This window comes from Streptomyces sp. NPDC107559, from assembly GCF_055657365.1.
Window position 1 is genome coordinate 1 of sequence record NZ_JBVKBD010000013.1, and the last position, 56,351, is coordinate 56,351.

The 56,351-nt window shown below is 72.2% G+C and carries 50 protein-coding genes and 2 pseudogenes (1 of these 52 running past the window's edge); 20 read left to right on the plus strand and 32 right to left on the minus strand.

Annotation, left to right across the window (positions count from 1 at the left end; all coding sequences use genetic code 11):
• The first annotated feature begins 278 nt into the window (after window positions 1-278).
• Window positions 279-599, plus strand: a complete 321-nt coding sequence (locus tag ACZ7OY_RS31050; protein ID WP_471914493.1) for a hypothetical protein — start codon at window positions 279-281, stop codon at window positions 597-599.
• A gap of 649 nt (window positions 600-1,248) precedes the next feature.
• Here the strand turns inward: ACZ7OY_RS31050 and ACZ7OY_RS31055 are convergent.
• A complete protein-coding gene (locus tag ACZ7OY_RS31055) occupies window positions 1,249-1,437 on the minus strand; it encodes a hypothetical protein (protein ID WP_471914494.1) in 189 nt (62 codons plus the stop codon).
• Window positions 1,438-1,589: 152 nt separating this feature from the next.
• Between ACZ7OY_RS31055 and ACZ7OY_RS31060 the strand changes: the two genes are divergently transcribed.
• A complete protein-coding gene (locus tag ACZ7OY_RS31060) occupies window positions 1,590-2,114 on the plus strand; it encodes a P-loop NTPase family protein (RefSeq protein WP_471914495.1) in 525 nt (174 codons plus the stop codon).
• 71 nt (window positions 2,115-2,185) lie between these two features.
• Window positions 2,186-4,078: a pentapeptide repeat-containing protein gene (locus ACZ7OY_RS31065; protein ID WP_471914496.1), complete on the plus strand. Its 1,893-nt coding sequence runs from the start codon at window positions 2,186-2,188 to the stop codon at window positions 4,076-4,078.
• A gap of 98 nt (window positions 4,079-4,176) precedes the next feature.
• Here ACZ7OY_RS31065 and ACZ7OY_RS31070 read toward each other — a convergent pair whose 3' ends face one another.
• Window positions 4,177-4,542, minus strand: coding sequence for a DoxX family protein (locus tag ACZ7OY_RS31070; RefSeq protein ID WP_471914676.1), 366 nt, complete (start codon window positions 4,540-4,542; stop codon window positions 4,177-4,179).
• Between the two features lie 146 nt (window positions 4,543-4,688).
• A pseudogene (tnpA, locus tag ACZ7OY_RS31075) lies at window positions 4,689-4,958 on the minus strand (IS200/IS605 family transposase); the annotation flags it as partial.
• Window position 4,959: 1 nt separating this feature from the next.
• Here tnpA and ACZ7OY_RS31080 point away from each other — a divergent pair.
• The 4 genes and pseudogenes from ACZ7OY_RS31080 to ACZ7OY_RS31095 form a co-directional block, all read left to right on the plus strand.
• Window positions 4,960-6,054, plus strand: a pseudogene (locus ACZ7OY_RS31080) (RNA-guided endonuclease InsQ/TnpB family protein); the annotation flags it as partial.
• Between the two features lie 56 nt (window positions 6,055-6,110).
• Window positions 6,111-6,488: a winged helix-turn-helix transcriptional regulator gene (locus tag ACZ7OY_RS31085; protein WP_471914497.1), complete on the plus strand. Its 378-nt coding sequence runs from the start codon at window positions 6,111-6,113 to the stop codon at window positions 6,486-6,488.
• A gap of 157 nt (window positions 6,489-6,645) precedes the next feature.
• Entirely contained in the window at window positions 6,646-8,049 is a 1,404-nt protein-coding gene (locus ACZ7OY_RS31090) for an alpha/beta hydrolase family protein (RefSeq protein ID WP_471914498.1), read from the plus strand.
• Window positions 8,050-8,197: 148 nt separating this feature from the next.
• Window positions 8,198-8,935, plus strand: coding sequence for a M24 family metallopeptidase (locus ACZ7OY_RS31095; protein WP_471914499.1), 738 nt, complete (start codon window positions 8,198-8,200; stop codon window positions 8,933-8,935).
• Between the two features lie 183 nt (window positions 8,936-9,118).
• Here ACZ7OY_RS31095 and ACZ7OY_RS31100 read toward each other — a convergent pair whose 3' ends face one another.
• The 15 genes from ACZ7OY_RS31100 to ACZ7OY_RS31170 all read right to left on the minus strand — a co-directional run bounded on the left by ACZ7OY_RS31100 (window position 9,119) and on the right by ACZ7OY_RS31170 (window position 27,284).
• Window positions 9,119-10,825: a PucR family transcriptional regulator gene (locus ACZ7OY_RS31100; RefSeq protein ID WP_471914500.1), complete on the minus strand. Its 1,707-nt coding sequence runs from the start codon at window positions 10,823-10,825 to the stop codon at window positions 9,119-9,121.
• A gap of 26 nt (window positions 10,826-10,851) precedes the next feature.
• Window positions 10,852-11,568 (minus strand): ABC transporter ATP-binding protein, encoded by a 717-nt coding sequence (locus ACZ7OY_RS31105; RefSeq protein ID WP_471914501.1) that lies wholly within the window; start codon window positions 11,566-11,568, stop codon window positions 10,852-10,854.
• Window positions 11,565-12,428, minus strand: a complete 864-nt coding sequence (locus tag ACZ7OY_RS31110; protein WP_471914502.1) for an ABC transporter ATP-binding protein — start codon at window positions 12,426-12,428, stop codon at window positions 11,565-11,567. The genes ACZ7OY_RS31105 and ACZ7OY_RS31110 overlap by 4 nt, the downstream gene beginning before the upstream one ends.
• Entirely contained in the window at window positions 12,425-14,176 is a 1,752-nt protein-coding gene (locus tag ACZ7OY_RS31115; RefSeq protein WP_471914503.1) for a branched-chain amino acid ABC transporter permease, read from the minus strand. The genes ACZ7OY_RS31110 and ACZ7OY_RS31115 overlap by 4 nt, the downstream gene beginning before the upstream one ends.
• A gap of 14 nt (window positions 14,177-14,190) precedes the next feature.
• A complete protein-coding gene (locus ACZ7OY_RS31120) occupies window positions 14,191-15,096 on the minus strand; it encodes a branched-chain amino acid ABC transporter permease (RefSeq protein ID WP_471914677.1) in 906 nt (301 codons plus the stop codon).
• A gap of 154 nt (window positions 15,097-15,250) precedes the next feature.
• Window positions 15,251-16,531: a branched-chain amino acid ABC transporter substrate-binding protein gene (locus ACZ7OY_RS31125; RefSeq protein WP_471914504.1), complete on the minus strand. Its 1,281-nt coding sequence runs from the start codon at window positions 16,529-16,531 to the stop codon at window positions 15,251-15,253.
• A 253-nt stretch (window positions 16,532-16,784) separates the two neighbouring features.
• Window positions 16,785-18,575 carry a PucR family transcriptional regulator gene (locus tag ACZ7OY_RS31130; RefSeq protein ID WP_471914505.1) on the minus strand — a complete coding sequence of 597 codons (1,791 nt, stop codon included), beginning with the start codon at window positions 18,573-18,575 and terminating at the stop codon, window positions 16,785-16,787.
• A gap of 290 nt (window positions 18,576-18,865) precedes the next feature.
• Window positions 18,866-20,359 (minus strand): alkaline phosphatase family protein, encoded by a 1,494-nt coding sequence (locus tag ACZ7OY_RS31135; RefSeq protein ID WP_471914506.1) that lies wholly within the window; start codon window positions 20,357-20,359, stop codon window positions 18,866-18,868.
• Between the two features lie 100 nt (window positions 20,360-20,459).
• On the minus strand, window positions 20,460-21,515 hold the full coding sequence (locus ACZ7OY_RS31140) for a 2-aminoethylphosphonate ABC transporter substrate-binding protein (RefSeq protein WP_471914507.1): 1,056 nt from the start codon (window positions 21,513-21,515) through the stop codon (window positions 20,460-20,462).
• Between the two features lie 44 nt (window positions 21,516-21,559).
• Window positions 21,560-22,357, minus strand: a complete 798-nt coding sequence (locus ACZ7OY_RS31145; protein ID WP_471914508.1) for an ABC transporter permease — start codon at window positions 22,355-22,357, stop codon at window positions 21,560-21,562.
• A complete protein-coding gene (locus ACZ7OY_RS31150; protein WP_471914509.1) occupies window positions 22,344-23,261 on the minus strand; it encodes a 2-aminoethylphosphonate ABC transporter permease subunit in 918 nt (305 codons plus the stop codon). The genes ACZ7OY_RS31145 and ACZ7OY_RS31150 overlap by 14 nt, the downstream gene beginning before the upstream one ends.
• The gene (locus tag ACZ7OY_RS31155; RefSeq protein WP_471914510.1) at window positions 23,254-24,300 is read right to left on the minus strand and encodes an ABC transporter ATP-binding protein; all 1,047 of its coding nucleotides are present in this window, start codon (window positions 24,298-24,300) and stop codon (window positions 23,254-23,256) included. Before ACZ7OY_RS31155 ends, ACZ7OY_RS31150 begins: the two co-directional genes overlap by 8 nt.
• Entirely contained in the window at window positions 24,300-25,034 is a 735-nt protein-coding gene (locus ACZ7OY_RS31160) for an HAD family hydrolase (RefSeq protein ID WP_471914511.1), read from the minus strand. The genes ACZ7OY_RS31155 and ACZ7OY_RS31160 overlap by 1 nt, the downstream gene beginning before the upstream one ends.
• 14 nt (window positions 25,035-25,048) lie before the next feature.
• Window positions 25,049-26,173 (minus strand): TIGR03364 family FAD-dependent oxidoreductase, encoded by a 1,125-nt coding sequence (locus ACZ7OY_RS31165; RefSeq protein ID WP_471914512.1) that lies wholly within the window; start codon window positions 26,171-26,173, stop codon window positions 25,049-25,051.
• A gap of 199 nt (window positions 26,174-26,372) precedes the next feature.
• Entirely contained in the window at window positions 26,373-27,284 is a 912-nt protein-coding gene (locus tag ACZ7OY_RS31170; RefSeq protein ID WP_471914513.1) for a LysR substrate-binding domain-containing protein, read from the minus strand.
• A 70-nt stretch (window positions 27,285-27,354) separates the two neighbouring features.
• On the opposite strand from ACZ7OY_RS31170, the gene ACZ7OY_RS31175 reads away from it, so the two are divergent.
• From ACZ7OY_RS31175 to ACZ7OY_RS31185, 3 genes are read left to right on the plus strand one after another with little or no spacing between them, the layout of a single operon-like run.
• On the plus strand, window positions 27,355-28,566 hold the full coding sequence (locus ACZ7OY_RS31175) for a thiolase family protein (RefSeq protein ID WP_471914514.1): 1,212 nt from the start codon (window positions 27,355-27,357) through the stop codon (window positions 28,564-28,566).
• Window positions 28,563-29,258, plus strand: coding sequence for a 3-oxoacid CoA-transferase subunit A (locus tag ACZ7OY_RS31180; RefSeq protein ID WP_471914515.1), 696 nt, complete (start codon window positions 28,563-28,565; stop codon window positions 29,256-29,258). The genes ACZ7OY_RS31175 and ACZ7OY_RS31180 overlap by 4 nt, the downstream gene beginning before the upstream one ends.
• The gene (locus ACZ7OY_RS31185; RefSeq protein WP_471914516.1) at window positions 29,255-29,941 is read left to right on the plus strand and encodes a 3-oxoacid CoA-transferase subunit B; all 687 of its coding nucleotides are present in this window, start codon (window positions 29,255-29,257) and stop codon (window positions 29,939-29,941) included. The genes ACZ7OY_RS31180 and ACZ7OY_RS31185 overlap by 4 nt, the downstream gene beginning before the upstream one ends.
• Before the next feature lie 75 nt (window positions 29,942-30,016).
• Here the strand turns inward: ACZ7OY_RS31185 and ACZ7OY_RS31190 are convergent, their stop codons facing one another.
• Both ACZ7OY_RS31190 and ACZ7OY_RS31195 read right to left on the minus strand, forming a co-directional pair.
• On the minus strand, window positions 30,017-30,772 hold the full coding sequence (locus ACZ7OY_RS31190; protein WP_471914517.1) for a GntR family transcriptional regulator: 756 nt from the start codon (window positions 30,770-30,772) through the stop codon (window positions 30,017-30,019).
• Between the two features lie 105 nt (window positions 30,773-30,877).
• Entirely contained in the window at window positions 30,878-31,456 is a 579-nt protein-coding gene (locus ACZ7OY_RS31195; RefSeq protein ID WP_471914518.1) for a TetR/AcrR family transcriptional regulator, read from the minus strand.
• 85 nt (window positions 31,457-31,541) lie between these two features.
• Here ACZ7OY_RS31195 and ACZ7OY_RS31200 point away from each other — a divergent pair, with 85 nt between their 5' ends.
• From ACZ7OY_RS31200 to ACZ7OY_RS31210, 3 genes are all read left to right on the plus strand, one after another.
• Window positions 31,542-32,474, plus strand: coding sequence for an SDR family oxidoreductase (locus ACZ7OY_RS31200; protein ID WP_471914519.1), 933 nt, complete (start codon window positions 31,542-31,544; stop codon window positions 32,472-32,474).
• A gap of 240 nt (window positions 32,475-32,714) precedes the next feature.
• Complete coding sequence (locus ACZ7OY_RS31205; RefSeq protein ID WP_471914520.1) at window positions 32,715-34,784, plus strand: galactose-binding domain-containing protein; 2,070 nt, start codon at window positions 32,715-32,717, stop codon at window positions 34,782-34,784.
• Between the two features lie 67 nt (window positions 34,785-34,851).
• A complete protein-coding gene (locus ACZ7OY_RS31210) occupies window positions 34,852-35,490 on the plus strand; it encodes a TetR/AcrR family transcriptional regulator (RefSeq protein WP_471914521.1) in 639 nt (212 codons plus the stop codon).
• A gap of 23 nt (window positions 35,491-35,513) precedes the next feature.
• On the opposite strand, the gene ACZ7OY_RS31215 is transcribed toward ACZ7OY_RS31210, so the two are convergent.
• Both ACZ7OY_RS31215 and ACZ7OY_RS31220 read right to left on the minus strand, forming a co-directional pair.
• Window positions 35,514-36,713 (minus strand): cytochrome P450 family protein, encoded by a 1,200-nt coding sequence (locus ACZ7OY_RS31215; RefSeq protein WP_471914522.1) that lies wholly within the window; start codon window positions 36,711-36,713, stop codon window positions 35,514-35,516.
• 153 nt (window positions 36,714-36,866) lie between these two features.
• Entirely contained in the window at window positions 36,867-37,802 is a 936-nt protein-coding gene (locus tag ACZ7OY_RS31220; protein ID WP_471914523.1) for an LLM class flavin-dependent oxidoreductase, read from the minus strand.
• Window positions 37,803-37,907: 105 nt separating this feature from the next.
• Between ACZ7OY_RS31220 and ACZ7OY_RS31225 the strand changes: the two genes are divergently transcribed.
• The 3 genes from ACZ7OY_RS31225 to ACZ7OY_RS31235 all read left to right on the plus strand — a co-directional run bounded on the left by ACZ7OY_RS31225 (window position 37,908) and on the right by ACZ7OY_RS31235 (window position 42,337).
• Window positions 37,908-38,414 carry a MarR family winged helix-turn-helix transcriptional regulator gene (locus ACZ7OY_RS31225; protein ID WP_471914524.1) on the plus strand — a complete coding sequence of 169 codons (507 nt, stop codon included), beginning with the start codon at window positions 37,908-37,910 and terminating at the stop codon, window positions 38,412-38,414.
• Window positions 38,415-38,656: 242 nt separating this feature from the next.
• On the plus strand, window positions 38,657-39,517 hold the full coding sequence (locus ACZ7OY_RS31230) for a DMT family transporter (RefSeq protein ID WP_471914525.1): 861 nt from the start codon (window positions 38,657-38,659) through the stop codon (window positions 39,515-39,517).
• 114 nt (window positions 39,518-39,631) lie between these two features.
• On the plus strand, window positions 39,632-42,337 hold the full coding sequence (locus tag ACZ7OY_RS31235; protein WP_471914526.1) for a SpoIIE family protein phosphatase: 2,706 nt from the start codon (window positions 39,632-39,634) through the stop codon (window positions 42,335-42,337).
• On the opposite strand, the gene ACZ7OY_RS31240 is transcribed toward ACZ7OY_RS31235, so the two are convergent.
• Window positions 42,334-43,548: a PP2C family protein-serine/threonine phosphatase gene (locus ACZ7OY_RS31240; protein WP_471914527.1), complete on the minus strand. Its 1,215-nt coding sequence runs from the start codon at window positions 43,546-43,548 to the stop codon at window positions 42,334-42,336. The two genes, ACZ7OY_RS31235 and ACZ7OY_RS31240, sit on opposite strands and share 4 nt — an antisense overlap.
• Before the next feature lie 271 nt (window positions 43,549-43,819).
• Here ACZ7OY_RS31240 and ACZ7OY_RS31245 point away from each other — a divergent pair, with 271 nt between their 5' ends.
• Window positions 43,820-44,575 (plus strand): SDR family oxidoreductase, encoded by a 756-nt coding sequence (locus ACZ7OY_RS31245; RefSeq protein ID WP_471914528.1) that lies wholly within the window; start codon window positions 43,820-43,822, stop codon window positions 44,573-44,575.
• Between the two features lie 17 nt (window positions 44,576-44,592).
• On the opposite strand, the gene ACZ7OY_RS31250 is transcribed toward ACZ7OY_RS31245, so the two are convergent.
• Both ACZ7OY_RS31250 and ACZ7OY_RS31255 read right to left on the minus strand, forming a co-directional pair.
• Window positions 44,593-44,850, minus strand: coding sequence for a hypothetical protein (locus ACZ7OY_RS31250; RefSeq protein ID WP_351607192.1), 258 nt, complete (start codon window positions 44,848-44,850; stop codon window positions 44,593-44,595).
• Entirely contained in the window at window positions 44,837-45,151 is a 315-nt protein-coding gene (locus ACZ7OY_RS31255) for a DUF6400 family protein (RefSeq protein WP_471914529.1), read from the minus strand. Before ACZ7OY_RS31255 ends, ACZ7OY_RS31250 begins: the two co-directional genes overlap by 14 nt.
• Window positions 45,152-45,422: 271 nt before the next feature.
• On the opposite strand from ACZ7OY_RS31255, the gene ACZ7OY_RS31260 reads away from it, so the two are divergent.
• Both ACZ7OY_RS31260 and ACZ7OY_RS31265 read left to right on the plus strand, forming a co-directional pair.
• On the plus strand, window positions 45,423-45,788 hold the full coding sequence (locus tag ACZ7OY_RS31260; RefSeq protein ID WP_471914530.1) for a YciI family protein: 366 nt from the start codon (window positions 45,423-45,425) through the stop codon (window positions 45,786-45,788).
• Between the two features lie 87 nt (window positions 45,789-45,875).
• Window positions 45,876-46,817, plus strand: coding sequence for an expansin EXLX1 family cellulose-binding protein (locus ACZ7OY_RS31265; RefSeq protein ID WP_471914531.1), 942 nt, complete (start codon window positions 45,876-45,878; stop codon window positions 46,815-46,817).
• 72 nt (window positions 46,818-46,889) lie between these two features.
• Here the strand turns inward: ACZ7OY_RS31265 and ACZ7OY_RS31270 are convergent, their stop codons facing one another.
• Window positions 46,890-47,423, minus strand: coding sequence for a GNAT family N-acetyltransferase (locus tag ACZ7OY_RS31270; RefSeq protein ID WP_471914532.1), 534 nt, complete (start codon window positions 47,421-47,423; stop codon window positions 46,890-46,892).
• Window positions 47,424-47,686: 263 nt separating this feature from the next.
• Here ACZ7OY_RS31270 and ACZ7OY_RS31275 point away from each other — a divergent pair, with 263 nt between their 5' ends.
• Window positions 47,687-49,474, plus strand: coding sequence for a glycoside hydrolase family 15 protein (locus tag ACZ7OY_RS31275; protein ID WP_471914533.1), 1,788 nt, complete (start codon window positions 47,687-47,689; stop codon window positions 49,472-49,474).
• A 50-nt stretch (window positions 49,475-49,524) separates the two neighbouring features.
• Here ACZ7OY_RS31275 and ACZ7OY_RS31280 read toward each other — a convergent pair whose 3' ends face one another.
• From ACZ7OY_RS31280 to ACZ7OY_RS31305, 6 genes are all read right to left on the minus strand, one after another.
• Window positions 49,525-50,568: a cytochrome d ubiquinol oxidase subunit II gene (locus ACZ7OY_RS31280; RefSeq protein ID WP_471914534.1), complete on the minus strand. Its 1,044-nt coding sequence runs from the start codon at window positions 50,566-50,568 to the stop codon at window positions 49,525-49,527.
• The gene (locus tag ACZ7OY_RS31285; protein WP_471914535.1) at window positions 50,565-52,001 is read right to left on the minus strand and encodes a cytochrome ubiquinol oxidase subunit I; all 1,437 of its coding nucleotides are present in this window, start codon (window positions 51,999-52,001) and stop codon (window positions 50,565-50,567) included. The genes ACZ7OY_RS31280 and ACZ7OY_RS31285 overlap by 4 nt, the downstream gene beginning before the upstream one ends.
• A gap of 39 nt (window positions 52,002-52,040) precedes the next feature.
• Window positions 52,041-52,835, minus strand: coding sequence for an SDR family oxidoreductase (locus ACZ7OY_RS31290; protein WP_471914678.1), 795 nt, complete (start codon window positions 52,833-52,835; stop codon window positions 52,041-52,043).
• 233 nt (window positions 52,836-53,068) lie between these two features.
• Complete coding sequence (locus ACZ7OY_RS31295) at window positions 53,069-54,649, minus strand: GMC oxidoreductase (RefSeq protein ID WP_471914536.1); 1,581 nt, start codon at window positions 54,647-54,649, stop codon at window positions 53,069-53,071.
• A gap of 111 nt (window positions 54,650-54,760) precedes the next feature.
• Window positions 54,761-55,726, minus strand: a complete 966-nt coding sequence (locus ACZ7OY_RS31300; RefSeq protein WP_471914537.1) for a cyclase family protein — start codon at window positions 55,724-55,726, stop codon at window positions 54,761-54,763.
• A 328-nt stretch (window positions 55,727-56,054) separates the two neighbouring features.
• On the minus strand, window positions 56,055-56,351 hold the 3' portion of the coding sequence (locus ACZ7OY_RS31305; protein ID WP_471914538.1) for an SDR family NAD(P)-dependent oxidoreductase. 483 nt of this gene lie beyond the right edge of the window; 297 of the gene's 780 nt are visible here — the last part of the coding sequence; its start codon lies off the right edge, out of view; its stop codon occupies window positions 56,055-56,057.

Sequence of the window (56,351 nt, forward strand, 5' to 3'; positions counted from 1 at the left end):
TACGAGGAGTGGGATGCCGCTCTCGACTCCGAGCGGTTGGACTTCCCGGGGCGCGGCCAGGGGAACTGCGTCGTGCTCTACCGCGACGACAGGCCCGCGCAGATCGGCTACTGGGGCGTCACCTGCGACTAGGGCCTGTCCGATGGGGCGCGTGAGCTGGTCAGGACTGTGCCCTAGGGTCTGCGCTCAACGAAGGGGGTCGCTTGTCGCGCGATACGGTTGAAGCAGAGGCAGGGATGAAGGGGATCACGTTCCCTGCCTGGTACGGAGAGCACTACGTGACTCTGGCCGAGATGCTGGTCCGCCTCGGCAGCTTCGGTCTGGACCTGACGTGGCGCGTCGAGTGCGACGAGATCGTGGATCCGCGCTGTCTGGAGATTGAGAGACAGTCCGCCGGAGCCGGCATGGACACGTTGACGCTGTTGTCGCTGACGACCCCGTTCCTTCAGCTGATCGACGCCGAAGCGCGTGGGTTCGCCGAGGACAAGCTGGTGATCGTCCTGACCGAAGCGGACAGCTCGTGGTGGGATGTCAGGGCCGTCGACGAGCGCGTGCTCAGCGAGCTTCGTTGCCACTACCCAGAGGCGACGGACCTCTGAGTCCGTTCACTTCGTTGCGGCGGTCGCTGAGGCGGATGATTCGGCCGGGCGGGGACAGATTGGGGACAGGCGGCGCAGGAGGTCGGCGAGCTCGTCGACCTCCTCCGTGATGAGTGCTCCGAGGCGTTCTCGCGCCGGCCCAGGAGGGCCCGGAAGTCGGCCGACTTGTGACCGGGGATCAGAAGGCGCTGGCGAGGCCCGCCACCCGAGCGGCACCGGGGCGATCGGGAGTTGTTCCCGGTGGTGCCATGCGAAGGTGCGGTCCGGTTCGAGCCGAGCCTCCCCCCAGTGGATGACGTGGATGCCGTTCTGCGCATCGGCCGTGAAGAACACGCACACGAGCCTCGTGGCGGCCCCCGGTTCCTCGAAGGTTTCGTGCAGTCCCGAGTAGTCCTGTGGCCAGGGTGTCGTCGACCTCGGCGAGCACTGCGGCATGCAGCCCGAACCGCTCGATGACCCAAGCCGATGGTCCTACCGGATCGCCGCCCGGCATGGACATTCAGAGTCCCTCTCCGCCAGAGCGCCCCGCGCCTCTCTGTGACACGCGCACGAAGGGCACACAAGGGGGCGATCCGGCTACGGCGGCATCGGAGCCGCCGTCACGGAACACGATGTGGTGGGTGGGTGTGGGATCCGTCTGCTGGCGGGATCACCGCTTCCGCGCCCGGTAGTGCTTCATCAGTGCGGTGATCCGTGCGGGGTCCGCCTGGCCGTTGAGTTCGGAGACGAGGTCGTCGGGACAGAGGTCGTAGAGATCGCCCCACCATCTGCGTCCTCGGTTGTCCCAGATCCGGTAACCGCCCGGCACGCCCCGGGCCACGTAACGTCGTCTGCTCACAGTCCCCTTGTCCCGAGCGCCGAGCGTGGTGCCGTCGAGCGGTCGTCCCGACGCGTGACCCTACGCGGACCGCGGCCGACCGGCGAGGGGATGGCCCCGCACCGGACGGACGCCGCCGCAGCCGTCCCCGGACGCCGGGATAAGGTGCGCAGGTGGAACGGGTGCTGGTGGTGGGGGTGACGGGGGCGGGGAAGTCCACGCTCGCCCGGAGGCTGGGCAGGCAACTGGGCCTGGACTACCACGAGATGGACGCGCTGTACTACGACGGACCGGGGTGGGCGGTGAACGGCCGGCTGGTCGAGGAGGTGTCGCGGCTGACCGAGCAGCCGCGCTGGATCGTCGACTCGATCGGTGCCGCGGAGGTCCGCGACCTGCTGTGGGAGCGGGCCGACACCGTGATCTGGCTGGACTATCCCCGACGGATCGTCATGCCCCGCGTCCTGCGCCGCTCGCTCCGGCGCAGCGCCACCCGCGAATCCCTCTTCGGCGGCAACCGGGAGACCTGGCGGGGCTGGCTCAGCAGGGAACACCCGGTCCGGTGGTCGTGGTCCCAACACGCCGCCCGACACCGGGAGATCGGCCTGCGCACCCGCGACCCCCGCTTCGCCCCGCTCCGCACGGTCCGCCTCGGCCACCCCGACGAGACCACCGCCTGGGTCGAGGCACTCGGCCGTTGAAAACCGGCGCGCGACAGCGCACGCTGCTGCCCGGAGCCGGCTCGTCCCGGTGAGCGCAGAGGGGGATTTCCGTGGCGGATCATGACGACGCGCCGGCCGACTGGGACGCCGGCGAGCGCCGTATGTGGCAGGCGTACCGGCGGGGGGAGTGGTGCGTCGGCGTGCCCGAGGTGCGCGGCGCCGCCGTACGGATGCTGCTGCTCTCCCCACCGCCCCCCGAGCCCGGACAACTGGCCCGGCTGCGGCTGCGCGGCGTACACGTAAGAGGGCGGCTGGACCTGTCGGAGGCCGCCGTACGCGGCACCGTCCGCATGCGAAACTGCCGGTTCGACGAAGCACCGCGGCTGGAGGGCGCGCAGCTCGAGGCGTTCGAGCTCGGCGAGTGCCGGCTGCCCGGACTGCGGGCCCACAGCGCCCGGGTCGCCCAGGAGTTCAAGGTCGACAAGTGCACCGTGGACGGCACCGTGGACCTGCGTTCCCTCAGCGTCGGCACCGTGCTCTCGCTCCGGGACACGACGATCCGTCCCGCGCCGGGCGAGGCCGCGGTCACCGCGCAGAGCGTCGCCGTGGACGAGTACATGTGGGCCTCGGGCCTGGACTGCACCGGCCCGGTGCATCTGAGCAACGCGCGGGTCCAGGACACGCTCGTCTTCCGGGGGGCGGTCATAGGCGGCCCCGACGGCTGTCTCCAGATGTCCGAAGTCACCGTCGGCGGCGGCCTGTACCTCGGGCGCGGCTTCTCCTGCGCCGGGATGGTCAACCTGTGCGGGGCCTCGGTCGGCGCGACGGTGGAGCTGTCCGACGCCACCCTCACCGGTCCCGGCGTGGGCCCGGGGCGCTACGCACTCCATCTGGGCTGCGCGCAGATCGGCGGCGACATCCAGGCGGACGGCGGACTGGTCGTCGACGGCCCGATCACCCTCGCCGACACCTCGATACGCGGCAGCGTCGTCCTGGAGGGCGCCCGGCTGAACTTCCCCGAGGGCACGGTGCTCACCGCGGAGCGCACCCACATTGGCGGCGACCTCGACTGCCGCGGCGGGACGACCGCGCACGGCACAATCGACCTGTGCGACGCGCGCATCGGCGGTTCGATCCGGCTGGAGGCCGCCGAACTGACCGCCCCGGACAGCGGCAGGCCCGCGCTGCGGGCCAACGGCGTCGACGTCGGCGGCGTGGTGAACCTCTGCGACGGCTTCACGGCCCACGGCGGCCTCCGCCTCAACAGCGCCACGATCCGGAGCACCCTGTGCCTCGCCGACGCGCTGCTGGACACCGCGCCCGAGGAGGAGGCCCTCGCCTGCCGCGGAGCCACCGCGGCCGTGCTGCGGCTGGAGCCGCGGGAGACACCCGTGGGCATCGTCGACCTCAGCCGCCTGCGAACGGTGCTGCTCAAGGACGAGCCCGCCACCTGGCCGGCCTCCCTCGTCGTGGACGGCGCGGTCTACGACGACATCAGCCCCGCCCTGCCGGCCGCGCGCCGCCTGCCCCTGCTGCGCCGGGACCCGAACGCCTTCACACCCCAGCCCTACGAGCAACTCGCCGCCGTCTACCAGCGCCACGGCCAGGACGCCGACGCGCGGGCCGTGCTGGTCGCCAAGCAGCGGGCCCTGCGCGCCACCCTCGGGGTGCCCGCCCGGCTGTGGAGTCTCCTCCAGGACGCGACCGTGGGCTTCGGATACCGCCCGCTGCGCGCCGTGTGGCTGCTGGCCGGTCTGCTGGCGATCGGCTCGGCACTGTTCGCGGCCTGGCCGCCGCAGGCGGTGGGCGACGGCCCGCATCCGGCCTTCCAGCCGGTGATCTATACCCTCGATCTGCTGCTCCCGCTCGTCGACCTCGGCCAGGAAAGCATGTTCAGCCCGTCCGGTGCCATGCAGTGGACGGGGCTCGTCCTCGTCGGCAGCGGCTGGCTGCTGGCGACCACCGTCGCCGCCGGAGCGAGCCGCGTGCTGCGCAGGACCTGACTCCGCCCAGGACATGAGTCCGGGCAGGACCTGAGTCTGCGTCGGGCTGGACTCAGCGTCGGGCCGGGCTCCGACCGGGCCGGACACCCGCGGGCCCGTCAGAGCCGTACGGCCGCCAGCCAGGCACCGGCCGCGGCGGCCACCAGCAGGACGATGTTGAGCCCGATCAACCGGGCCTCGCCGCGCGAGACATGGACCACGATGCCGCCGCACTGGATCAGGACGAGCCCGGTCGCCGCGGCGACGGCGAGCCAGGGCGCGATCCCGGTCAGCGGCGGCAGTATCAGACCCGCGGCGCCGAGGACCTCCAGTGTCCCGATCAGTCTGACGGCCGGCATCGGGACCCGGTCGACCCAGCCCATCATCGGCTTCAGCCGCTCCTGGCTCTGGAGGACCTTCTTGCCCCCGGCGTAGAGATAGAACACCGCGAGCAGCGCGGCGACGATCCAGTACGCGATGTCCATCATGACCCCTTGCGTGGTAAGTACCTGCTCCGAGGCGCCTCATCATGGGTGACTGCCGAGAGGCTTACCGGGACTCTTGCAGAAAGCTCTGGCGTTCTCGCCGGGGGTGAATGCATCTCAAGACTGCTCTGACGTGCACGTGAGAGCGGACTTTTTTGCTGCTCGATGTACTGGCGCACGATCGCCAACGGTGCTCCCCTGCACGATGCGGAGAAATACGAGGGCGACCACAGGCGCCCGTGCATGATGGCGCGGTTGATCCGGCCGGTGAACTCCTGCCGTATCCGGCGGGCGGAGACGCCCTTGAGGCTGTTGACCAGCTTGGAGATGGCGACCTTGGGCGGGTAGTGCACGAGGAGCTGGACGTGATCGCGTTCGCCGCTGAACTCCTTCAGCTCCGCTTCGAAGTCCTCGCAGGCCGCGTTGTCCCGGCTTCGCATCACCCAGGCCAAGCGCACCGAGGAACGCGCCTGGCTCGCCGACGTCTCGGCGGTCGTCCTGCAACAGTCTCTGCGGGACCTGGATGCCGCCTACAAGAACTTCTTCGACAGCCTCAAGGGCAAGCGGCAGGGCCGCAGGGTCGGCCCTCCCCGCTACAAGTCGAAGAAGGACACCCGGCAGTCGATCCGCCTGAACACCAACGCCTTCCGCCTCCACAGCGACGGCACGGTGTATGTGGCCAAGGCCGGCCATCTCAAGGTCAGGTGGTCCCGCAGGCTTCCGGCCGCACCCACGTCCCTGACCGTCACCAAGGACAGCTGCGGCCGGTACTTCCTCAGCTTCGTCGTGGACACCGAGCCGGACATCCTGCCCGGCGTGGAGATTGACGCCGGTATCGACCTCGGCCTGTCCGCCTTCGCGGTCCTGTCCGACGGCAGCAGGATCGACAGCCCCCGCTTTCTGCGCCGGGCCGAGAAGAAACTGGGGCGCCTGCAGCGGGAGCTGTCCCGCAAGGCCAAGGGATCGAAGAACCGGGCCAAGGCTCGTATGAAGGTCGCGCGCCAGCACGCCAGGGTGGCCGACCGGCGTCGGGACTTCCACCACAAGGCATCCACACAGATCATTCGCGACAACCAAGCGGTGTATGTGGAAGACCTCGCGGTGTCCGGTCTCGGGCGTACCCGGCTCGCCAAGTCCGTGCACGATGCGGGATGGTCCGCGTTCGTGGGCATGCTGGAGTACAAGGCGGCTCTGCACGGCCGCACCTTCGCCAAGGTGGACCGCGCCTTCCCGTCCTCTCAGGTCTGCTCGGCCTGCGGATTCAGGGACGGCCCCAAGCCCCTGCACGTCCGGGAATGGACGTGCAGCGCATGCCACGCCGTGCACGACCGCGACCACAACGCAGCACGCAACGTCCTCTTCGAAGGACGCCGGATCGTCGCCACCGGACGGGTGGAGACGCCAAACGCCTGTGGAGCGCCGGTAAGACGGGCACACGTGCCCGCACAGCGCGTTGAAGCAGGAAGCCCCTGGAAGGGTCAGACGACCCAGGCCGGAATCCCTGGACTTTAGGCCAGGGAGCACGTCAAAAAAGGCACACGGATGTGCGTCACGCACAGGGGGTTGTCATGTCGGAGTACGAGCACACGTGCATGATCCGCGGAGACGGCGGGCGGACGATCCGTGCCGTGCTCGACCGGATCTGCGACAAGTGGACGCTGCTGATCGTGGTGACCCTGGAGCAGGGGCGCCTGCGCTTCACCGACCTCCAGCGGCAGATCCCGGGGATCTCGCAGCGGATGCTGACGCTGACCCTGCGCAACCTGGTACGGGACGGACTGGTGTCGCGCACGGCGTACGCGGAGGTCCCGCCACGCGTCGAGTACGCGCTGACCCCCACCGGGGAGAGCCTCATCCCGCCGGCGCTCGCGCTGGCCGGCTGGGCGATCGAGCACATCGCGGAGATCGAGGCCAGCCGGGCCGCCCACGGTGACCGGGACGGGTGAGCGCGGACCGGTCGGGTCACGGCAGCGGGCGGCACCCGATGGGCCGGCCGGTCCCGCCACGGCAGGGCAGGACGGAGGGGTGCCCGTCCGGCTGTTCGGGGGAAGGGTGTGGGTCGTGCGCCGTGACGGCGCAGGCCAAGTCGTACGGTCGGCCGATATGAACTGCGTACCGTCCGATCAGGCGCCCGGTCCCAGCCGGCGCAGCGCCCTCTCCGGGGCCGTCGGCGCGGCCGGTGCCCTGCTGGCCACCGGATGCACGGCCATGGACGTCTCCTCCGCGCGCAGCGCGCCGACCTCGGCATCGGCGTCCGCGTCGGCGGGCGGGCCCACGCCCGGGGTGATGACGCTCTTCGACAATCCGGAGTTCAACTTCAACGGGCTGTTGGCGCTCGGCGGTTCGGGTCAGCGCAGCAGTGAGGTGGGCGAGGTGCTCACCGCGGTGAACGCGATCAACAAGGCCGGTCTCTCCGCGCAGACCTACGTGGAGACGTTCAGGAAACTCGGCGACCGGCTGATGAAGGCGCCCGAGGGCAGCCGGCCCGACCGCGAGACCCGGCGGCTGCGCGCGCTGCGTGCCGCGCAGTACTACGGCCAGGCGCTGTTCTTCGTACTCGGCTCAGACGACCCGGGCAGCGAGGAGAAGCTGTACAAGGCGGGCCGCGACGCCTGGGACACGTTCTGCACGCTGTGCGAGCCGGCTCCGGTGACGGCGAACGTCCCGTACGACAGGACGCCGCTGCCTGTGTGGTTCTTCCGCCCGGACGACTCGGGGCGGCGCCGGCCCACCGTGATCCTCACCAACGGCAGCGACGGCCAGAACGTCGACATGTGGACGTACGGGGTCGCCGCCGCGCTGGAACGTGACTGGAACGCGGTCGTGTACGACGGGCCCGGCCAGGGGCAGTTGCTCTTCGTGGACCAGGTGGTGTTCACGCCGCGCTGGGAGAAGGTGGTGACGGCCGTCCTGGACTGGCTGGTCGGCCGCTCCGATGTGGACACCGGCCGGATCGCGTTGACCGGGCTGAGCATGGCGGGCGATCTGGCCCCCCGGGCCGCCGCGTTCGAACCGCGGATCGCGGCTCTGGTGGCGATGCCCGGTTGCCTGGATCCGTGGCTGGGATTCCCCGCGGAGATCCGGCAGATCGTCACCCCCGACAAGGCGCGGACCAACGAGCTGTGGAACAAGGAGGTCGTGCCGCAACTGTCCCCGGCCGACGCCGCGACACTGAAGAAGCGCGTCGAACCCTTCTCCGTGCCGGCGATGCTCGCCGCCCGGGAGGGCAAGATCTTCACCGACTTCTACACCCCGGCCGAGCTGATCCAGTCGCTGGACATCACGGACGTCGTGGGCCGCATCAAGGCACCCACCCTGGTTCTCGACTACGAGTTCGAGCAGTTCTATCCGGGCCAGGCGCGGCAGATGTACGACAAGCTCACGGCGCCCAAGGACTACGTGAAGCTCACCGCGGCCACCGGCGCCCAGCTGCACTGCTCGCCCATGGCGCCCCAGCAGCACTGCGAGGTCGTCTTCGACTGGCTCCAGGACACGCTGAAGGGTTGAGGCTCCGTCGAAGGCGGCCGCCTCGGCCGTGTCATCGCGCCACGGCCCGGCGTGATCACGCCGGATCGCGTGCCAGGCGGGGGCGGCGGCGCGCACTGCCGGGTACGGTCGCGATCGTAGAGGTGCCGGTCCGCACAAGGGGGAGACCATGACGGACGAGAGCGTGACGGACGGGACCGCCGTGACGGACGGGACCGTGACGGACGAGGGCGGGCGGGCCCGGAGCCTGTTGGACGCCCAGGCCAAGGCCGCCGAACTGTTCGCCGAGATCGAGAAGCGCGGGCTGGTCGCGCCGGGCGAGGGGGAGAAGGCGGTCAGCGACCGGATCCGCGATCTGGCGAACGAGATGTTCGGCCCGACCCGCCACTGGCACAAGCGGATCGTGCGCTCCGGACCCAACACCCTGCACCCGTACAAGGAGAATCCCCCGGACCGGATCATCGGCCGGGACGACATCGCCTTCGCCGACTTCGGACCGATCTTCGAGGAGTGGGAGGCCGACTTCGGCCGTACCTTCGTCCTCGGCGACGACCCGGTCAAGCACCGGCTCCGCGCCGACCTGCCCGAGGTCTTCGCCGCCGGGCGCCGCGCCTTCGAAGCCGACCCGGGGATCACCGGAGCCCGGCTGCACGCGGAAGTGGGCAGGCTGGCCGCCGAGCGCGGCTGGGAACTGGGCGGCTGGCACGCCGGACACCCGGTGGGGGAGTTCCCGCACGAGAAGATCGACGGCGCCGACATCGAGTCGTACGTCGCCCCCGGCAACGACACCCCGCTGCGCCGCCCCGACCGCGCCGGGCGCGTCTGCCACTGGATCCTGGAGATCCACCTCGTCGACCGCGAGCGCGGCTTCGGCGGCTTCTACGAGGAACTCCTCGACCTCGGCTGAGACGTCGGCCGAGCCGGTGCGGGCTCAGCCAGCGTCCCGCGCCGCCCCGGAGACCTGCGCCTCCTGCGCGTCCTGCGGGTACCAGCGCAGTTCGACGGTGTTGCCGTCCGGGTCCCGGACGTACAGCGACCGCGCCTCGCCCCGGTCCGCCCGCGACCGGTCGCGGACCGGGGGCGGGCGGCCTCACCAGGCCGGGGAGCCGGGTTCCGGGGCGTCACGGCGGAGCCGGAGCTGGAGCATGGCGGCCAGCCGGTGTTCGGGGTCGGCCAGATCCAGGCCGGTCAGGGCGGTGGCCTTGCGGATGCGGTAGCGCAGTGTGTTCGGGTGGACGTTCAGCGCCTTGGCCGCCTGGGGCACGTCACCGAAGGCGTCCAGGTAGTGCAGCAGCGAGTCGGCGAGCCGGGTGCCCTGCTCGGCGTCCCGCGCCATCAGGTGCTCCAGCGCCGGATGCCTGATCCCGGGGTGCCGGGCCAGCAGTTCCAGCAGGTCGCGCACCATCAGGGAAGCGGTGAGCCGACGGTGGGTGTCCACGGTCCGGTCGGGGGTGCGGGCCATGATCTGCAGGGCGTGGTGGCCGCGCAGCTTCACGGAGGGGATGTCGGCCAGGCGCGGGGCGACGCCCGCGACGACCGCCTGCACCGGAGTGTGGGTGTGGTGGCGCAGCCGGCCCACCAGATCGCCCGCCCAGCGGACGATCGGCGCGTCGTCGGGTTCGCCCGTCTCTCCGGCCGTCCCGGCCGGATCGGCGGCGGCCCGCGGCAGCATCGCGTAGATCTGCCCGCACGCCTGCGCCACCAGCGTGTTCCTGCCGTACGCGGCCGCGTGGACGGCGATGATGTCCGCGGCCTCGGCCCGCCGGGCGTCCTGGTCCGTGGGGTCGCCGCCGTCCGTGCCGACGGCGGGATCGCGCAGGTCCACGGCGACCACCGTGGCCGCCGACGAGGCCGGTATACCCAGGTGCAGAGCGACCGCGGAGGCGTTGAAACGCCCGGTCAGCAGCCCGTGGGCGAGGTCGGAGCGCGACAGCGCACCGGCCGACGGATCGCCCTCGTAGTAGTGGTCGAGCAGCGGCGAGGACGCCAGGCGGGCGGCACCCCGCAGCGCGCGGTGCGCGTCGTCGGCGAGCGGGCGCGCCCCCTCCTGGACCCAGATCGTGCCGAGTTGCCGGGTGCCCGCGCTGATGCCGATCACCAGGCGCCGCCGGAAGCCCGGCCCAGGGTGCTCCTCGACCTCGACGACGTCCCCTGTGGTGCGCACCCGCCGGTGCACGCCCTCCTCGCGCAGCAGCGTCAGATACGACTCCGGGCAGCCGCGGCCCTGGAGGCAGTGGCGGCGCGGCTCGTCCGCCTCCTGCGCGGGTCCGGCGTATGCCAGCACCTGATGGGCGCTGTCCTCGATGGTGACCAGCCCGTCGGTGAGCTTCGCGACGGTCTCGGCCAGCGCGAACAGATCCCCCCGCGCCTCGCGGGGCAGGGCGGTGCCCCGGCCGGTCAGCGCCTCGCGCACCTCGGCCTCGACCTCGTCCCACCGGATGCCGGCGGGTACGCCGAGCAGCGCCACGCCCGCCTCGCGGGCCGCCGCCGACAGCTCCCCGCCGGGCGCGGTGCGGCCCGGCGGGGTCCTGACGGCCACGGCCGCCGCGCCCGCGCGCGCGGCGGCCGTCACCATGCCCATGGCGTCGGCGCCGCGGGCCCCGACGGCGAGGACGAGCGCTCCCGTCAGGCCCGCCGGGGTGTCCTGCGGCTCCACGATGGCCACACCGCCCACCTCGACGTCCTCGGGGCCGTCCCAGGACGTGCCCAGCGCGGCCGCGAGCGGTCGCAGACGCACCCGGGGCGCCCGCGGCGCGCCGCCGCCCTCAGCCGGGTTCATGGCTGCGGTGAGGTTCATGGACGTAGGTTAGGCGGGCCTGCACGTCAGTCCTCTCCCAGGTAGGCCTTGCGCACGCTCTCGTCGTGCAGCAGCCGCCGCCCGGAGCCCTCCAGGACGATCCGGCCGGTCTCCATGACGTACGCGTGGTCGGCCAGGGCGAGCGCGGCGCGGGCGTTCTGCTCCACCAGCAGGATGGTGGTGCCCGACGCCTTCAGTTCGGCGACCGTCGCCATGATCTTCTTCATCATGATCGGGGAGAGCCCCATGGACGGTTCGTCCAGCATCAGCAGCCGGGGGCGGCACATCAGCGCCCGGGCCATGGCGAGCATCTGCTGCTCACCGCCCGACAGCGTCCCGGCCGCCTGCTCACGTCGCTCCCGCAGCCTCGGGAACAGGGTGTAGCCGCGCTCCACGTCGTCGGCGACACCGGCGGCGTCCTTGCGCAGATAGGCGCCCAGCAGCAGGTTCTGCTCGACGGTCAGCCGGGGGAAGATGTGCCGTCCCTCGGGGGAGTGGGCCAGGCCTAGGGCGACGACCTGGTGGGCCGGCACCCCCGCCAGGTCCCGTCCGGCGAACCGGATCCGGCCCGCCACCGGGGCGAGCAGCCCGCTCAGGGTGTGCAGGGTGGTGGTCTTGCCCGCGCCGTTCGTGCCGATCAGCGTGACGGCCTGGCCCTCCTCGACGGTGAAGGAGACGCCCTTGACCGCCTCCACCTTCCCGTAGGCGACGCGCAGGTCCTCGACCTCCAGCAGCGCGGTCATGCGGTCTCCTCCGTGGCGTGGGTGCCGCTGTCGTCGGTGCCGTCGAGTGGCGTGGGTTCGTCGAGTGCCGTGGGCTCGTCGTCCGGCGCGCCGATGTACGCCTCGACGACCCGCTCGTCGGCCTGTACGTCGGCGGGGGCGCCCTCGGTCAGCCTGCTGCCCTGCACCAGGACCGTGACCCGGTCGCATAGGTTCATGATGAAGCGCATGTCGTGCTCGATGACCAGCACGGCGACGCCCTGGTCCCGGACCGCCTTCACCAACTCCTCGGTCTCCCGCGTCTCCTGCGGGTTCATCCCGGCGGTCGGCTCGTCCAGGAGCAGCAGCTTGGGCTCGCTGGCCAGGGCGCGGGCGATCTCCAGCCTGCGCTGGGCGCCGTAGGAGAGGTTGCGGGCGAGGTGCTGCGCCTGCCGGCCGAGGCCGACGAAGTCCAGCAACTCCCGTGCCCGTGCACGGCATTCGCGTTCCTCGCGGCGGTGGCGCGGGCCGCGTCCGATGGCCGAGAGCAGGCCGGCGCGGGTACGGGTGTGCCGGCCCACGATCACGTTGTCCAGCGCCGTCATGTTGGCGAACAGCCGGATGTTCTGGAAGGTGCGGGCGACGCCGGCCCGGGTGACCCGGGCGGGCTTGGGCGGCAACAGCGTGCCGTCGAGGCGTACTTCGCCGGCCGTGGGGACGTAGAGCCCGGTCAGACAGTTGAAGAAGGTGGTCTTTCCGGCGCCGTTGGGGCCGATAAGGCCGACGATCTCGCCCCTGCCGACCGTCAGGTCCACCCGGTCGACGGCCGTCAGTCCGCCGAAGCGCATGGTGACCGCGCGGGCTTCGAGCAGGGGAGCGGTGGGGGAAGAAGGGGAATTCATGCCGTGGCCTCCGCGGCCGGCCGGCGCGCCTCGGCGCCCGCGGCCTGCTCGTCGTGGAACTCGAGTCGATGGATGCGGTCGGGCACCAGGCCCTCGGGACGGAACCGCATCATGAGGATCAGCGCGAGGCCGAACATCATCATCTGGTACCGGCTGAAGAACTCGAACTTCGCCGGGATCAGGTACAGCAGCGCGGCGCCGACCAGGGGTCCGGAGACGGTCCCCATGCCGCCGAGGACGACGGCGGCCAGCAGGAACGCCGAGTTGGGCGGCGCGGTGTCGGCGAACTTGTAGTTCTCCGGCACGGCGTTGGTCTGCAGATGCGCCATGACCGTGCCCGCGAGGCCCGCGAGCGAGGCCCCGAGACCGAAGGCGAGCAGCTTGTACTTGAAGCCCTCGATGCCCATCGCGGTCGCGGCCTTCTCGTCCTCGCGCAGCGCGATCCAGGCCCGGCCGACCCGGGAGTCGCCGGCGCGGGCGTAGACGAACACGATGACGGCGATCACCGCCAGCAGCAGGAGGTAGTAGTTGGCGAAGCGGCCGAAGGCGACCCCCAGGACGGTGTGCGGCTCACCGAAGTCGAAGCCCAGCATCCTGATGTCCGGCACGGAATTGATCCCGTTGGGACCGTTGGTGAGGGAAGGGCCGGAGGTGCCGTCCAGGTTGTTGACGGTGATCCGGAAGATCTCGCCGAAGCCGAGCGTCACGATGGCCAGGTAGTCGCCGTGCAGCCGCAGCGTGGGCGCCCCGATGACCAGACCCGCCACCAGCGACACGGCCATGCCCAGCAGGGCGGTCGCCCAGAACGGCCAGGGGTCGATGTCGAAGGTGGAGAACGTCGAACCGGAGACCAGCGCGGCCGTGTACGCGCCGGTGCCGAGGAACGCGACGTACCCGAGGTCGAGCAGCCCGACCAGGCCGACCACGATGTTCAGGCCGAGCGCGACCGCCGCGAACACCAGGATGTTGTCGGCGATCGCCGTGTACTGGTCGCCGGTCTGCGTGAACGGGAAGACCAGCGCGGCGGCGAACGCGGCGACGGCCACGGCGACCCGGTTGCGGGCGTTGACCGCGCTCAGCCGGGCCGTGACACCGGCCACGGACAGCGCCCGCGCCCCGAAGCCCGCGGCGGGCAGGAACGCCAGGAAGTCCTCGGCGGACTCGGTGGTGATGCCGTACGTCAGGACGAACATCGCCGCCAGGAACACCACCGTGATCAGGGCGATCTCGGCGGCCCGGGGCAGGCGCCGGGTGCCCGCGGGCGCGGTGTCGTCGGGGTCGGTGGTGTCGTCGGGGAGGGCGTGGGCGCCCGCCGTGAGCAGCAGCACGGCGCCGGCGGCCAGCCAGCCGCCCGGCTCGACGTTCACCGCGCCGCCCAGCGTGATCGCGATCCCGCCGACCGTGACCCAGGTGGTGGTCAGCGCCGCCAGCGCCGCGGCGCGCAGGGCCCGTACGGCTCCCGCGGGGGTGAGCGACCGTACGCCGGGGACTCCTAGGGCGGCCGCGGTGAACACCGCGGCGAGCAGCCCGGTGACGAGGGTGACGAGCTGGCTGCCGCCCGGGTAGCCGTCGAGCGTCAGGTTGCCGGGATAGCGGGGGGTCCAAGTCCAGGCGAGGAACGGGGCGGCGACGGTGAGCGCCGCGCCCGCCACGGTCAGGCCCTTGGCGGCGGCGGGGCTGACCCTGACGGCCGTACGAGTCCTGGTGCCCATGTCGTCCATGCGGTCCATGTCGTTCATGTCATCCATGTCGTTCATGTCCTTCACGCCCTGTCCGGGACGCGCTCGCCGAGCAGCCCCTGTGGTCTGACCAGCAGGACGACGATGAGGATCACGAAGGCCCAGACGTCCTTCCAGACCGAGCCGCCGAAGGTGTGCAGGGCCGGCAGATGGGGCAGCAGCCCCGAGGCGAGGGACTCGGCGACCCCGAGCACCACCCCGCCGAGCATGGCGCCCTGGATGTTGCCGATCCCGCCCAGCACGGCGGCGGTGAAGCCCTTCAGACCCGCGATGAAGCCCATGTTGTACGAGATCGTGCCGAGCCGGAGCCCCTGGGTGACACAGGCGACCGCGGCGAGCAGCGCGCCGATCGCGAACGCCACGACGATGACCCGGTCGGTGTCGATCCCCATCAGCCGGGCCGTCTTCGGGTCCTGGGCGGTGGCCTGCATCGCCCGCCCGGTCCGGGTGCGCCCGACGAAGTACGTCAGCAGCGTCATCGCGGCCGCCGCCACCACCAGGGTGAGGACCGCCGCGTACGACACGGTGACCCCGCCCAGCCGCAGCGGAGCGCCCGTCAGTTGCGGGAACGGCACGGGAGCGGTCACGCCGACCGACGCGCCCGGCAGGGTGAAGAAGTTGAACACGACCTGCTGGAGGAAGAGCGACAGGCCGATCGCGGTGATGAGCGGCGCCAGCCGGGGCGCGTTGCGCAGCGGGCGGTAGGCGAGGTGCTCGGCGGCCACGGCGGCGCTCACCGACACCAGGACGGCGACGACCAGCATCACCGGCAGCGCCACCCACAGCGAGGTCTCGTGCAGCGCGGGCACCCAGGCGTAGACGAACAGGGCGCCGAAGCCGCCCAGCATGAAGATCTCGCCATGGGCGAAGTTGATGATCTGGAGGATGCCGTAGACCATCGTGTAGCCCACGGCTATGAGGCCGTACATGGAGCCGAGGACCAGGCCGTCGGCGAGGAGTTGCAGGAAATCGGTGAAGGTCACCCGGGTCGTCCTTAACGTGCAGGGCAAACGTGCTGGAGGTGCGGGGGCGGGGGCGGGGGCGGGTGTCCGGGACCGGTCCCGGACACCCGCCGCGGGCCGGTCAGCCGACGGTCACGATCTTGACGCCGTTCTTCCAGGCGCCGTCCTCGACGCAGTTGACGGAGATCACCTGGTTCACGCTGTCGCCGTACTCGTCGAAGCCGACCTTCCCGGTCGCGCCGTCGAAGGCCACCTTCTGCATGGCCTCGACGACCTTCGGGCGCAACTGCGTGATGTCGCCCGTCTTGCCGCCATTGGCCTCGACCGCGGCGCCCACCGCCTTCATCAGCGCGGTCGTCGCGTCGTACACGTACGCGCCGAAGACGCCGTACCCCTCGGCGTAGCCGGCCGCCTTGTAGTCGGCGACGAAGGTCTTCGCGGAGTCGAGGGAGTCGATCGGGGCGCCGTCGGAGTGCGCGCACACGTCGTCCGCCGCGGCACCGGCCAGCGGGATCAGCGCGTCGTCCTTGAGCGCGTCGCCGCCGCCCATCGGGCCGTCGAAGCCCGCCGCCACGAGCTGCTTCTTCAGCGGGCCGGCCTGCGGGTACTCGCCGCCGTAGAACACCCCCTGGGCGCCTGCGGACTTGACGCTGTTGACGACGGCGGCGTAGTCGGACTCGTCGGGGTTGATGGACTGGTGGATGACGACCTGGCCGCCGAGCTTCTTGTAGGCGTCGGTGAAGTTCTCCACGATTCCGGTGCCGTAGGTCTTCTTGTCGTCGACCGTCGCGATCTTCTTGATCTCGAGGTCCGAGTAGAAGTACTGGGCCATCACCGGTGCGGCGACCGCGTCGGTGGAGATGGTGCGGAAGTAGTTGTCGTACTCGCGCTCGGGGTTGTCCTTGTAGTCCGCGCCCCGGGTGAGCGTCGCGGCCGTGTTGGCGCCGGAGACCTGGACCAGGTTCGCCGAGTGCAGCGTGGACTGCATCGCGGCCGACACCGACGAGTTGTACGCGCCGACCACGCCCACGGTGCTGTCGTCCGCCGCGAAGGCGGCCGCGTTCTGCTGGCCGATGTTCGGGGTGGCCTGGTCGTCCTTGGCCACCAGCTCGAACGTGACGCCCGGCACCAGCTTGTTCTTGTTGGCCTGCTTGACCGCCAGCTCCGCGGAGTTCTTCATGCCCAGGCCGACCGCGGCCAGATCCTTCGACAGCGGAGCGTCGAAACCGATCGTGACCGTGGTGCTGCCGTCCGCCGACGAGCCGTCGCCCGTCCCCTCGTCGCGGCTGCCGCACGCGGTCAGGAGCAGGGCGCCGGCGAGCAGCGGAGCGGTCAGGGCGATCGCGCGGCCGTGGCGCTCGGGCCGGGCGGCGCGGGTGGTGGACGTACGGAATGCGTGCATGGGTTCCTCCCCGGACTTCTCATCCGCAGGGCGCAGCCGGACGGACCGCCGGTCGGCGGCCGCGGGCTGGGCTTCGAGCAGTGGCTGAAACCTAGGCGGCGGGAAGTGCCGTTGAGCCTGTCCGGAAGGCAGATGTACGAGGGGTGCCGCTGTCCGTTCGGACAACGGCGGTAACGCCGCCGCCACATGCCCCGGGCCCCGGGTACGACGGCGTGTGCGCAGGTCGGCGGCGGTACAAGCGGTCGACGGCGACTCAACCGCCTTTCTCCGTGCGCCACTTGCGGAGCTGGAGCATGGCGACCAGCCGCTGCTCCGGGTCGTCGAGGTCGATGCCGGTGAGGGCGACGGCCCGCCGGATACGGTGGCGCAGGGTGTTGGGGTGGATGTGCAGTTGCTGGGCCACGGTCTTCACGTCGCCGAACGCGTCCAGGTAGCGCAGCAGCGAGTCGCAGAGCTGCGAGCCGCCCCGGCGGTCGTGCTCGGCCAGGGCGTGCAGCGCCGGGTCGCCGATGTCGGGGTGTTCGCGGAGCAGTTCGAGGAACCTGCCCAGGACGACCGAGGCGCGGACGTCCTCGTACGCCGCCACCTCGCGCCCGGGGTCGTCCGCGATCACCGTCAGGATCCGGTCGGCCTCCGCGCGGGCCGCCGCCGCGTCCGCGAGCCGGGCCACCGGCGCGGACACCGCGGCCTGCACGGGCGTGCCCAGATGGCGCCTGAGCAGGGTCACCAGATCGGCGGTCCAGGCGGTCACGGCGGAGTCGGGCGGGACGGCGCCCTGGGCCGGGACCCGCCCGGCGCCGGAGCCGGCCGGGGTCCGGGACGGGCCGCCGGGCGGCGGTGTCCTGGACGGGCCCTGGCCCGGAGCCGTCCGGGTCGCGCCGCCGTGCCCGTTGCCGTGCCCGTGCCCGTTGCCGTGCAGCGTGTCCGGTACCAGCACGTACAACCGCCCGTCCAGCCGCGCCACCGACGTGGCTCGGCGGTGCGCCGCCGCGTGCATGGACACCATCTCGGCGGTACGCGCCCGGCGCAGCTCCGCGTCGGGGCCCCCGTCGGCGGCGGCCTCGTGCAACTCCACGGCGATCACCGTCGCGCCGGCCGTGCTGGAGATTCCCAGATGTCCCGCCAGCCCGCCTGCCTGGGGCCCGCCGGTCAGCAGGCCGGCGGTGAGCTCCTCGCGCAGCGCGCTCTCCAGGCCCGGACCGCCCGGCGGCCGGATGAGCAGGAGCGCCGCCAGCCGGGCCGCGCCGCGCAGCACCTGAGCGGCGGTGGCGGCCAGCGGGGCCACGGTCTCCTGCACCCAGATCGTGCCCACCAGCCTGCCGCCCGCATTCACCCCCGTGGCCAGCCGGCGCCGGGTGCCCAGGTCGGGGCGGGCGGCCACCTCCACCACCTCCTCGCTGCCGCGCAGCCGGGTGTACACGCCGGCCTCGTGCAGCACGTCCAGGAAGCCCTGCGGGCACGCGTGGCCCAGGATCGACCGGCGCCGCACCTCGTCCACCCCGTCGTCCGAACGCGAGTAGGCCAGCACGCGGTTGTCGGCGTCCTCGACGGTGACCGCGCCCCCGGTCAGCGCCGCCAGGGTCTTGGCCAGCGAGAACAGGTCGCCGTGCGCGGGGCCGCCCAGCAGGGCCGGAGCCCGGTTCACGGTGTCCACCACGGTGCGCGCCACCGCCTCCACCTGCTCCCAGCGGGCCTCGTCCCGCACGCCGAACAGGGCCGTGCCGCACTCGACGGCCGCCTGCCGGAGCAGCTCCGCCGCCGTGTCGCTCTGCCCGGTGCGCAGCGCGACCGCCGTCGCGCCCGCCCGTCCCGCGGCGATGAGCGGCCGCAGCGCGGCCCGTCCGCGGGCGCCGATGAGCAGGACCAGGCTGTCCTTGTGGTCGCCGTGCGGACCATCGTCGGGCTCCGCGATGACGACGCCGTTCAGCGGCCGGTCGAGTCCGTCCGGGGCGGCGAGCAGCTCGACGAGCGTTCCGGAGAGCGACTGGACGACATGCCGCAGCGACCCTCCGGGGTGCGGGAGGGCTTCCAGGGGGGCGTGCACGGAAATGGCGACCTTCCGGGGGAGCGAGGGAGCAGGAGGCCCTCGGCCTTCGGACGGGGCGCCGGCCTCCCTGGTCGGGCTGACGCGACGCAGGCTAGGCGCGCCGTGCTCCCCGGTCTTCGTCCCACCGGACAACACCGGTCCGCGAGAACTGTCCGCGTCGCCAGCGGCGGTCCTCGGCATGACGTGCCCGACCCGGCGTCGCGGGCGACGCCGGGTCGGGTGGGGTGATCGGCCGGATCGGCCGGGTTAGCTGGTGCGCTGGTGCGGCCCGGTCGGCCGGTGCGGCCTCAGGAAGCGGCGAGCCGGACGCCGTCGACCACCCAGTACCAGTTGTTGCCTCCGGTGTAGCGGAAGCGGACCCGGGCCGTGCTCGTCCCGGCGGGCACCTGGAGGGTGACGGTCTCCGTGCGCGAGGGCACGTCGGCGGTGTAGGTCTTCACCGACACGGGGGTGCCGCCGTCGTAGGAGACGAGGACCTCGCCGCGCTGCGGGGACTCCTGCCGGTAGTAGGTGGTGTAGGTGAGGGTGGCCGTACGGCCACCGGTGACCGGGTACGCCGGGCTGACCAGGGTCGAGTCGAAGCTGCCGGACACCGTCCGGTCGCTCCACTCGTCGCCGTCCGCGACGGCGAAGACGTTCCGGGCGCGCACATTGCACTCGCGGTTCTGGTCGGTCTGGGAGCGGGTCCAGAACTCGTCGGTGGTGAAGGACCAGCCGCGCCACTCGGTGACCCCGCCGCCGCCCATCGCGGAGTTGTCGACGGACCAGCCCGCGGGCGGGGTGTGGGTGAAGCCCAGGACGCCGGTGGGGATGCCGGTTTCGTCGACGCGGGTCTGCAACTGCGGGCGCAGGGCGTCGAAGTCGTCCGGCGTCGGCTGCTGGACGGGGCGGCCGTCCAGGTCCCAGGCGGGGTCGAGCGCGATGCCGAGGTGGGCCAGCGCGGAGGCGGCGACGTCCGGCATCTTCACGTCGTAGCGGACCGAACCGGGGGAGAGGGTGGGGCCGGTGGCGATCAGGAAGGTCTGGCGCTCCGGCGGGGTGGAGCCGCCGTGGCCGCCGGCGTCGGTGTGGCCGTGGTCGGCGGTGATCATGATCAGCCAGCTCTCGGCGGCGTAGGTCGCACGGGACCGGACGGCCGCCACCATCTGGCCCACCTGGGCGTCGGCCCCGGCGATGGCCGCCAGGTACTGCGCGGAGGCGGCGCCGTAACTGTGGCCCGCGTGGTCGATGTTGTCGAGCTGGACGAAGACCGCGTCGGGGTTGCCGTCCCGGAGCCGGGCGACCGCGCGCGAGGTGGTGCCGGTGTCGTACTCGGCACCGGGCGTGGAGACCCGGGTGTCGACCGCGCCGGAGAAGACGGTGTCGGTGATCGGCGCCCAGGAGGAGACGGCGTACGTCGTGAGGGAGGGCTTCGCCGTCTCGGCGCGGGTGAGGAAGTCGGGGTACCGGGTGAAACGTGCGCCGGTGAAGGCGTTGTCCTTGACGTTGTGCTTGTCCGGCCACACACCGGTGATCAGTGTCGACCAACCGGGGCCGGACAGGGTGGGCGCGAGGGGGTTGGCGTAGATGCTGCTGGGCACGGTCAGACCGGCGGCCATCAGGGCGTCGAGGTTCGGCGCGTCGGCGTCCTTGATCCGGGTCAGCAGGGCGCCGTCGAGCCCGATGACCAGGACCTTGGGGGTGGCGGCCGCGGCGCGGGCGACGGCGGCGAGCGGACCGGCCGAGGCGGCGAGCGCGGCGGCGGACAGCAGGAGGGTGCGGCGGGACAGGCGGGACGACACGAGTACCTCCGGAAGGGGTGGAGAACGGGGTCGTGCGGGCGGGGCGACGCCCGCGGCGGAACCGGGGGCGTCGCCCGTGCGGGGCGCGGCCGTCGGGAGGTCAGCTCCCGGTGGCGGACTTCCAGGCGTCGACGTACGAGGTGAGGTTCTGGTCGATGTCGTTCCAGTCGGGCTCGAAGACCTCGACGCCGTTCATGATCTGGGCCAGCGCGGCGGCCTCGGCGTCGGTGGCCTTGACGTCCTTGCGGGCCGCGAAGCCGCCGCCGATCTCGCTGACCTGCTGCTGCGCGGTCCGGCCGAGCAGGTAGTCGAGGAGCTTCCGGCCGTTGTCGCCGTGCGGGGCCTTGGTCACCAGGCCGGCCGCGTAGGGCAGCGCGAAGGTGGTGGGCTTGCCGCCCTGCGGGGCCGGGAACCAGATGCCGAGGTTCGGCATGGTCTTGGACTGGGCGTGGTTCATCTGCACATCGCCGTTGGCGACCAGGAGTTCGCCCTTGTCGACCTTGGGCGCGAGCTTGCCGGTGGAGGCGGACGGACCGACGTTGTTGGCCTGGAGCCTCTTCAGGTAGGCCAGGGCCGCGTCCTTGCCGCCGAAGTCGTGGATCGCCTTGATCAGTACGGCGGTTCCGTCGCCGGCGACCCCGGGGGTGGAGTACTGGAGCTTGTCGCGGTACTTGCCGTCCAGCAGCTCCTGCCAGGTGGTGGGGGCCTGCTTCAGCTCCTTCTTGTTGTAGACGAAGCCGAAGTAGTTGTTGACGACCGAGGTCCAGGTGCCGTCGGCCGCCTTGTCCGCGGCGTCGACCTGGTCGGCGCCCTGCGGGGCGTACTTCTGCAGCAGGCCCTTGCCGTCGGCCTGCTGGATGAACGGCGGGAGGGTGACGAGCACGTCGGCCTGCGGGTTGCTCTTCTCCCGCAGGGCGCGCTGCACCATCTCCCCGGAGCCGCCCTCGACGTACTTGACCTTGATGCCGGTCGACTTCTCGAAGTCCTTGAAGACCTGGTCGTACCAGCCGTCGCCGTTCTCGCCCTTGAGGCCGTCGGCGCTGTAGACGGTGACGACCTTCTCGTCGGAGGCGGCGGAGGAGCCGCCGCAGGCGGTGAGCGCGGGAGCGGCGAGCAGGGACAGCGCGATCGCGAGCTTGAGGGTGTTTCTGGGCATGACGGGATGAACTCCTTGCACGGGAAGGGTGGTTGCCGAGGGGATCAGCGGTAGGAGGCCTTGGTGCGCAGGCGGGAGACGGCGAACAGGACCAGCAGGGTCGCCGTCATGAGGACCACGGCGAGCGCGGAGCCGGCGAACAGGGCGCCGCGGTCGGTGGCCGCGTAGATCAGGACCGGAAGAGGTGTCCAGTCGGGCGGATAGAGCATCATCGTGGCGCTCAACTCGCCCATGGACAGGGCGAAGCAGAGGCCGGCCGCCGCGGTCAGGGACGGCAGCAGCAGGGGCAGCTTGACGCGCCACAGGACTTGGCCCGGGGTGGCGCCGAGGGAGGCGGCGGCCTGTTCGTACGCCGGGTCGAGGCGGGTGACCGCGGCGGACACCGATTGATGGGCGAAGGCGGTGACCAGCACGGTGTGGGCGACGATCACGATCCAGCGGGTGCCGTTGAGGAGCATCGGCGGCTGCGAGAAGGCGACCAGGACGGCGAGGCCCACGACCACCGACGGCACGGCGACGGGCAGCACGAACAGCGCGTCGAGCACCCGGCGCAGGCGCCGGGGCAGCGCGGCCGCCGCGAGCGCCGCCCAGGTGCCGGCGGTCAGCGCGATCAGGCTAGCCGCGAGCGCCGTGACCAGGCTGGTGGTCAGGGCCTGGAGGGCCTCGCCGCGGCTCGCGGCGTCGTAGTGGGCGAAGGTCGGACCGGAGGGCAGGACGCCCGACCAGTGGGTGGCGAACGAGGCGGCCAGCACCACCAGCAGCGGCACGGCGAACAGGGGGACGAAGAGGACGAAGAACAGGACCTGGACGGCGCGCCGCCCGGCCCGGCTATGCACCAGCACGACGGCTCACCACCCGGTAGAGGCCGTAGAGCCCCACGGAGATCAGGACGTTGACGACGGCGATCACACAGGCGCCCGGGTAGTCGGACTCCAGGATCGCCTTGCTGTACACCAGCATCGGCAGGGTCGTGACGCCCTTGGCCCCGGTGAACAGCACGATGCCGAACTCGTTCAGGCACAGCACGAGGACCAGACTCCCGCCGGCCGCGAGCGCGGGCAGCGCCTCGGGCAGGATCACCTGCCGGACGATGCGCGGCGCGCGGGCGCCCAGCGAACTCGCCGCCTCCAGCTGGGCGGTGTCCAGTTGTGAGAAGGCGGCCAGCAGCGGCCGCATTACGAACGGCGTGAAGTACGTGACCTCGGCCAGCAGCACACCCCAGGGCGTGGTGAGGAACCGGAAGGGTCCCTCGGCGGCCCCCGTGACGTCCGTCCACGCCCCGTTGGCCATGCCCACCGTGCCGTAGACGAACAGCAGGGCCAGGGTGATCAGGAAGGACGGGAAGGACAGGAAGACGTCGACGAACCGGGCGACCGCTTTCGCGCCGGGGAACGGCACGAACGCGATGACCAGGGCGAGGACGAACCCGAGGACCAGGCAGCCGGCCGTGGACGCCACCGCCAGCCAGACGGTCGTCCACAGCGCCTCGCGGAAGGCGGTGGAGGCGAGGACGTCGGCGTACGGCTGGAGCGAGGTGCCCCCGCTGTCCGGCCGGAAGGACTGCTGGACGACCAGGTAGAGAGGGTGGAGGAAGAAGACGGCGAGCAGGGCGACGGGCGGCAGCGCCCACAGCAGCCGCCCGGCCCGCGGCCCGATCCGTCCGGCCCCCGGCTTGAGCTGTCCCGCCTGCGGCGTGAGTCGTCCGGCCCGCGGTTCGAGCCGTTCGGCCGCCGGAGCCCTAGTCATGGGTGACTCCCGCGGTGAGCAGCACCGCGTCCTGCGGGGCGAAGTGCAGGGCGACCGGCTCGCCGTGGGCGGGCGGCTCGCGCAGTTCGGGCAGGTCAGCCATCACCCGGTGGCCCTGGACGTCGACGTACAGCCGGCTGGTGGCGCCGCGCCACTGGATCTCCGTGACGGTGCCCTCCAGCCGGTTCGGGCCGTCGCCGAGCCCGACCAGGTGCGGCCGTATGCACAGCGTGGCCCGGGCGCCCGCAGGGGCGTCGGCCGTGGCGGTCTTCAGCTCGGCGCCCGCGAAGACGACCCCGTCCCGGGCCACCGTCACCGGCAGCAGGTTGGCGTTGCCCACGAAGGAGGCCGTGAACGCGTTGGCGGGTGCCCGGTACAGCCCCCTCGGTGTTCCGCAGGCCTGCACCCGTGCCTCGTTCATCACCGCGATCCGGTCGGCCAGGGTCAGCGCCTCGACCTGGTCGTGGGTGACGTAGAGGATGGTGACGTCCGGCAACTCGCGGTGCAGCCTGGCCAGTTCGCCGAGCATGTCGGAGCGCAGCCGCGCGTCCAGGGCGGACAGCGGCTCGTCCAGCAGCAGTACGCCCGGCCGGATGGCCAACGCCCGCGCGATCGCGACGCGTTGCTGCTGGCCGCCGGACAGCTCGCGCGGGTGACGGCGGGCGTAGGCGGCCATGCCGGTCATCTCCAGCGCCTCGGCGACCCGGGCCCTGATCTCCGGCTTGGCGACCCGGCGGGCCTTCAGGCCGAAGGCCACGTTGTCCTCCACCCGCAGATGCGGGAAGAGCGCGTACTGCTGGACGACCATCCCGATGCCCCGCCGGTACGGCGGCAGGTCGGTCACGTCACGGTCGCCGAGGTACACCCGCCCGGCGGCGGGCCGCACGAACCCGGCGACCGCCCGCAGCGCGGTGGTCTTGCCGGATCCGGACGGCCCGAGCAGGGCCATGACCTCGCCCGTGCCGACGCTCAGGTCGAGGTGGTCGAGGACGACGTTCCCGTCGTAGGCGACCGTGACTCCGTCGAAGCGGATGCCCATCAGAGGGCTCCGCGCAGCAGTGCGGGCAGGCCGGCGACCGAGGGGAGCACCTGTGTGGCGCCCGCGGCGCGCAGCTCGTCCTCCCCGTGCGCGCCGGTCAGCACACCGGCGACCACGCCCGCTCCGGCCCGTACGCCGCTGAGCATGTCGTACGACGTGTCGCCGACGACCGCCACCTGGCGCACGTCCTCGGCCGCCCTGGTCCGGACGAACGCCTCCAGCACCATGTCCGGGAAGGGGCGTCCGCGGCCGCCCGCGTCGGCCGGGCCGAGGGTGAGCGGCACCAGGTCGCGCCAGCCGAGCGCGTCGAGGATGGCGTCCTGGGTGACCCGGGCGAATCCGGTGGTCAGCACGACGGTACGGCCGTCCGCGCGCAGCTCCTCGATCGCCTCGCGGGCGCCCGGCACGGGTTCGGTGAGGCCGTCGGCGACGAGTTCGCCGTACGCCTTCTCGAAGGCGGAGTTGGCGCGTCGGGCCAGGTCCTCGGCGCCGAACAGATGGCGGAAGACGGAGATCTTGGACTCGCCCATGGTGGCGCGGACGTGGGCCAGCTTGGCGGCGTGGTCGGCGCTGCCGGGTTCGACGCCGAGTTCCGCGGCGGCGGCCTCGAAGGCGCGCTCCACCAGGCCGCCGTCGGCGACGGTGGTGCCGGCCATGTCCAGGACGACGAGACGGATGTCGTGGGGGGCTTCGGGCGTCCGGTGCGGGCCGGTCGCGGGGTGCGGGTCGTTCATGCGGGTCATTCCTGTCACCAGCCCAGTTCGTCGGCGGTCGTCTCGGCGATGGCGGGCGAGCAGGTCATGCCGCGCCCGCCGGGCCCGGTGACCAGCCAGACGCCGTCGCGCACCTGCTGTCGGTGCACGACCCGCCGGGTGTCGGTGCACTGTGCGTACACCCCGGCCCAGCGGCGCCGGATCTTCGGCAGCGGGCGGCCGAGGAGGGACTCCACGACACCGGTGAGGTGGTCGTAGGGGTCCTCGACGGTGTCGAAGGCGAAGGGGTGTTCGTACTCGTGGGTGTCGCCGATGGTCAGTCCGCCGTCGGCGCGCTGCACCATCAGCAGCTGCATCCGGTGCTCGGCGGCCGTCGGCGGCTGCGGCTGCCCGGCGTCGAGCCGGTCCAGGGCCGGTGACGCGTACGCCGGGTAGTAGCGGAAGCTGTCGGCGTCGGCGACCGAGGTGGTCAGCGGCTCGCCCAGCGGGTCGGTCTGCATCATCTGCAACCGCACGCGGCGCACGGGCAGTTCGGGGCCGGCGAGTTCACGGACCAGGCCGCCGAGCCAGGCGCCGGTGCACAGGACGACCGCGTCGGCGCGGTGGACGTCCCCGTGGTCGTCGCGGACGGTGGCCGGGCCGGTCACCTCGCGGACCTCGCGGCCGGGCAGGAACCGGTACGCGGGGGACTTCAGCAGCTCGGCGCGCAGGGCCAGCTGGGCGGTGCGCGGCTCGACCGCCGCGTCCCGCTCGCAGTACAGGGCCGCGGTGAATTCGCCGCGCAGGGCGGGGTTCAGGGCGCGCGCCTCGTCCGGGGTGAGCAGCTTGTAGCCGCGGGCGGCGGCGTCCGCGCGGGCCACCGCGGCCTCGGCGACGGCGAGTTCGAGCTCTCCCCGGACGGGGGTCAGGGAGCCGTTGGGCCGGAAGCCCACGGCGGGTACGCGGGCGCCGATCTCCTCCCACAGCTCCCGTGCGCGCAGGGCGGTGTCGAGCTCCTCGCCACCGGCTCTGCCACTGACCCAGATCTGACCGAAGTTGCGCAGCGATGCGCCCCGGGCCTCCTTCTCTCGCTCGATCTGTACGACCTCATGGCCGCGCTGAACTGCTTGCCAGGCGTGCATGGTGCCGACCACGCCGCCTCCGACGACTGTCACTCTCACGTCGCTCACGCTCCTCCCGGTCGGGGAACCGGAAAGGTCCGCTTCCCAACGAGAGCGTGAACGAGGCATCACTATTGGGCTAGACCCGTTATCGTTCCGTGATAAATGCGGGCTCCGGCGACGGACGATCGCGAGGTCCGGGAACGACGACGGTGCCCGGGTCGCGGGACCCGGGCGCCATCGCCGTGCCTCGGCCTCGTCAGCCGGCCGGCCCGGTGTCGGCCGTGGGCGGGAAGAGCTGCCGGATCACCCCGACGGTCCGCAGCAGATGCGGTTCGGACCGGTCGGCGCGGTGCGCGACGGCCAGCTCGACGGTGGTGACCGGCTCGACCAGCGGCAGATAGACCACGCCGGGCAGGGTCAGCGCCGTCACCGGCTCGGGTGCGACGGCCGCCCCGAGCCCGCCCGCCACCAGGGTGATCAGCGTCGAGGTCTCGCCGACCTCGTGCCGGATCCGGGGCTCGACCCCGGCGTCGCGCAGCACCCGCAGGACGACGTCGTACATCACGGAGCGGCGGTCCGCCGAGTGCACGATCAGGTCGGTGCCCGCGAGGTCCGCGGCCCGCACCCGCGGCCGCCCCGCGAGGGCGTGGTCGGCCGGCAGCGCCACCACCAGCCGGTCGCGGCGCAGCAGGCGCACGACGAGCGAGGGATCCGCGGCCGGCGGGCGCAGCAGGGCGACATCGATGGCACCCGTGCGCAGGCCCTCCGCCTGGTCCGGCGCGAGCATCTCGCCCCGGAAGGAGAAGTCGACCCCGGGCAGCTCCGCGGCCAGGTGCCGGGAGAGCGTGGGCAGCAGGCTGTACGTCGCCGACCCCACGCAGCCGATCGCGAGGCGGCCCACGACACCGGCGGCGACCCGGCGGGCCAGGTCGGCCGCCTCGTCGACCTCCGCCAGGATGTCCCGCGCCCGCTCCAGGTAGGCGCGGCCCGCCTCGGTGAGGTCCACCCGGCGGGTGGTGCGGTCCAGCAACTGGACCCCGAGCTCGGTCTCCAGCCGGCGGATCGCCTGCGACAGCGGAGGCTGCGCCATGTGCAGCCGCTCGGCGGCCCGGCCGAAATGGCGCTCCTCGGCGACCGCGACGTAGTAGCGAAGGTGACGAAGATCCATATCGCACACATCTCAATCGCTCGCCATATTGATACTTCACCCTATCGACAGCCGCGCCTACGGTGGCGACATGAGTGCATATCTCTACGCCGCGACCCGCACGCCCTTCGGAAAGTTCAACGGCGCGCTGGCCGGCATACGCCCCGACGACCTGGCCGCTGCCGCGATCACCGGTCTCCTCGCCCGGACCCCCGACCTCGACCCGGCAGCGGTCGACGAGGTCGTCTGGGGCAACGCCAACGGCGCCGGGGAGGACAACCGCAACGTCGGCCGGATGGCCGCGCTGCTGGCGGGCCTGCCCACCAGCGTGCCGGGCACGACCGTCAACCGGCTGTGCGGCTCCTCCCTCGACGCCGCCCTCATCGGGTCACGCGCCATCGAGACCGGCGACGCCGACATCGTCCTGGTCGGTGGCGTGGAGTCGATGACCCGGGCGCCCTGGGTGCTGCCCAAACCCGCCAGGGGCTTCCCCGCGGGGGATGTGACCGCGGTCTCGACCACGCTCGGCTGGCGGCTGGTCAACCCGCGCATGCCCAAGGAGTGGACCGTCTCGCTCGGCGAGTGCAACGAGCAGCTCCAGGAGCGGTTCGGCGTCAGCCGCGAGCGCCAGGACGCGTTCGCCGCCCGCTCGCACCGCCTCGCCCACCAGGCCTGGGAGAGCGGCTTCTACGACGGCCTCGTCACACCGGTCGAGGGGCTGGCCCGCGACGAGGGCATCCGGCCCACGACGACGCCGGAGGTGCTCGCCGGGCTCAAGCCGTCGTTCCGCCCGGAGGGCACGATCACCGCAGGCAACTCCTCGCCGCTGTCGGACGGCGCCTCGGCGGTCCTGCTCGGCAGCGCGGAGGCGGCCGGCACGATCGGCCGCGAGCCGATCGCCCGGATCGTCGGCCGCGGCGCGAGCGGAGTCGACCCGCAGGACTTCGGCTACGCCCCGGTCGCGGCGGCCGCCCAGGCGCTGCGCCGGGCGGGCATCGGCTGGGACCAGGTCGGCGCGGTGGAGCTCAACGAGGCGTTCGCCGTGCAGTCGCTGGCCTGTGTCGACACCTGGCTGAAGGACGGGCTGCGCGACCCCGAACTGGTCAACCAGAAGGGCGGCGCGATCGCGCTCGGGCACCCGCTGGGCGCCTCCGGCGGCCGCGTCCTGGGCTCCCTCGCCGCGGTGCTGCGCGAGCGCGGCGAGCGGTACGGCGTCGCGGCGATCTGCATCGGCGTGGGCCTCGGCCTGGCCGTCGTCCTCGAGAACCTGGACAGCACGCAGAACACGGGGGCCGGGGCATGAGCCGCGCACGGGTACTGGAGACCTGCGACGAGGCGGTCGCGGGCATCGAGGACGGCTCCACCGTCCTGGTCGGCGGCTTCGGCTTCGCCGGTATGCCCTTCGACCTCGTCGACGCCCTCATCCGCCAGGGGGCGAAGGACCTCACGGTGGTGTCCAACAACGCGGGCAACGGCGAGGTCGGCCTCGCCGCGCTGCTCAAGGCCGGCCGGGTACGGAAGGTCGTCTGCTCGTTCCCGCGGCAGTCCGACTCCTACGTCTTCGACGGACTCTACCGGGCCGGGAAGATCGAGCTGGAGGTCGTGCCGCAGGGCAACCTGGCGGAGCGGATGCGCGCGGCCGGCGCGGGCATCGGCGCGTTCTTCAGCCCGACCGGCGTCGGCACGCCGCTGGCCGAGGGCAAGGAGACCCGTGTCATCGACGGCCGCACCCATGTGCTGGAGTACCCGATCAAGGGCGACTACGCGCTCATTGCCGCGCACCGGTCGGACCTGATGGGCAACCTGGTCTACCGCAAGACCGCCCGCAACTTCGGGCCCGTCATGGCCACCGCCGCCACCACCACGATCGTGCAGGCCGACGAGGTCGTCGCGCTCGGGGAGATCGATCCGGAGACCGTCGTCACGCCGTCCATCCACGTCGACCGGATCGTCCGGGTCGAGTCCCGCCACTACACCGTCCAGGGGGCACGATGAGCACCTCGACACCCGCCACGACCACCGTGGTCGAGCACCTCGACCGTGGACCGCTGTCCCTGGACGAACTCGCCGCCGTCATCGCCCGGGACATTCCCGAGGGCTCCTACGTCAACCTCGGCATCGGGCAGCCCACCAGGATCGCCGACCATCTGCCGGCGGACCGCGGGGTCGTCCTGCACACCGAGAACGGCATGCTCAACATGGGCCCGGCCGCCGTCGGCGACGAGATCGACCCGGACCTCACCAACGCGGGCAAGGTGCCGGTCACCGAACTGCCGGGGGCGGCGTACTTCCACCACGCCGACTCCTTCGCGATGATGCGCGGCGGCCATCTCGACGTCTGTGTGCTCGGCGCCTTCCAGGTGAGCGTCGACGGCGACCTCGCCAACTGGCACACCGGCAGGCCCGACGACATCCCCGCCGTCGGCGGCGCCATGGACCTCGCCATCGGCGCGAAGGAGGTCCTCGTGATGATGACGCTCTTCACCAAGACCGGCGCGCCCAAACTCGTCCCGTCCTGCACCTACCCGCTGACCGGCCTGCGCTGCGTCAGCCGGGTCTACACCGACCACGCCACCTTCGACATCACGCCGGACGGTGCGCGCCTGCGGGAGACGTGGGGGAGCACGGCGGCCGACCTGGCCGCGCGGCTCGACGGGATCGTCCCGCCGCACGGGTGACGGCGGCTGGGACAGGTCCTGGGCCCGGCCGCCCGGCCGCCCGGTCGGTGGGGCCGGGCCGGGCGGGCCCTGGAGTCAGTCCTTCAGATGGGCCGTGAAGGAGAACCGGTCCCCGCGGTAGAGGCTGCGCACCCGCTCCAGCGGGCGCCCCTGGGTGTCCCGTGACACACGGTGGATCAGCAGCATCGGCAGCGCGGGCGGGGTCCCGATCAGCAGCGCCTCGCGCGGGGTGGCCAGCACGGTCTCGATGCGCTCGTCCGCGTCGCCGAACCCGATGCCCTGGTCGTGGAGGTAGGCGTAGAAGGAGGAGTCGGGCTCGAAGTCGCTGTCGAGGCGGGGCGCGCGGGCCACGGCGACGTACGTGCTCTCCAGGCCGACCCGTTCGTCGTCGGCCAGCAGCACACGCTCCAGATGCCAGACGGGCTCGCCCCGGGTCAGCCCGGTCTCGGCGGCGAGCGCGTCGGGGCAGGGGAAGCGGTCCAGGCCGACGAGCGTACGGCCGGGGGTGCGCCCTTGGCGCCGTACGCCTTCGGTGTAACTGGCCAGCGACAGCGGCTGCTCCAGTTTGGGCCCCGCGACCACGGTTCCCCGGCCCTGTCGGCGCAGCTTCCCCTCCAGCACCAGTTCGCGCAGGGCCTGCCGGACGGTCTCGCGGGCGACGTCGTACCGCTCGGAGAGATCGCGCTCGGTGGGGATGAGATTGCCCTCGCCGAGTTCGTCGACGAGCACGGCGATCTCCGCCTTGACCGCGTAGTACTTCGGAATGCGCCCGTGCTCCGGAATACCGGAGCGGACGGGGGCGCCGGGGGCCTGGTCGTTCGGGTAGTCCACGCAGAGATCGTCGCAGACGCGCGGACCCGGCTCGGCGGCGCCCGCGCACCGGGCCGACGAGGGGCGGCCGTACGAGGGTTCGGCCCGGTGTGCGCACCGGGCCGGTCAGGAGGTCCGGCCGCCCGCGGTCACGGCCTTGAGCGCGTCCAGCGACTCCCTCATCAGCGGCGCCATCTCGCGCTGCTCGCCCGGCGAGACCCAGCGCTCGAAGCCGACCTTGAAGACGGCGACACCCGCCTCGGCGGTCAGGCTCGCGGCGGGCTCCGGGACGCCGCGTGCGCGCAGGGCGTCGGCGAGCGCGGCCGACATCGAGGCGAGTTTGATCAGTTCGCGCTCCTGGAGTTCCGCGTTCGCCGTGATCACGGCCTGGCGCTTGCGCGCGAAGTCGCGACGGTCGACGAACATCTCGCTGGCCGCGTCCAGTCCCAGTGCCAGCGCGTCGATCGGTGTCGTGGCCGGCGGAGCCTCGGTGACCGCCTGTACGAACAGGTCCTGCAACGAGGGCGACGCGCCGCCGAAGAGCACCTCGCGCTTGTCGGCGTAGTGCCGGAAGAAGGTGCGCTCGGTGAGCCCGGCGCGCTTGGCGATCTCGGCCACCGTCGTCTGTTCGTAGCCGCGCTCGCCGTAGAGCTCCAACGCGGCCTTGGCCAGGCGTCCGCGCGCGTCCGGCTCCCATCTACCCATGGCCGGATTCTACGCGATGACAGCGACTGACATCAGTGTTAGCTTTGATGACAGCAACTGACATCAACAGTCTGGGGTGCTTCCCATGCGTATCTTCGTCACCGGTGCGTCCGGCTGGATCGGCTCCGCCCTCGTTCCCGAACTCATCGGGGAGGGGCACCGGGTCGTCGGCCTCGCCCGTTCCGACGCCTCGGCGGCCGCGCTCGCCGCGGCCGGTGCCGAGGTGGTCCGCGGCACCATCGACGACCTCGACGTCCTGCGGGACGCGGCCCTCGCCTCGGACGGGGTGGTCCACCTCGCCTTCAAGCACGACATCGCCTTCAGCGGCGACTTCGCGGGCGCCGCCGAGGCCGACCGGCGCGCCGTCGACGTCTTCGGTGACGCGCTCGCCGGCACCCACCGCCCGTTCGTCCTCGCCTCCGGGCTGGCCGGCCTCGCGCCGGGGCGCGCGGCGACCGAGCGCGATGTGCCCGCGACCGAGGGCGGGCCGGTCTCGATGCGGGCGGTCACCGCGCTCGCGACGCTCGAACTCGCCTCGCGCGGGGTGCGCGCGTCCGTGGTGCGGCTGTCTCCGACCTGTCATGGCGAGGGGGACAACGGCTTCATGGCGACCCTGGTCGCCATCGCCCGCGCCAAGGGCGTCTCCGGCTACCTCGGCGACGGCGCCAACCGCTGGCCGGCCGTCCACCGCCTCGACGCCGCACGGCTGTTCCGCCTCGCGGTCGAGCGGGCCCCGGCCGGCTCGGTGCTGCACGGGGTCGCGGAGGAGGGCGTCGCGATCCGCGACGTCGCCGAGGTGATCGGCCGCCACCTCGGCGTGCCGACCGTCTCGGTGGCCCCGGAGGACGCGGCCGAGCACTTCACCTGGCTCGGTGCCTTCGTCGGCATGGACGTTCCGGCCTCGAACGCCCTGACCCGGGACCTGCTCGACTGGCGGCCGACCCACCCCGCCCTTCTCGAAGACCTCGACAAGGGCCACTACTTCCACACCGCCACGGACGCCACCGCCACGGCCTGACCCTCCCCGCCCGGGGCGGTCCGGCCGCCCGCCGGCCGCCCCGGAGGTCACGGCCTCCGGCCCGTGCCCGCTCACTGATGGCCCATCAGGTCAACCGTCCCGGACTCTTGACTCGTCAAGCGCCGGTGGTCATGCTCGTCGAAAGTTTTGCGCCGGTCATGACAAGCCAGGCCAGGGTCGGGGACGACCGCACACGGCCACGGCCTGACCCGTCGACCGTGCCATCCCCCCGACCAAGGGATGTGGGCAGTGAGCAGGACCGGACGCACCAACCGCGGACGCCGTCATTTCACCGTTTTCTCCTTGTTCCTCCTCGTGCTCGTCATGGCCCTCGGCCCCACGCCGAGCTCGGCGGCAGGCACCGACTGGTGGATCCCGACGGCACGGCCCGCGCCGGACTCGCAGATCGGCGTCACGGGCGAGCCGTTCAAGGGCGTCGGCGCCCAGGGAGAGGTACGCGGCTTTGTCGACGCGCACGACCATCTGATGGCGAACGAGGGCTTCGGCGGGCGGCTCATCTGCGGCAAGCCGTTCTCGGACGCGGGGATCGCCGACGCGCTCAAGGACTGTCCCGAGCACTACCCCGACGGCTCGCTCGCGATCTTCGACTACATCACCCGCGGCGGTGACGGCAAGCACGACCCGGTCGGCTGGCCCACCTTCAAGGACTGGCCCGCCCACGACTCGCTGACCCACCAGCAGAACTACTACGCCTGGGTCGAGCGGGCCTGGCGCGGCGGCCAGCGGGTGCTCGTCAACGACCTCGTCACCAACGGCGTGATCTGCTCGGTGTACTTCTTCAAGGACCGCGGCTGCGACGAGATGACGTCGATCCGGCTCCAGGCGAAACTCACCTACGACCTCCAGGCGTACATCGACAAGATGTACGGCGGCACCGGCAAGGGCTGGTTCCGGATCGTCACCGACAGCGCGCAGGCCCGCTCGGTGATCGAGCAGGGCAAGCTCGCGGTGGTCCTGGGGGTGGAGACGTCCGAACCGTTCGGCTGCAAGCAGATCCTGGACATCCCGCAGTGCAGCAGGGCCGACATCGACGCCGGACTCGACGAGCTGTACGGGCTCGGCGTGCGCAGCATGTTCCTGTGCCACAAGTTCGACAACGCGCTGTGCGGGGTCCGCTTCGACGAGGGCGGACTCGGAACGGCCATCAACGTCGGGCAGTTCCTGTCGACCGGCACCTTCTGGAAGACCGAGAAGTGCACCGGCCCCCAGCACGACAACCCCATCGGCACCGCCGCCTCCGCCGCGGAGAAGGACCTGCCCGCGGGCGTGGCCGTCCCCGCCTACGACACGGACGCGCAGTGCAACACCCGCGGCCTGACCGACCTCGGCGAGTACGCCGTACGCGGCATGATGAAACGCAAGATGATGCTGGAGATCGACCACATGAGCGTCAAGGCGGTCGGCCGGGCGCTCGACATCCTGGAGGCCGACTCGTATCCCGGCGTGATCTCCTCGCACAGCTGGATGGACCTGAACTGGACCGAACGGGTCTACGGCGTCGGCGGATTCATCGCCCAGTACATGCACGGCTCCGAGGGGTTCACCGCGGAGGCCAGGCGCACGAAGGCGCTGCGCGACAAGTACGACGTGGGCTACGGCTATGGAACGGACATGAACGGCGTCGGCGGCTGGCCGGCACCGCGCGGCGCCGACGCCCCGAACAAGGTCACGTACCCCTTCAGGAGCGTCGACGGCGGTTCCGTCATCGACCGGCAGACGACCGGGCAGCGCACCTGGGACCTGAACACCGACGGAGCCGCGCACTACGGCCTCGTACCGGACTGGATCGAGGACATCCGGCTGGTCGGCGGCCAGGACGTGGTGGACGATCTCTTCCGGGGCGCCGAGTCCTACCTCGACACCTGGGGAGCGGCGGAACGGCACCGGGCGGGCGTCGACCTGGCCAGGGGCGCCGCGGCCACGGCCAGTTCGGCGGAGTGGAACCCGTTCACCAGCTACGCGCCGGGCCGGGCGGTGGACGGCACGCGCGACACCCGCTGGGCCAGCGACTGGAGCGACGACCAGTGGCTGCGTATCGACCTGGGCGACACGTACCTGGTCAAGCGCGTCACCCTCGATTGGGAGCGCGCGTACGGGAAGTCGTACCGCATCGAGCTCTCCACCGACGGGACGACCTGGCGGACCGCATGGTCCACCGACTCCGGTGACGGCGGCCTGGACACGGCCCGGTTCGACGGCAGCCCGGCCCGCTACGTCCGGATCCACGGCCTGGGCCGCGGCACCGGCTGGGGGTACTCGCTCTACGACGTGGGCGTGTACGGAAGTTGACCACGGCCGTGGCTCCCCGGCCGATCCCGGGGGGCCACGGGCGGCGACGAGTGCGAAGGGCACACGGATGGCGCGGATGCCGTCGGCCGAACGACGACGACAGCTGACGGAAGCGGCGATCAGGGCGATGACCCGGGACGGCGTCGACAGGACGACGACCCGGTCCATCGCCGCCGAGGCGGGCGTGTCGCTGAGCGTCTTCCACTACTGCTTCGACTCCAAGCAGGCCCTGGTGGAGTCCGTCATCACGACCATCACCGACCACTCCGTGAGCGTCGTCAAGCAGGCCCTGCGGCCGCGCGACACCCTGGAGGAGACCGTGCGGGCGGGGTTCCAGGCGTACTGGGACCACGTCCGCGCCCACCCCGCCGAGCACATGCTCACCTACGAGCTGACGCAATACGCCCTGCGCCGGGCGGAGTTCGCGCATCTGGCCCGCAGGCAGCACGAACTGTACGGCGACGTCTACGCCGAACTCATCGGCAGCCTCTGCCGCACCATGGGTCTTCGGCTCCGCGTGCCCCTCCCGGTTCTGGCCCGCTACCTGGCGGCCATGACCGACGGACTCACGCTCCACTACCTCGTGCTCGGTGCGCAGACCGACTGGGACGGCATCCTGGACACGGTCACCGCCCATGTCGTCGGCCTGGTGCAGGACGAGGCCCGGCCGGGCCCCTTGACCGGCCGGACCTCGTCGGAGGTCTGAGCGCCGAACCGTACGGGCAGGCTCTAGGCGCCGAACCGTACGGGCAGGCTGCGCGGGCCGCGGATCAGCATCCCCTGGCGCCAGCCGATCGCCGCGGGGTGGATGTCCAGCGTCAGGTCGGGACAGCGTTCCAGCAGGCTCCTGACGGCGATGCGTGCCTCCAGCCGGGCCAGCGGAGCGCCCAGGCAGTAGTGGATGCCATGGCCGAACGCCACATGGCCGCGGGCGTCACGCGAGATGTCGAAGCGGTCGGGGGAGGCGAAGCGGGCGGGATCGCGGTTGGCGTCCGCGATGGCGACGAGGACGAGTTCCCCGCCGGCCGGGATCACCGTGCCGCCGATCGTCACCGGCTCGGTGGTGAAGCGGAACGTGGGGGTCTCCACCGGGCCGTCGTAGCGCAGCATCTCCTCCACCGCGGCGTCGATGAGGGAGAAGTCAGCGCGCAGCGCCGCCAGTTGATCGGGATGGGTGAGCAGGGCGAGCACGCCGTTGGAGATGAGGTTCACGGTCGTCTCGTGCCCGGCGACGAGCAACAGCCAGGCCATGCCGACGAGTTCCTCACGGGACAGCCGGTCACCGCTCTCGTCCGAACCGTGGATCAGCGCGCTCAGCAGATCCTGCCCGGGCGGCCGCTCGCGCTTGCCGTCGACCAACTCCCCGATGAACCGCGCCATCGAGGTCGCGGCGGCCTTGCGCTGTCCGGCGTCGGTGGCGCCGAGCGCGTCGTTCGACCAGGTCCTGAAGGACTCCCGGTCCAGGTCCGGGACGCCGAGGAGTTCACAGATCACCGAGATGGGCAGCGGGAAGGACAGCGCCTCGACGAGGTCGGCGCGCCCGTCCGGGACGGCGAGCATCCGGTCCAGCAGCGCGTCGGTGGTCTCCTGGACGCGCGGGGCGAGTTCGTCCACCCGGCGGGGCGTGAACTCCCGGGCGACCAGCCTGCGCAGCCGGGTGTGGTCGGGCGGGTCGGCCCTGAGCATGTGCGGGCCGGAGGACACGGCGCTCAGGGGAAGGGCGGGGGACGCCTTGCCCCAGTCCTTCGAGAGCCGTGGATCGGCCAGCGCGGCACGCCCCTCCTCGTGTCCGACGACGAGCCAGGCCTGCGCGCCTCCTTCCGGCATCCGGATCCGGTGCACCGGACCCTGGGCCCGTAACTTCGCGTAGACGGGATACGGGTCGCGGGTGAAGGACTCACCGAGCGCGGCGAGATCGACGATGCTCAAGCGGTACCACCTCACTGGGCTGGCTGGGCTGGCTGGGCTGGCTGGGCTGGCTGGGCTGGTGGGCCGCGGTCCGGCGGGAGAGCCCGGAGCGGCGGGGCGGGCGGACGGTGACGGCGGCCGGGCGGAAGCCCGTCGACTCTAACGCGTCCGGTGTCATCCCGGGACTCCGGTCAACTCCCGGACGGGCGTGATGATCTCGTCGACGAGACGGCGTGCAGCGCGTGGCGGATAGGGGCCGCGCAGGCCGAGGACGATGTGGTCGAAGCCCGCCGAGACGAGCGCCGCGACGGCCTTGCGGTCCGCGGCCGGCTCGTCGTGGGAGACGAGGTACTGCACCGAGCGGGTGAGCGTACGCGGATCACGGCCGATGGCCGCGCAGTGGCCGTCCAGCACCCGCATGCGCTCGGCGACGTGCTGCGCCGAGTGGTGCGGCGGCCCGGGAATGTTCCAGATGTCGGCCTCCTCGGCGACCAGGCGCAGCATCCGGGTTCCCCAGCCGCCGATCAGCAGCGGCGGGCCCGGCCGCTGCACGGGCTTGGGGTTGTTGCGGTTGCCGCTCAGGGTGTGGTGCTCGCCCCGGAAGTCGAAGACGTCCTGCGTCCACATGCCCTTGAGGATGGCTATGGTCTCCGCCAGACGGGAGATGCCCTCCGCGGGCGGGACCAGGTCGAGGCCGTAGGCCGCGTACTCCGCCGCCGCGGGGTTGGCTCCCGCGATACCGGCCGTCCCGGGCGGCTGCACGGTGCCGCCCACGCCGAGGCCCATGACCAGACGGCCGCCGGAGATCACGTCGACCGTCGTGGCGATCTTGCCGAGCACGGCGGGCGGTCGGATCCGGTTGCTCGTCACCAGCAGACCCAGGCGCAGCCGCCGGGTCCGGGCCGCCAGCGCGGCGAGCAGGGTCCACCCTTCGAGCACGGGTCCGTCCTCGGGTCCCGCGACCGGCATCAGGTGGTCCCACAGCCAGGCGTCCGCGATCTCGGGGAGCTCGTCGGCCTCCTGCCAGACCCGCGCGATCGCCTCGTAGGGCACGTGCTGCGGAGTGGTCTTGATCCCGAACGTCACCGGGCCGCGCTGCTGCTCGGACATGGCTGTCACTCGCCCCTTCTCGGTCTGCCGTCACCCCGACGGCATATCGTCAGTATAGTTAATCATCAGCGGAACTGACTATCAGTTCCTGGATACACTGGTGTCGTGACCCACGACGACGGCTCGGACGACGGCTTGCCAGACCCCTCGGCGGTGCTCGCCGGCCGCCTCGGCTACCTGCTCAAGCACGCACAGCTGCGGCTGGCCGAGGAGTCCGCCCGCGCGCTGGCGCCGTTCGGCGTCGACGGCCGCGAACTGGCGGTCCTCGCCGTGCTCGCGGGGGACCGTCCGCTGTCCCAGGCGGAGGCCGCGGCCGCGCTGGGGGTCGACCGGACGACCATGGTGGCCCTCGTCGACACGCTGGAGGGGAAACGGTTCGTCGAGCGGCGCCGCAGTGCCCAGGACCGGCGCAGGAACATCGTGGAGCTGACGCCGGAGGGCCGGGACCGCTTCCGTGCCGCCGAACGGGCCCGTCTGGAAGGGGAGCGTCGCTTCCTCGCTCCGCTGTCCGGCCCGGACGCCGGCCACTTGATCCGCACCTTGCAGACCCTCGTCGGGCGCGGGGAGCGGGACGGTGCGGAGCAGGGCGCCCCGGCGGGGCGGGGCGAGTGAGCAGGCGGGCCCCGGCGCCCGGGAAGGCCGGGCGGCCGGCTCTCCCGGTGTGATCGGCGGCCGGCTCTCCCGCTGTGACCGGTGGCCGGTCCGCGTGGCGCTCGGGTGGCCGGTCCGCGTGGCGCTCGGGTGGTCGGTTCGCGTGGCGCTCGGGTGGTCGGTTCGCGTGGCGCTCGAGTGGTCGGTTCGCCGCCGGTTTCCGAAACTGGGGCGGGGGCCGTCTCGCGGACAGGTGACCGAAGGTGATCGAGCTGGCTGCGGTGTTCGCGGTCGCGGGCGCCCTGAGCAATGCCACCGGGACCGCGTTCCAGCGCAAGGCCGCGTCGGACAGCAGCCGCAGCGGGCTGCGGCTGCTGCTCGAACTGATGCACAAACCCGCATGGCTGATCGGCATCGCGGGCGTGGCCGGGGCCGCGCTCTTCCAGGCTCTCGCGCTGATCAACGGACCGCTCGCCCTGGTCCAGCCGCTGTTCATCCTGGAACTGCCGTTCGCCCTGCTCATCGGGGCGCACCTGCTGCACCGCCGACTGCCGGGCACGGGCTGGCGCGGGGTGTGCGGTGTGGTCGTGGGCCTCGGTGTCGCCCTGGCCGCGGCCGCACCGCACGGCGCCGGAAACCAGGCCGCCGTCGTCCGCTGGGTGCCCGCGCTCGTGCTGTGTCTGGGCGCGATGGGCGTGGCCGTGGCCGTGACCCGCCCGGGGCGTCCGGCGGCCTTCCGGGCCGCGGTGCTGGCGGCGGCCGCCGCGATCGGCAACGCCCTGACGGCCGCGCTGCTCAAGTCCGCCGCGGGCACCTTCGCCGACGCCGGCCTCCCGGCGTTCCTCCGCTCCTGGCAGACGTACGGGTTCGCGCTCACCGGGATCGCCGCCGTCGTGCTGCTGGAGAACTCGCTCCAGGCCGGCCCGCTGGCCGCCGCCCAGCCGGCGCTGACCGTCGGGGACGCGGCGGTGAGCCTGGCGCTGGGGATTTTCCTGTTCGGCGAGGAGATCCGGACCGGCTGGTGGCTGGTCCCCGAGGTGCTGGGCGTCGTGCTGATCGTGCTGGGCGTGGTGGACCTGAGCCGGGCGGTGCCACGGATCGTGCCCGTCCCGCGCGACGGCTGACCCGTTCCCGCGCGACGGCTGACCCGTCCCCGCGCGACGGGCGGATCCGGGGGCGCCGGCCGCCCCGCGGGTGCGGACGTGGCCCCCCGGGATCACCAGTGCTACAAAGGTCACATGGCGAATCGTTTCGCCGATTTTCGACGCCGCTGGCTCGGACGCCTGGCCGGCAAGAGCCCCCGCAGCGTGGCGGGGCAGGTGCTGGTGCTCCAAGCGGCCCTGGTCGTCCTGCTGGTGGCCTGCGGCGTAGTGGCGGTCTTCCTCCAGTCGGAGCGGGACACCAAGGCCGAGGCCGAGCGCCGTTCCGTGGCGGTGGCGCAGGCCTACGCGCACTCGCCCGGCGTCCTGGCGGCCGTGCAGAGCCCGGACCCGACCAAGATCCTCCAACCGCTCACCGAGGCGGGGCGCAAGGCGGCCGGGGTCGACTTCATCGTGGTCATGGACACCAAGGGCATCCGTTACACCCACCCGCTGCCGAGCCGCATCGGCAAGCAGTTCGTCGGCAACATCGAGCCCTCGCTGCACGGACAGGTGTACACGGAGAGCGTCCGCGGGCCGCTGGGCCACGAGGTGCAGGCCATCGTCCCGGTCGAGAACTCCGACGGCCACGTCGTCGCCCTGGTGGCCGCCGGACTGAAGGTCAAGAACGTCACCGGCGCGGTGGACCGGCAACTCCCGATCATCCTGGGCACCGGGATCGCGGCCCTGGTGCTGGCCACCGGCGGCACGGTCCTGGTCGCCAGACGGCTGCGACGGCAGACCCACAGCCTGGCCCCGGACGAGATGAGCCGCATGTACGACCATCATGACGCGGTGCTGCACTCCGTACGCGAAGGCGTGCTCATCGTCGGCGGCGACGGACGGCTGCTGCTGGCGAACGACGAGGCAGTCCGGTTGCTGAGCCTGCCGCCGGACGCCGACGGCCGGCTCGTGACGGACCTGCCCCGCCTCGCCCCCGAGCTGCGGTCGCTGCTCGCGTCCGGCCGCGAGGCCTCCGACGAGGTGTACTTCGCCGGGGAGCGCCTGCTCGCGGTCAACCAGCGGCCCACGGACCGCGACGGCGGCCCCAAGGGGACGGTGGTGACCCTGCGCGACTCCACCGAACTCCAGGCGGTGACCGGCAGGGCCGAGATCGCGCGCGAGCGACTCAAGCTGCTGTACGACGCGGGCCTGGGCATCGGCACCACCCTGGACGTGCTGCGCACCGCCGACGAGCTGGCGCACGTGGCGGTCCCGCGGTTCGCGGACTACGTCACCGTGGACCTGGCCGATGGCGTGCTGCACGGCGAGGAGCCGGCCGCCACGGCGACCGGCATGCGGCGCACGGCCGTGTACGGGGTCAGGGACGACCACCCGCTCTACGAGAAGGGACGGCTGATCGACTTCGTGCCGTCCACCCCGCAGGCCCGCGGCTACGGCACGGGCCGTTCCGAACTGGTGGCCGACCTGACGACGGCCACCGGCTGGCACGCCCAGGACCCCGAACGCACCCGGCGGATCCTCGACTACGGCATCCGGTCCCTCATCACCGCCCCGATCCGGGCCCGCGGTGTGGTGCTGGGCATGGCCAACTTCTGGCGCTCCACGCAGCACGCGCCCTTCGACGAGGAGGAGGTGTCGCTGGCGGAGGAGCTCGTGGCCCGTGCCGCGGTCAGCCTCGACAACGCCCGCCGCTACGCCCGCGAGCACGCGCTGGCGGTCACCCTCCAGCGCAGTCTGCTGCCCAGGGCCCTGCCCGAGCAGAGCGCGCTGGAGGTCGCCTACCGCTACCTGCCCGCCCAGTCGGGGGTCAGCGGCGACTGGTTCGACGTGATTCCGCTGCCGGGCGGCCGGGTCGCGCTGGCCGTCGGCGACGTGGTCGGTCACGGCCTGCACGCCGCCGCGACGATGGGGCGGCTGCGCACGGCGGTGCACAACTTCTCCGCACTCGACCTGCCGCCCGACGAGCTGCTCAGCCATGTCGACGACCTGGTCGGCCGCATGGACCAGGAGGAGGCGGACACGGAGAGCGTCGCCGGCGTCATGGGCGCCACCTGCCTGTACGCGATCTACGACCCCGTGACGCGCCGCTGTGTCATGGCACGGGCGGGGCACCTGGCCCCGGCGCTCGTGTGCCCGGACGGCACCGCCACCTTCCCCGACCTGCCGGCCGGGCCTCCGCTGGGCCTGGGCGGCCTGCCGTTCCAGACCGCCGAGCTGGAACTCGCCGAGGGCACCCAGCTCGTCCTGTACACCGACGGACTCATCGAGGACCGCAGACGCGACCTCGACGAGGGCATGCAGCTGCTCGCCGACGCGCTGGCGGGCCACCCCGAGCGCACCCCCGAGGAGAGCTGCCAGGCGGTCCTGGACGCGCTGCTGCCCGACCGCCCCAAGGACGACGTCGCCCTGCTCGTCGCCCGTACCCGCGGCCTGCCGCCCGAACGGATCGCCGACTGGGACGTGCCCGGCGAGCCGGCCGCCGTCGGGGCGATGCGCGAGGCCGTGACCGGCAGGCTGGAGGAGTGGGGCCTGTTCGAGCTCGGCTTCGTGCTGGAGCTGATCCTGAGCGAACTCGTCACCAACGCCATCCGCTACGGCTCCGAGCCGATCCATGTGCGTCTGATCCACGACCGCGCCCTGATCTGCGAGGTGGCCGACGGCAGCAGCACCTCGCCGCATCTGCGGTACGCCGCGACGACGGACGAGGGCGGCCGGGGCCTGTTCCTGGTGTCGCAGATGTCCGAACGCTGGGGTACGCGTTACACCCCGCAGGGCAAGGTGATCTGGGCCGAGCTGGCACTGCCGGCGGAGACCGGGGATCCCGGTCCGGAGCCGGGTTAACCGAGGTCGCGGCTCCCCTCGTGGTCGGCAGGGGGCTTGCGGGGCTCCTGGGTGCGGTACGCGGCGAGGGCGGCGGTGTCGTCGTCCAGGGTCCCGCCGGTGTGCGCGAGCAGATCCTCGTGGAGACGGTCCAGCAGCGCGCGGGGTTCGAGGAAGCCCCACGACCGCACCCGGTCGAGGAGGGGATAGAAGTTCCTGCCCTCGTCGCGGGCCTCGGTCACACCGTCGGTGTAGAGCAGGAGCAGATCGCCGGGACGGAAACGCCGTACGTCCACCCGGTGGTGGTCGTCGACCAGCACACCGAGGTTGACGGGTGGCGAGGGATCGTCCGGCTCCAGCTCGAAGACGCCGTCGTGGCTGATGAGCAGGGGCGGCGGGTGACCGCAGTTGACGATACGGACCACGGGCTCGTGATCGGGGATCTCGGCGAACACCGCCGTGACGAAGCGTTCGCCCACCTCGCTGCCGGGCGGGAGCAGGGTCGCCCTGCGGTTCATGCTCGCCTCGACCCGGCGGGCCACCGCGGTGAGGTCGGATTCGTCGTGGGCGGCCTCGCGGAAGGCGCCGAGCATCGTCGCCGCCGTCTCCACCGCGACCAGGCCCTTGCCCCGGACGTCGCCGATGAGCAGGCGCACCCCGTACGGACTGGGCACCGCCTCGTACAGGTCGCCGCCGATGCGCGCCTCCGCGGCGGCGGACAGGTAGAGGGTCTCCACCCTGATCGGCCCGAGGCGGTGGGGCACCGGGCTCAGCAGCACCTGCTGCGCGGTCTCGGCCACGGAACGCACGGACGCCAGGGTCCGCTCCCGGCGGATCCGGTGGGCGGCGAGGATCGTGCCGAGCACCCCGAGCAGGGCGGTGCAGATGTACGCGAACACATAGTGGCGGTCCCACAGGTACCCCACCTCACGGCCCGCGCAGCACGGAGTGCCGGCCAGGACGGCCTCGAACCCGACGGCGAACACCGTGACCGCGGCGACGGCGACGGGACCGTGGGAGAAGGCGGCGATCACGGGGAGGGCGGTGAGCAGGAAGCTCACCGGCCACTGCACCGGGGTGAGGGGTTCGAGAGCCAGGATCACCACGACGTAGCCGGCCGGCAGCCAGCGCACCCACCGCGGCTCCGTCTGCCGCCGCCGCCGTGCGTCGACGTCCTCGGGCCGCCCGCCGCGGTCCCGGCGGAGGGCCCTGCGGATCCGGTCACGCGGCACGAGAACTCCCGGCGGGGCTTGATCACGACGACCGCGCTGATGCGGCCCACCTGCTTCTCCCGAACTATGCCCGAACCATGCGCATCGGGATCTTTCGGGCAATCCTACGATGCCCGGTGGGCGCGGTGAGGGAGGCCGACGCCATCGCACGGAGGCCGCCCCGCCCTGTGGCGACGGGCTGCCGTGCAGGCTGCGGGCGGGCCGGTGCACAGGCGGACGACGGCCCGGAGCACGACAATGGACACAGGCCGAACCCCGGACGGAGGCACGGATGACGGACCGCGAGAGCAGCACGTACCGTCCGCCCGGCCTCGCCGGCCAGACCGTCGTGGTGATCGGAGGCAGCTCGGGAATCGGCCTGGAGACCGCCCGCAGGGTGCGTGGAGAGGGCGGACGGCTGGTTCTGGTCGGCCGCAACCCCGAGCGGCTGCGGCAGGCGGAACTCGAACTCGAACCGCAGGGCACGGCGGCGTTCGACGCCACCGACAACGTCCGCCTCGGGCAGTTCTTCGAAAGCCTGTCCGGGCCGGTCGACCACGTCATGGTCACCGCGGGCGCACCCGCCTACTCGCCCCTGGCGGACATGGACCTCGACGCCGTCCGCCGGGACATCGCCGATCGCCTCGTGATGGCCCTCGGCGTCGCCCGCTACAGCCGTGACCGGGTCCGGGCCGGAGGCACGCTGCTGTTCATCGGCGGCACCGGTGGCCGGCGTCCGGCCGTCGGCATGAGCGTCGTGTCCGCCATGACCGCCGCACTGCCCGCCCTGGTCGCGAACCTCGCCCTGGAGATCGCGCCGGTCCGGGTCAACCTGATCGCCGCCGGATTCGTCGACACGCCGCTGTCGGCCTCGCTTCTGGGCGATCAGCTGGAGTCCCGGCGCGAGGAGCTGCGCACCACACTGCCCATCCGGCGGGTCGTCGGACCGCAGGACGTCGCGGCCCTGGCCGTACACCTCATGGTCAACGAGGCGCTCACCGGGGCGACGTACGACATCGACGGCGGCCAGCAGCTTCTTCCGCACTGACCGCCGGTTTCCACCGGTCACTCGTGCCGAAGGCCGCCGATGGTCCGCTCGGACACGGAACGGGTGGCTCCGAAGCCGGTCTCGTGCTCCCACACATGGGTGCAGGACGGGCACTGGAGGTGCAGCACGCTGCCGGTGTGGGCGAGGAGGTAGCGCCAGTGCACCGAGCAGGTGCGCCCGTCCGCGCAGGTGTCGCACGCGCGGTGGTCGGCGCAGCTCGGGCATGGCACCCAGGCCCGGCGGCCGCGGTCCGCCTGCGGATCAAGGGGCAGCACGGCCGTCTCCTCTGCGGGGGAGGACACCGGCCGCGACAAGATCGTCGTACACGCGCTGCTGTTCTGCGTCGAGCCCGGAGTACAGCAGCGCGTACGCCGCGTCCTCGCCCTCCAGTGCCGCCACGGGGTCCCAGTCGGAGCCGAGGGCGTCCAGCACATGGGCGCGGCGCAGCATCTCGTGCGAGGTCAGGTCCACGGAGAAGTCGGTCAGGGCGGCGCTGTCCGGCGGGCTCGCCTCGGGCCCGCGCGGCTCGACCGGGCCGTCCGGATCGTCGGGGATGTGAGGAACATGCGGGGACATGACGCCGAACTTAGGTAGGCCTTCGCGCATTGGGCAAGGGCAGGTGGGGGACCTCACACCGGGGCCGACCGCGACCGGACGGGGTCGGGACGGGCTTTCCAGGTCCGTTTTCGCGTCGTCGCCGCCGCCACCACCACTGCCGCCGCCGCCGTCACCGCCGTCGGTCGCGGGATTGCGGGCAGGGCGGCCGGGCCGCGCCGGGCCGGGCCGGGCCGGAGTGACGATGTGCCGTTCGGCTGTGTCCGCCGGGCCGCGCTGCCAGGATCGGGGCATGAAGTACATGGTGCTGATGTACGCCGATCCCGTCGCCACCGAGGCGATGACCGCGGCGGAGCGGGCCGATGTGTTCCGCAGACACGAAGCGCTCCACCAGGACCTCGCGGAATCGGGGGAGCTGCTCAACGGAGCCGGTCTCGCCTATCCGAGGGACACGACGACGATGCGGTGGCGGGGCGAGGGGGCCACCGTCACGGACGGGCCGTTCGGCGCGGGGGTCGAACAGCTGACGGCCTATTACGTGATCGACTGCGCGAGCCCGGAGCGGGCCCGCGAGATCGCCGGTCGTGTCCTCGACTTCCATGTCGTGGCGGTCGAGGTGCGACCGGTGCACGACGCGTTCGGCATGGCCGGGCGCTGACCCGCCCTGCGGACCCGGCGGCAACCTTTCCGCCGCCCGCGGCCACTGAGGCGTACGACAGTGACTCGGACTACCGGACGGACGAGGATGAGAGCAACCAGGCGGGCCGCGCGAAGCGGCGGCCGCAGGATCGGACTGACGGCCGGCGCGGTGCTGGCACTGGTCGCCGTGGGCGTCCTCGTCCATCTGGTGACGGCGTCCCCGCCCGGCCCCGGGACGGACACCGGCCGGGCCGCGGCCACGCCCGCGGCCGGAGCCCGTACCGCCGTACCGGCCGCGACACCGTCCGCGCCGGCGTCGGAGGCGGCGCGCAGGTCCCCGAGCGCGGCGGCCGCCACGACCACCGCGGCCGCTGCCGCGGCACGGCCGTCGGCCACCGGCACCGGGCGCTCGGTGTCCGCCACGGCCGCCCTCGCCGGACGGATCCGGCCCCAGACCCGCTACCGCGGCGTCGCCACGTCCTACGACGCCGGAGACGGCGACGGCGCCTGTCTGTACGGCCCGGCCGACGACCTCATGGTTGCGGCGATGAACCACACCGACTACGAGTCGGCCCAGGCGTGCGGGGCCCATGTACTCGTCCGCACGAGCGGCGGCGCGTCCGTCACGGTCCGGATCGTCAACGAGTGCCCGCTGCCCTGTGCGCCCGGTCAACTCGACCTCAGCACACAGGCGTTCGCCAAGCTCGCCGATCTCTCGGCCGGACGGATCCCGATCACCTGGGAGCTGGTGAGCCCCCGCACGGTGGGCACCCTCTCGGTCCGGTACAAGACCGGGTCCAGCCGCTACTGGTGCGCGATCCAGGTGATCGGCCACCGCAATCCCGTGGCACGCCTGGAGACCCGTACGGCCGAGGGCTGGCGGCGGTTGCCCCGTACCGACTACAACTACTTCCTCGCCGAGGACGGCGGCGGGTGCGGCGGCGCGATCCGGATCACCGACATCTACGGGGAGCAACTCACCGTCGACGGCATCGCGTTGCGACCGGACGCCGTACAGGCGACCCGGGTCCAGTTCGCGGCGCACTGACCGTGCCCGCCCGCGCCCGCCGGGCCGCCCGGCCGTCCCCCGCGGCCGACCCGTGCGGCCGGGAGCGTGGCGTCAGTCCTGGTACTCGGTGAGGTCGATGCCGTACAGCCTCAGGTCGTAGCCGTGCCCGGGGTCCTCGGTGACGCCCTCCGGCTGCATACCGAGCTTGTCGAGCACGTTCGCGGAGGCGGTGTCACCGGTCCGGCAGGCGGCGACGACCCGGTCGAGGCCCCGGTCCTGGAGCGCGAACTCCAGTGCCGCGTGGGCGGCTTCGGAGGCGTACCCCTGCCCCCAGAACACCCGCCCGAGCCGCCAGGAGATCGCCACCTGGCCGGCGATCTCGGCCGGCGCGTCCGGTACATGCAGACCGACCGCGCCGGCCAGTTCCCCGGATCCGAGGAGCTCGACCGCGAAGATCCCGAAGCCTTCCTCGTCCCACTCCTCCTCCCAGTCCTCGATGTCCTGGGCGGTCCGGTCCAGCGAGCGCGGCACGCCGTCGCCGATCCAGCGCATCACCGCCGGATCGGCCTGGATCTCGGAAAGGGGGACAAGGTCGTCGTCCAGCCATCGGCGCAGGACAAGACGGGGGGTGCGGATCTCGCTCATGGCCCCATACTGCCGACACCGGCGCACGAGTGCGAAACCGCGGCGCCCGCGGACCGGCGGCACCCGGGAGGCTGTGGTCACCGTGCCCGTCCGGACCGTGGCCCGTCAGACGGGCGTTGCTTGACCGTGCACGAGTGCGTTTTCGTGGCATGGGTGAGCGGTTGACGGCGGGTGCCGATGGGCGGGAATGGGAGTTTGCCAGTCGAATGCGTGACCTTTTCGGGCGAGGTTCGTTGGATGGGGCAGTGCGGTGCTGAGTGGGGGTGGGTGGGGTGCGGGAGGTGGCGGCGTCGTTCGTGGTGCCCGGTCCCACGGGGGTTGCGGTCCGGGCCCGGCTGAGGGTGTCGCAGGCGGACGTGGCGGTGCTGGCCGAGGTGGGGGTGTTCCTCGGGTCGCTGGCCGCGGGTGATCTCGCGATGCGTGTCCGGCAGGGTCTGGAGCATGATGCGGCCGGGTGGGCGGTGCGCAAACGGGGGCTGACCGGCGTCTCGTCCGCCAGGTGGGCGGGCAGTATCACGAAGGCCACGCATGACCAGTGGGCGCTGGCCCGGAGGGGACAGGCGGCCGAGGCATCCTGGCTGCGCGGGCAGATCGCGTCACTCGAAGCGCGGCTGGCCCGGCCGCTGGGCGCGAAGGCCGACCGATTGGCGGGGCTGGCCCGCGGATACGCGTCCCGGCCGGAGTGGCATGCTAAGTCCCGCCGCCTGCACGCACTCCAGGACCGGCTGGCGAAGGTGGAGGCGGACCGGGCGGCCGGCCGGGTGCACGTGGTGCGCGGCGGCAAACGCCTCGCCCATGTGCGCCACCACCTCGACCAGGCCGGGCTGGGCGAGCAGGCGTGGCGGGAGCGGTGGCGGGCGGCGCGGATGTTCCTGACGGCCGACGGGGAGTCCGGCAAACGCTTCGGCAACGAGACGATCCGCGTCACCGACACCGGACAGATGCTCCTCAAGCTCCCGGCCACGCTGACTCATCTGGCCAACGCCCCGCACGGCCGCTACCTCCTCGACGAGAGCGTCACCTTCACCCACCGCAGCCGGGAATGGCTGGAGCGGATCACCGCCGACCGGGCCGTCGCCTACCGCATCCACCACGACACGATGCGGGGCCGCTGGTATGTGACCGCCTCCTGGCAGCGCACCCCCGCCCCCATTACCGTGCTGCCGCTCCAGGCGGCGCTGGCGCGGGGTGTGGTCGGTGTCGACATGAACGACGACCACCTCGCCGCCTGGCGCCTTGATGTGCACGGCAACGCGGTCGGCGAGCCCCGGCGCTTCTTCTACGACCTCATGGGTACGGCCGCGCACCGCGACGCGCAGATCCGGCATGCACTGACCCGCCTGCTGCACCACACCCGTACCACCGGGGCGGCGGCGATCGCCGTCGAGGATCTCGACTTCGCCGACGGCACCAGCCGGGAGAAGCACGGCCGCAACAAGCGTTTCCGTCGGTTGATCTCCCGTTTCCCTACCGCGAGACTCAGGGCGCGGCTGGTGTCGATGGCCGCAGAACAGGAGATCGCGGTGGTCGCGGTCGATCCGGCCTACACCTCCCGGTGGGGCGCCCAGTACTGGCAGAAGCACCTGACCAGCAGCACCCGCAAGGTTTCCCGACACGATGCCGCGAGCATCGCGATCGGGCGACGCGCCCTCGGACATCCGATTCGGCGTCGGACGGCACCGCCCCCTGCTCACCGGAGCGATGAGCAGGGGCATCGGACCGCCCAAGCCGTACCGGACACCCGAAGGCGTGAGGGACCCCGCCCCCGCATCCCCGGACCACGGACAAGATCCGTGCCGCCCGGCCGCGGAGCGAAAGCGGGCGACCAGAACACCCAACACCGTTCGGGGCGTTCGGCTGAGCAACCGCAGTCCTGGAGTCAGGACTCACTCCCGCTCAGTCTTCAGGAACGGTACGCCAACCATCTGGGCCTGTACTCCGAGGAGATCGACCCGACGGGCCGTCAGCTCGGCAACTTCCCGCAGGCGTTCACGCATCTCGCCCTCATCGACTCGGCCCTCACGCTCGACGCGGCTCTCGACGAGAGGTAGTCCGGCGGCGGTCAGGTCGGTCATGGCCGGCCCGATCCGGACGAAAGGCCCTAGGCTGTCTCGTCGCCGGCGCCGTCGCGCCGCAGATCGGCGTCGGTGAGGCCCTCCAGCTCGCCGTGGGTGTCCAGCCAGTACAGCAGGGCGACCGCGGGGAAGACCAGCAGGACGGCGACGAGGGTGATCAGCCCCAGCCAGCGCAGTGCGGCGGAGGCGCCCGCGCCCTCGGCGACCGTCAGCGAGGTCGGGATCAGATAGGGGCGCTGCGCCATGCCCCAGGCGATGACGGCGGACGCGACCACGCCGACCGTCGTGACCCGGGACCACGCTCCGGAGGGACGGACCAGCAGCCCCGCGGTGGCGAGCGTGGCCAGCACCGCCACGACGACGAAGACCAGTCCCACACCGTGGGTGAGGCCGTGCCACACATGGGGCGCGTCCCCGTGGGTGACGAACAGGGTGACGACGGCGAGCACGGCGACCGCGGCGAGGGCGCCCAGGGCCCGCCGGCGGAAGTAGCGGTCCAGGTCCGGCGCGCCGAAGCGCCGGGCGTCCGCGGCCAGGAAGACGGCGCCGAGCGTCGCCGTGGTCGCGACGGCCAGCAGACCGAACAGCAGGGACGTGGGGTTGGCCCAGACGCCCGTGGACGCCGTCGTGGTGGCGGTCACCCGGCCCGAGGCCACTCCGCCGGCCGCGGCACCGAGGAAGAACGGCGTCAGCAGCGAGGAGACGGCGAACACCGCCCCGTACAGGCGTCGGCCGGCCAGCCGTCGGGCGGGCTTGCGCAGGGCGAAGCCGGCGCCGCGCAGCACGATGCCCACCGCGGCCAGTGCCAGGGGCAGCCACATCGTGGTGAAGACCTGCTGGAAGAAGACGGGGAAACCGGTCCACATGATCACCAGCACGAAGATCAGCCAGACGTTGTTGACCTCCCAGACCGGCTCCATCGCGTGGTCGATCAGCCATCGCGGGCGTCTGCCGCGCTCCGTGCCGCCCGCCGTCAGGTCCCAGAAGCCGGCGCCGTAGTCGGTGCCTCCGCCGCAGGCGTAGGCGGCGATCGCCAGCAGCAGGACGGCGGCGATGACCCCCGCGATCACAGCCGGCTCCCGGCGGAGCGCGGCCCGTACGGCGTGTCCGTCTCTGGCAGGTCGCTCTGCGGTGTCCCCTGCGGCGGCCCGCCCTGCTCGTCGGCGAGCCGCCAGCGTGAGCGCATCTTCAGCAGCACCGCGAGGAACGATCCGAACACGAAGACGTACACGACGACGATCAGCCCGAACATGATCCACAGGCCGGTCGGGCGGGTGGCCGTCACCGCCTCGGCGACCCGCATGTTCTGGTAGACGATCCAGGGCTGGCGGCCCACCTCGGTGGTGATCCAGCCGCACTCGACGGCGACCACGGAGGCGACGCCCGCGCACGCCGCGCCACGGTAGAACCACGGGGAGGCGGGCAGCCTTCGGCGCCGGAGCCACAGGACGCCGTACCACAGGGCGAGCAGGAGCAGCAGGGAGCCGATCCCGACCATGGTGTCGAAGGTCCAGTGGATGAGGGTGGCCTGAGTGGGCGTCGGCCGGTCGCTCGCGGGCACCGCGGTCAGCCCGGTGACCCGGGTGTCCGGGCGGAAGCCGGCCAGGACGGAGTCGAGCTGTGGGATTTTGATACCGCCCGAGATCGTCCCGTCCGGGTGCAGCCGGCCGAACAGGTACTCCGGCATATGGGTGTCGGTCCTCCAGACGATCTCCATGGCCGCGAACTTCACCGGCTGCTTCTGGAACACCTGCCGGGCGATGGAGTCGCCGAGCACGAACTGCACGGGGGTGCAGACCGCGGCGAGCGTGAAGGGGACCGTGAAGCCGAGCCGGTGGTAGCGGTCGCGGCGGCCGCGCAGCCATCCGACGGCGTAGACGCCGCCCACGACATAGCCCGCCGTCACGAACATCGCGAAGACGAAGTGCCAGTACTCCGGGCCGAACATGGGGGTGAAGATCGCCTTCCAGATCCGCACGTCCACCGGGTTCCCCGCGGAGTCGAGGGTGAAGCCCCGAGGGGTGTTCATCCAGGAGTTGGCGGCCAGGATGCCGAAGGCGCCGAGCAGTGCCACCAGCGGCAGGGGCAGCGCGAGCAGGAAGTGGGTCCGGGAGGGCAGCCTGCGCCAGCCGTAGAGGTAGACGGCGATGAGCACGGCCTCCAGGAAGAACGCCCACGCCTCGACGCCGAAGCCGATCCCGAACACATCACCCCACCGGCCCATCATCCCCGGCCACAGCAGCCCGAACTCGAAGGACAGCACGGTGCCGGTGACCACACCGATCGCGAACTGCACCGCCATGACGGCCGACCAGCGCCGGGCCAGCAGCAGAGCGGTGGCATCGCCGCGGCGCAGGCCGTAGCCGTGCATGACGAGCGTGATCAGCGGCAGCGCCACCCCCAGCGGCACCAGGATGATGTGGGAGGCCAGGGTGAAGGCCATCATCGACCTGGCCGGCAGCGTCTGCGCCGGTACGTCCGCCAGCAGCAGGATCGTGTGCATGTGTCGTCTCTCCCGGGCCGACGCGGGTGGCGATGCCGGTCAGCCGCCGGTGGCGAAGCCCGGGAAGAGCGTCATCCCGCCGTCGACGTACAAGGTGGCGCCCACGACGTAGTCCATGAGGTCGGAGGCGAGGCCCACGGCGGCGTGGCCGATGTCCTCGGGATCGCCGATCCGGTCGTACGGGATGAGCCGCAGCAGATCCCGCCGGGCCTCGGGCGTCTCCCAGGCGCTGCGGTTGATGGGGGTCCTGATGGCTCCGGGGGCGATCGCGTTGACGCGGATCTTCTTAGGGGCGAGCTCCTGGGCCAGGGTCTCCATCATCATCTGCACACCGCCCTTGGAGGAGGCGTAGTTGACGTGCCCGGCCCAGGGGATGATCTGGTGCACCGAGCTCATGCAGATGATCTTCCCGGCCGCGCGCGAGACCTCGGGTACGACGCCCCGCCGCAGGAACTCCTTCGTGGCCTCGCGGGCGCACAGGAACTGCCCGGTGAGATTGACGTCCAGGACCTTCTGCCACTGGGCGACGGTCATCTCGGTGAAGGGCGCGTCCCGTTGGAGTCCCGCGTTGGCGACCAGGATGTCGATCGTGCCGAACTCCTCGACCATCCGGTCCATCATGGCGACGACCTGCTGCTCGTCGGAGACGTCCGCCTCGTAGGCGGCGGCCCGGACCCCGAGGGAGGTGATCTCCTCGACCACTTTCTCCGCCTCGTCGCCGCCGGCCACGTAGTTGACCACGACATCGGCCCCCGCCCGGCCCAGAGCGACGGCCGTGGCCCGGCCGATACCGGAGTTCGCGCCGGTCACCAGTGCTTTCTGTCCGTGCAGCAGGTGGGCCAGGTTCACGCCCCGGGGTGTCCCCTCGGTGGAACTCACGATGTCCTGCCCCTTCACCGCGCGCCTGCGTCCACCGGGCCCGTCGCCCGGAGATCCGGGCATCAGACAAGCACCGGGCGGAGATGGGGGCACGTCGGGGCGGACCGGGTTGCGCTGTCCGGTGGAGGATCTTCGCCCGGTCGGCTTGGCCGCCGGCCCCCGGTCGGTGTCCGGGCGGCAGAGCGGGCTCAGCCCAGCCGCTCCAGCAGGTGGTCGCCCACCCGGAGGGCGTTCGCCATGGCCGTCAGCGACGGGTTCACCGCGCCGATGCTCGGGAAGAAGCCGGTGTCGACGACGTAGAGGTTGTCGAGGTCGTGGGCCTTGCAGTTGACGTCGAGGGCCGAGGACGCCGGATCGGTGCCGAACCGCACCGTGCCGGCCTGGTGCGCGGTGGCACCGATGGGCATGCCCTTGTGCAGGTAGATGCTGTGGGACAGCAGCCGGTGCTCGTGCATGCCCAGGTGGCCGAGCATGTGCTGCAACTTGTGCCGCAGCCGCTCCAGTCCGGCGATGTTGTTGCTCTCGTCGAGGGTGAGCCGGATCTGGCCGTCCTCCTCCAGGGTCACCCGGTTGTCCGGCCGCGGCAGGTCCTCCCCGCACAGCCAGAAGTCGACGGCGTGATGGGCCAGGACCTCGAACGGCAGGTCCGGCGTGACCGCTCCGGCCCAGCGCGGGGCCTCGCCGTGGATCTGCTCGGCGTCCGACTTGCCGAGCATCTGGATGCCGCCGAGCGGGAACTCCCAGTCGTCCGCGCCCAGATACCAGTCGTGCAGGGCGAGGGTCTTCTGGAACTGGGTGTCGTTGGGCTCCTTCGAAACGGCCATCAGCGCAAGGTTGTTGTGACGCATGTAGTGCCGGCCGACCACGTCGGAGCTGTTCGCCAGCCCGCGCGGATGCCGGTCGTTCGCCGAAGCCAGCAGCAGCGCCGCCGAGTTGACGGCCCCGCACGCCACGACCACGATGTCCGCCGAGAACCGGGCCTCCCGCTCGCCCGGCAGCTCCGCGACCACGCCGGTGACGCTGCGTCCGGTGGGGTCGGTCTCCAGCCGCGTCACCCGCGCGTCGGTGACCAGCTCCACGTTCGGGTGCGCCAGCGCCGGTTCCACACAGATGACCTGGGCGTCCGACTTGCCACGGACCAGACAGGGGAAGCCGTCCACCCGGTTGCAGCGGATGCAGACGCTGGAGTGGGTGGCCCGGCCGTTCTCGTCCTGGGTGAGGTTCACCCCGATCGGCAGATGAAAGGGATGCAGCCCCTGCTTCTCCAGGTCCAGGCTCAACTGCGCGATCCGCGGCTCGTGTTCGACCGGCGGATAGGCGTACTGGGCGCTGTACGGCCCCTCCCCGGGGTCCTCACCGTGCCGCCCGTGCACCAGATAGAGGTGCTCCGCCTGGGTGTAGTACGGCTCCAGGTCGTCGTAACCGATGGGCCAGGCGGGGGAGATGCCGTCATGGTGACGGAGTTCGCCGAAGTCCTCGGGACGCAGCCGGAACAGCGCCGCGCCGTAGAACTTGGTGTTCCCGCCGACGTAGTAGTTCACCTCCGGCGGGAACTCGTTGCCGTGCCGGTCCAGCCAGAACTCCGGGGCCCGGTACTTGCCCTTCACGAACACGGCCGTGGAGTCCCAGTTGTCGCGCTCGCGCGGCAGATAGCCGCCGCGTTCGAGGACGAGGATCCGTCTGCCGGAGGGGGCCAGCCGATGGGCCAGCGTGCCGCCGCCGGCACCGGTGCCGATGACGATCACGTCGTACGGGGGCAGGGCGTCCATGGCAACCACCGTCCTTGTCGACGCGGTCCGCGGCCGGTGCGGGTCTCCCTCTTTCGAACGTACGCGCAGTACGGGGGTGCGGCACCCGGAGCCGCCCGCGCACCCGTGGGGTCACAGCACGGCGATCGGGTTCACCGGGGAGCCGGTGGCCGCCGGGAGCCGCAGCGGGGCGACCACGCACAGGAAGTGCCGGCGCTCCTGCTGCTCGCACACCTCCACCAGTTCCTCCAGGTCGAGCCAGTCCAGCAGATGCAGTCCCAGGGCGTTGACGGCCAGCACATGCACGGGGAACGCGACCCCGGCCACCGCGCTGGGCGCGGCGTCGCTGTTGCCGTCCGACCCCAGGACGGACACACCCCGCTCGGCCAGGAAGTCCATCGCCGTCGGATGCAGCCCCGCCCGGGCCCGGGTCACGTCCCAGGGGCCGAGGCTGCGCCGCCGCAGCCGGTGTCCCAGGCGCACGAACAGCAGGTCGCCCGGCCCGACCGTGGTGTGCTGCGCGGTCTCGGCCGCGACGAGGTCCTCGGCGGTCACCTGGTCCCCGGGTTCGAGCCAGGGCACCCCGCGCAGCCGTGGTACGTCCAGGAGGACACCCCGGCCGACGATGCCGTCCCGGACCAGATCGAGGGTGAGCGCGCCCGCACCCTCCGGTGTCACCGTGCTCGCCGGGACCCCGCCGTACAGCTCGCCGTCGAAGATCACGTGGCACAGCGCGTCGAGGTGGCTGTCGACGTCGCCGTGCACGTTCATGGCGAACCGGTCCCGGGCGAACACGAGCCCGGACGTGCCGTTCTCGTCGTGCGTGGGAGCCGTCATCCGATGGGACGCGGGATCGGGGCAGTCCGGGGCACCGTGCGTCTCGACGGTGGCGGCCAGCGACACGGTGCGGCCGCACCGGACCTCCGCGGCGGCCGCCACGACCCGCTCCGCGGTCAGCAGGTCCAGCGTGCCGCGCCGTCCCCCCGCACCGTCCTGGGCCTGCCCCCGCAACCGGCGGTACAGGTCACGGAAGGCCGCCTCGGACAGCGGTGGCGGTGCCACGGGGCGCGGGGGTACGGGCTGCTGGTCCGGGGCCATCGGGAACTCCTCCTCAGGAGGGCGGCGGCGCCACCGCCACGGAGCCGGCCAGGGCCGCGACGCCACGGAGCCGATCAGGGTCGCGACGCCACGGAGCCGATCAGGGTCGCGACGCCACGGAGACGATCAGGGCCGCGACCTCCCGCACCCTGCGCCGGGCCGTCACGACGACCGGGACCGCCCGGACGCCCGGTCGGCTCCTGCCGCCACCGAACCATGCCGAGGCCCGGACCACACGCCGGCCCCGGGCAGCTTGCGCCGATCGGCCGAACCTCCTGAGCTCTCGGTGCACGCAGATGCCGCCGGGCCCCACTCCCGTCCGGAGCCCTCAGTGCACGGAGAGGCCGCCGTCGACGAAGATCGCCTGCCCGGTGACATAGCCGGACGCGGGGCCGGCGAGGAACACCGCGGCACCGGCGAAGTCCTCGGCCAGACCGTTGCGTCCGACCATCGTGCGCGCGGCCAGTTCCGCCACCCGCTCCGGGTCGGACGACAGCCGTGCGTTGAGCGGGGTCATGACGAAGCCGGGCACCAGCGTGTTGCAGGTGACACCGTAGGGCGACCAGGCCTCGGCCTGGGAGCGGGCCAGCGACTCCAACGCGCCCTTGGAGACCCCGTAGGCGCC

Excerpts from the sequence above, each read along its gene's own strand:
- ACZ7OY_RS31085 (WP_471914497.1), top strand. The coding sequence starts at position 6,111 with ATGTCGGAGTACGAGCACACGTGCATGATCCGCGGAGACGGCGGGCGG.
- ACZ7OY_RS31265 (WP_471914531.1), top strand. The coding sequence starts at position 45,876 with ATGAGAGCAACCAGGCGGGCCGCGCGAAGCGGCGGCCGCAGGATCGGA.
- ACZ7OY_RS31270 (WP_471914532.1), bottom strand. The coding sequence starts at position 47,423 with ATGAGCGAGATCCGCACCCCCCGTCTTGTCCTGCGCCGATGGCTGGAC.
- ACZ7OY_RS31185 (WP_471914516.1), top strand. The coding sequence starts at position 29,255 with ATGAGCACCTCGACACCCGCCACGACCACCGTGGTCGAGCACCTCGAC.
- ACZ7OY_RS31285 (WP_471914535.1), bottom strand. The coding sequence starts at position 52,001 with ATGCACACGATCCTGCTGCTGGCGGACGTACCGGCGCAGACGCTGCCG.
- ACZ7OY_RS31070 (WP_471914676.1), bottom strand. The coding sequence starts at position 4,542 with ATGGACATCGCGTACTGGATCGTCGCCGCGCTGCTCGCGGTGTTCTAT.
- ACZ7OY_RS31195 (WP_471914518.1), bottom strand. The coding sequence starts at position 31,456 with ATGGGTAGATGGGAGCCGGACGCGCGCGGACGCCTGGCCAAGGCCGCG.
- ACZ7OY_RS31175 (WP_471914514.1), top strand. The coding sequence starts at position 27,355 with ATGAGTGCATATCTCTACGCCGCGACCCGCACGCCCTTCGGAAAGTTC.
- ACZ7OY_RS31210 (WP_471914521.1), top strand. The coding sequence starts at position 34,852 with ATGGCGCGGATGCCGTCGGCCGAACGACGACGACAGCTGACGGAAGCG.
- ACZ7OY_RS31255 (WP_471914529.1), bottom strand. The coding sequence starts at position 45,151 with ATGTCCCCGCATGTTCCTCACATCCCCGACGATCCGGACGGCCCGGTC.
- ACZ7OY_RS31170 (WP_471914513.1), bottom strand. The coding sequence starts at position 27,284 with ATGGATCTTCGTCACCTTCGCTACTACGTCGCGGTCGCCGAGGAGCGC.
- ACZ7OY_RS31235 (WP_471914526.1), top strand. The coding sequence starts at position 39,632 with ATGGCGAATCGTTTCGCCGATTTTCGACGCCGCTGGCTCGGACGCCTG.
- ACZ7OY_RS31245 (WP_471914528.1), top strand. The coding sequence starts at position 43,820 with ATGACGGACCGCGAGAGCAGCACGTACCGTCCGCCCGGCCTCGCCGGC.
- ACZ7OY_RS31205 (WP_471914520.1), top strand. The coding sequence starts at position 32,715 with ATGTGGGCAGTGAGCAGGACCGGACGCACCAACCGCGGACGCCGTCAT.
- ACZ7OY_RS31140 (WP_471914507.1), bottom strand. The coding sequence starts at position 21,515 with ATGCCCAGAAACACCCTCAAGCTCGCGATCGCGCTGTCCCTGCTCGCC.
- ACZ7OY_RS31295 (WP_471914536.1), bottom strand. The coding sequence starts at position 54,649 with ATGGACGCCCTGCCCCCGTACGACGTGATCGTCATCGGCACCGGTGCC.
- ACZ7OY_RS31100 (WP_471914500.1), bottom strand. The coding sequence starts at position 10,825 with ATGAACCTCACCGCAGCCATGAACCCGGCTGAGGGCGGCGGCGCGCCG.
- ACZ7OY_RS31200 (WP_471914519.1), top strand. The coding sequence starts at position 31,542 with ATGCGTATCTTCGTCACCGGTGCGTCCGGCTGGATCGGCTCCGCCCTC.
- ACZ7OY_RS31125 (WP_471914504.1), bottom strand. The coding sequence starts at position 16,531 with ATGCACGCATTCCGTACGTCCACCACCCGCGCCGCCCGGCCCGAGCGC.
- ACZ7OY_RS31115 (WP_471914503.1), bottom strand. The coding sequence starts at position 14,176 with ATGGATGACATGAACGACATGGACCGCATGGACGACATGGGCACCAGG.
- ACZ7OY_RS31160 (WP_471914511.1), bottom strand. The coding sequence starts at position 25,034 with ATGAACGACCCGCACCCCGCGACCGGCCCGCACCGGACGCCCGAAGCC.
- ACZ7OY_RS31260 (WP_471914530.1), top strand. The coding sequence starts at position 45,423 with ATGAAGTACATGGTGCTGATGTACGCCGATCCCGTCGCCACCGAGGCG.
- ACZ7OY_RS31090 (WP_471914498.1), top strand. The coding sequence starts at position 6,646 with ATGAACTGCGTACCGTCCGATCAGGCGCCCGGTCCCAGCCGGCGCAGC.
- ACZ7OY_RS31110 (WP_471914502.1), bottom strand. The coding sequence starts at position 12,428 with ATGAATTCCCCTTCTTCCCCCACCGCTCCCCTGCTCGAAGCCCGCGCG.
- ACZ7OY_RS31180 (WP_471914515.1), top strand. The coding sequence starts at position 28,563 with ATGAGCCGCGCACGGGTACTGGAGACCTGCGACGAGGCGGTCGCGGGC.
- ACZ7OY_RS31220 (WP_471914523.1), bottom strand. The coding sequence starts at position 37,802 with ATGTCCGAGCAGCAGCGCGGCCCGGTGACGTTCGGGATCAAGACCACT.
- ACZ7OY_RS31120 (WP_471914677.1), bottom strand. The coding sequence starts at position 15,096 with ATGTACGGCCTCATAGCCGTGGGCTACACGATGGTCTACGGCATCCTC.
- ACZ7OY_RS31150 (WP_471914509.1), bottom strand. The coding sequence starts at position 23,261 with ATGACTAGGGCTCCGGCGGCCGAACGGCTCGAACCGCGGGCCGGACGA.
- ACZ7OY_RS31105 (WP_471914501.1), bottom strand. The coding sequence starts at position 11,568 with ATGACCGCGCTGCTGGAGGTCGAGGACCTGCGCGTCGCCTACGGGAAG.
- ACZ7OY_RS31300 (WP_471914537.1), bottom strand. The coding sequence starts at position 55,726 with ATGGCCCCGGACCAGCAGCCCGTACCCCCGCGCCCCGTGGCACCGCCA.
- ACZ7OY_RS31155 (WP_471914510.1), bottom strand. The coding sequence starts at position 24,300 with ATGGGCATCCGCTTCGACGGAGTCACGGTCGCCTACGACGGGAACGTC.
- ACZ7OY_RS31095 (WP_471914499.1), top strand. The coding sequence starts at position 8,198 with ATGACGGACGAGAGCGTGACGGACGGGACCGCCGTGACGGACGGGACC.